The organism is Paenibacillus sp. ALJ109b, assembly GCF_010747435.1.
GTDB classification, from domain to species: Bacteria; Bacillota; Bacilli; order Paenibacillales; family Paenibacillaceae; genus Paenibacillus; species Paenibacillus taichungensis.
This window is the reverse complement of sequence record NZ_JAAIFP010000027.1, coordinates 57,672-115,342: the sequence shown is the minus strand read 5'-3', so window position 1 is coordinate 115,342 and position 57,671 is coordinate 57,672. Positions and strand designations below refer to the sequence as shown.

At 44.2% G+C, this 57,671-nt stretch carries 48 protein-coding genes (1 of these 48 only partly in view); 7 read left to right on the top strand and 41 right to left on the bottom strand.

Annotated elements, in window-relative coordinates; all coding sequences use genetic code 11:
* From G3352_RS23800 to G3352_RS23790, 3 genes are all read right to left on the bottom strand, one after another.
* Positions 1-43 carry the 5' portion of a Gfo/Idh/MocA family protein gene (locus tag G3352_RS23800; protein WP_163760635.1) on the bottom strand. Its footprint begins 1,022 nt before the window's first position, so the window shows 43 of its 1,065 coding nt (coding positions 1-43); it begins with the start codon at positions 41-43; its stop codon lies beyond the left edge, outside the window.
* A gap of 157 nt (positions 44-200) precedes the next feature.
* On the bottom strand, positions 201-1,091 hold the full coding sequence (locus G3352_RS23795; protein ID WP_099856101.1) for an AraC family transcriptional regulator: 891 nt from the start codon (positions 1,089-1,091) through the stop codon (positions 201-203).
* A 273-nt stretch (positions 1,092-1,364) separates the two neighbouring features.
* Complete coding sequence (locus tag G3352_RS23790) at positions 1,365-2,045, bottom strand: TetR/AcrR family transcriptional regulator (protein ID WP_163760634.1); 681 nt, start codon at positions 2,043-2,045, stop codon at positions 1,365-1,367.
* 171 nt (positions 2,046-2,216) lie between these two features.
* Here G3352_RS23790 and G3352_RS23785 point away from each other — a divergent pair, with 171 nt between their 5' ends.
* Positions 2,217-3,569, top strand: a complete 1,353-nt coding sequence (locus G3352_RS23785) for an MATE family efflux transporter (protein ID WP_163760633.1) — start codon at positions 2,217-2,219, stop codon at positions 3,567-3,569.
* 131 nt (positions 3,570-3,700) lie between these two features.
* On the opposite strand, the gene G3352_RS23780 is transcribed toward G3352_RS23785, so the two are convergent.
* From G3352_RS23780 to G3352_RS23735, 10 genes are all read right to left on the bottom strand, one after another.
* Positions 3,701-4,531: a histidine phosphatase family protein gene (locus tag G3352_RS23780; RefSeq protein ID WP_163760632.1), complete on the bottom strand. Its 831-nt coding sequence runs from the start codon at positions 4,529-4,531 to the stop codon at positions 3,701-3,703.
* Between the two features lie 357 nt (positions 4,532-4,888).
* Positions 4,889-6,043, bottom strand: coding sequence for a DNA polymerase III subunit beta (gene dnaN, locus G3352_RS23775; protein ID WP_163760631.1), 1,155 nt, complete (start codon positions 6,041-6,043; stop codon positions 4,889-4,891).
* Positions 6,044-6,054: 11 nt separating this feature from the next.
* Positions 6,055-6,306 (bottom strand): ribbon-helix-helix domain-containing protein, encoded by a 252-nt coding sequence (locus G3352_RS23770; RefSeq protein WP_163760630.1) that lies wholly within the window; start codon positions 6,304-6,306, stop codon positions 6,055-6,057.
* Between the two features lie 270 nt (positions 6,307-6,576).
* Positions 6,577-7,215 carry a sugar O-acetyltransferase gene (locus G3352_RS23765; RefSeq protein ID WP_163760629.1) on the bottom strand — a complete coding sequence of 213 codons (639 nt, stop codon included), beginning with the start codon at positions 7,213-7,215 and terminating at the stop codon, positions 6,577-6,579.
* A 218-nt stretch (positions 7,216-7,433) separates the two neighbouring features.
* A complete protein-coding gene (locus G3352_RS23760; RefSeq protein ID WP_076289250.1) occupies positions 7,434-7,655 on the bottom strand; it encodes a DUF896 domain-containing protein in 222 nt (73 codons plus the stop codon).
* A gap of 66 nt (positions 7,656-7,721) precedes the next feature.
* Positions 7,722-8,672, bottom strand: coding sequence for an LLM class oxidoreductase (locus G3352_RS23755; RefSeq protein WP_163760628.1), 951 nt, complete (start codon positions 8,670-8,672; stop codon positions 7,722-7,724).
* A gap of 170 nt (positions 8,673-8,842) precedes the next feature.
* On the bottom strand, positions 8,843-10,480 hold the full coding sequence (locus tag G3352_RS23750) for a type 2 periplasmic-binding domain-containing protein (RefSeq protein ID WP_240343197.1): 1,638 nt from the start codon (positions 10,478-10,480) through the stop codon (positions 8,843-8,845).
* A 73-nt stretch (positions 10,481-10,553) separates the two neighbouring features.
* Positions 10,554-11,450, bottom strand: coding sequence for a carbohydrate ABC transporter permease (locus G3352_RS23745; protein ID WP_063562693.1), 897 nt, complete (start codon positions 11,448-11,450; stop codon positions 10,554-10,556).
* Position 11,451: 1 nt separating this feature from the next.
* Positions 11,452-12,345 (bottom strand): ABC transporter permease, encoded by an 894-nt coding sequence (locus G3352_RS23740; protein ID WP_063562694.1) that lies wholly within the window; start codon positions 12,343-12,345, stop codon positions 11,452-11,454.
* Between the two features lie 109 nt (positions 12,346-12,454).
* Complete coding sequence (locus tag G3352_RS23735) at positions 12,455-14,920, bottom strand: beta-mannosidase (protein ID WP_163760626.1); 2,466 nt, start codon at positions 14,918-14,920, stop codon at positions 12,455-12,457.
* A 127-nt stretch (positions 14,921-15,047) separates the two neighbouring features.
* Here G3352_RS23735 and G3352_RS23730 point away from each other — a divergent pair, with 127 nt between their 5' ends.
* A complete protein-coding gene (locus tag G3352_RS23730) occupies positions 15,048-15,908 on the top strand; it encodes an AraC family transcriptional regulator (RefSeq protein ID WP_163760625.1) in 861 nt (286 codons plus the stop codon).
* A gap of 232 nt (positions 15,909-16,140) precedes the next feature.
* On the opposite strand, the gene G3352_RS23725 is transcribed toward G3352_RS23730, so the two are convergent.
* Both G3352_RS23725 and G3352_RS23720 read right to left on the bottom strand, forming a co-directional pair.
* Positions 16,141-17,607: a sensor histidine kinase gene (locus tag G3352_RS23725; RefSeq protein ID WP_163760622.1), complete on the bottom strand. Its 1,467-nt coding sequence runs from the start codon at positions 17,605-17,607 to the stop codon at positions 16,141-16,143.
* 1 nt (position 17,608) lies between these two features.
* A complete protein-coding gene (locus G3352_RS23720) occupies positions 17,609-18,325 on the bottom strand; it encodes a response regulator transcription factor (protein ID WP_076289243.1) in 717 nt (238 codons plus the stop codon).
* A 161-nt stretch (positions 18,326-18,486) separates the two neighbouring features.
* Here G3352_RS23720 and G3352_RS23715 point away from each other — a divergent pair, with 161 nt between their 5' ends.
* Positions 18,487-19,251 (top strand): hypothetical protein, encoded by a 765-nt coding sequence (locus tag G3352_RS23715; protein ID WP_163760621.1) that lies wholly within the window; start codon positions 18,487-18,489, stop codon positions 19,249-19,251.
* A gap of 105 nt (positions 19,252-19,356) precedes the next feature.
* On the opposite strand, the gene G3352_RS23710 is transcribed toward G3352_RS23715, so the two are convergent.
* The 12 genes from G3352_RS23710 to G3352_RS23655 form a co-directional block, all read right to left on the bottom strand.
* Complete coding sequence (locus tag G3352_RS23710) at positions 19,357-21,873, bottom strand: glycoside hydrolase family 38 N-terminal domain-containing protein (protein ID WP_163760619.1); 2,517 nt, start codon at positions 21,871-21,873, stop codon at positions 19,357-19,359.
* Between the two features lie 24 nt (positions 21,874-21,897).
* Positions 21,898-22,866: an ROK family protein gene (locus tag G3352_RS23705; RefSeq protein WP_163760617.1), complete on the bottom strand. Its 969-nt coding sequence runs from the start codon at positions 22,864-22,866 to the stop codon at positions 21,898-21,900.
* On the bottom strand, positions 22,863-24,767 hold the full coding sequence (locus tag G3352_RS23700; RefSeq protein ID WP_163760615.1) for a class I mannose-6-phosphate isomerase: 1,905 nt from the start codon (positions 24,765-24,767) through the stop codon (positions 22,863-22,865). The genes G3352_RS23705 and G3352_RS23700 overlap by 4 nt, the downstream gene beginning before the upstream one ends.
* 95 nt (positions 24,768-24,862) lie before the next feature.
* Positions 24,863-25,789 carry an AraC family transcriptional regulator gene (locus G3352_RS23695; RefSeq protein WP_163760613.1) on the bottom strand — a complete coding sequence of 309 codons (927 nt, stop codon included), beginning with the start codon at positions 25,787-25,789 and terminating at the stop codon, positions 24,863-24,865.
* Positions 25,790-25,874: 85 nt separating this feature from the next.
* A complete protein-coding gene (locus G3352_RS23690; RefSeq protein WP_163760611.1) occupies positions 25,875-26,822 on the bottom strand; it encodes an ABC transporter substrate-binding protein in 948 nt (315 codons plus the stop codon).
* A 31-nt stretch (positions 26,823-26,853) separates the two neighbouring features.
* Entirely contained in the window at positions 26,854-28,161 is a 1,308-nt protein-coding gene (locus G3352_RS23685) for an NtaA/DmoA family FMN-dependent monooxygenase (RefSeq protein ID WP_163760609.1), read from the bottom strand.
* A gap of 332 nt (positions 28,162-28,493) precedes the next feature.
* Entirely contained in the window at positions 28,494-29,465 is a 972-nt protein-coding gene (locus G3352_RS23680; RefSeq protein ID WP_163760607.1) for an alpha/beta hydrolase, read from the bottom strand.
* 234 nt (positions 29,466-29,699) lie between these two features.
* Positions 29,700-29,969 carry a CD3324 family protein gene (locus tag G3352_RS23675; RefSeq protein ID WP_163760605.1) on the bottom strand — a complete coding sequence of 90 codons (270 nt, stop codon included), beginning with the start codon at positions 29,967-29,969 and terminating at the stop codon, positions 29,700-29,702.
* A 334-nt stretch (positions 29,970-30,303) separates the two neighbouring features.
* Entirely contained in the window at positions 30,304-30,495 is a 192-nt protein-coding gene (locus G3352_RS23670; RefSeq protein ID WP_163760603.1) for a hypothetical protein, read from the bottom strand.
* A gap of 71 nt (positions 30,496-30,566) precedes the next feature.
* Positions 30,567-30,740: a hypothetical protein gene (locus G3352_RS23665; RefSeq protein ID WP_163760601.1), complete on the bottom strand. Its 174-nt coding sequence runs from the start codon at positions 30,738-30,740 to the stop codon at positions 30,567-30,569.
* Positions 30,741-31,289: 549 nt separating this feature from the next.
* Positions 31,290-32,171, bottom strand: coding sequence for a phosphotransferase family protein (locus G3352_RS23660; protein WP_163760599.1), 882 nt, complete (start codon positions 32,169-32,171; stop codon positions 31,290-31,292).
* Between the two features lie 434 nt (positions 32,172-32,605).
* Positions 32,606-33,478: a LysR family transcriptional regulator gene (locus G3352_RS23655; RefSeq protein ID WP_076289231.1), complete on the bottom strand. Its 873-nt coding sequence runs from the start codon at positions 33,476-33,478 to the stop codon at positions 32,606-32,608.
* 111 nt (positions 33,479-33,589) lie between these two features.
* Between G3352_RS23655 and dapA the strand changes: the two genes are divergently transcribed.
* Entirely contained in the window at positions 33,590-34,486 is an 897-nt protein-coding gene (gene dapA / locus G3352_RS23650; RefSeq protein WP_163760597.1) for a 4-hydroxy-tetrahydrodipicolinate synthase, read from the top strand.
* Positions 34,487-34,678: 192 nt separating this feature from the next.
* Here the strand turns inward: dapA and G3352_RS23645 are convergent, their stop codons facing one another.
* From G3352_RS23645 to G3352_RS23625, 5 genes are all read right to left on the bottom strand, one after another.
* Positions 34,679-35,893 carry a GNAT family N-acetyltransferase gene (locus G3352_RS23645; RefSeq protein ID WP_163760595.1) on the bottom strand — a complete coding sequence of 405 codons (1,215 nt, stop codon included), beginning with the start codon at positions 35,891-35,893 and terminating at the stop codon, positions 34,679-34,681.
* 234 nt (positions 35,894-36,127) lie between these two features.
* Positions 36,128-36,403, bottom strand: coding sequence for a barstar family protein (locus G3352_RS23640; RefSeq protein ID WP_163760593.1), 276 nt, complete (start codon positions 36,401-36,403; stop codon positions 36,128-36,130).
* A 15-nt stretch (positions 36,404-36,418) separates the two neighbouring features.
* Complete coding sequence (locus G3352_RS23635; protein ID WP_163760591.1) at positions 36,419-36,856, bottom strand: ribonuclease; 438 nt, start codon at positions 36,854-36,856, stop codon at positions 36,419-36,421.
* Positions 36,857-37,015: 159 nt separating this feature from the next.
* Complete coding sequence (locus tag G3352_RS23630) at positions 37,016-39,595, bottom strand: glycosyl hydrolase (RefSeq protein WP_163760729.1); 2,580 nt, start codon at positions 39,593-39,595, stop codon at positions 37,016-37,018.
* A 294-nt stretch (positions 39,596-39,889) separates the two neighbouring features.
* On the bottom strand, positions 39,890-40,627 hold the full coding sequence (locus G3352_RS23625; RefSeq protein ID WP_163760589.1) for an SDR family NAD(P)-dependent oxidoreductase: 738 nt from the start codon (positions 40,625-40,627) through the stop codon (positions 39,890-39,892).
* Positions 40,628-40,804: 177 nt separating this feature from the next.
* Between G3352_RS23625 and G3352_RS23620 the strand changes: the two genes are divergently transcribed.
* Positions 40,805-41,416, top strand: a complete 612-nt coding sequence (locus G3352_RS23620) for a TetR/AcrR family transcriptional regulator (RefSeq protein WP_163760588.1) — start codon at positions 40,805-40,807, stop codon at positions 41,414-41,416.
* Positions 41,417-41,554: 138 nt separating this feature from the next.
* Here the strand turns inward: G3352_RS23620 and G3352_RS31275 are convergent, their stop codons facing one another.
* On the bottom strand, positions 41,555-41,683 hold the full coding sequence (locus G3352_RS31275) for a DUF6254 family protein (protein WP_240343196.1): 129 nt from the start codon (positions 41,681-41,683) through the stop codon (positions 41,555-41,557).
* A gap of 385 nt (positions 41,684-42,068) precedes the next feature.
* Between G3352_RS31275 and G3352_RS23615 the strand changes: the two genes are divergently transcribed.
* Positions 42,069-42,689, top strand: coding sequence for a TetR/AcrR family transcriptional regulator (locus G3352_RS23615; RefSeq protein ID WP_163760586.1), 621 nt, complete (start codon positions 42,069-42,071; stop codon positions 42,687-42,689).
* Between the two features lie 47 nt (positions 42,690-42,736).
* Positions 42,737-45,037, top strand: coding sequence for an MMPL family transporter (locus tag G3352_RS23610; RefSeq protein ID WP_163760584.1), 2,301 nt, complete (start codon positions 42,737-42,739; stop codon positions 45,035-45,037).
* 96 nt (positions 45,038-45,133) lie between these two features.
* On the opposite strand, the gene G3352_RS23605 is transcribed toward G3352_RS23610, so the two are convergent.
* From G3352_RS23605 to G3352_RS23570, 8 genes are all read right to left on the bottom strand, one after another.
* Positions 45,134-46,405 carry an alpha-L-fucosidase gene (locus G3352_RS23605; RefSeq protein WP_163760582.1) on the bottom strand — a complete coding sequence of 424 codons (1,272 nt, stop codon included), beginning with the start codon at positions 46,403-46,405 and terminating at the stop codon, positions 45,134-45,136.
* A gap of 27 nt (positions 46,406-46,432) precedes the next feature.
* Complete coding sequence (locus G3352_RS23600) at positions 46,433-48,157, bottom strand: DUF4091 domain-containing protein (protein WP_205525031.1); 1,725 nt, start codon at positions 48,155-48,157, stop codon at positions 46,433-46,435.
* Between the two features lie 110 nt (positions 48,158-48,267).
* Positions 48,268-49,959, bottom strand: a complete 1,692-nt coding sequence (locus G3352_RS23595) for an ABC transporter substrate-binding protein (protein ID WP_205525030.1) — start codon at positions 49,957-49,959, stop codon at positions 48,268-48,270.
* Positions 49,960-50,067: 108 nt separating this feature from the next.
* A complete protein-coding gene (locus G3352_RS23590; RefSeq protein ID WP_163760580.1) occupies positions 50,068-50,967 on the bottom strand; it encodes a carbohydrate ABC transporter permease in 900 nt (299 codons plus the stop codon).
* 29 nt (positions 50,968-50,996) lie between these two features.
* Positions 50,997-51,881, bottom strand: a complete 885-nt coding sequence (locus G3352_RS23585) for an ABC transporter permease (RefSeq protein ID WP_240343201.1) — start codon at positions 51,879-51,881, stop codon at positions 50,997-50,999.
* Between the two features lie 337 nt (positions 51,882-52,218).
* The gene (locus G3352_RS23580) at positions 52,219-54,441 is read right to left on the bottom strand and encodes a helix-turn-helix domain-containing protein (RefSeq protein WP_163760578.1); all 2,223 of its coding nucleotides are present in this window, start codon (positions 54,439-54,441) and stop codon (positions 52,219-52,221) included.
* A gap of 269 nt (positions 54,442-54,710) precedes the next feature.
* Positions 54,711-56,555, bottom strand: a complete 1,845-nt coding sequence (locus G3352_RS23575) for a DUF4832 domain-containing protein (RefSeq protein WP_205525029.1) — start codon at positions 56,553-56,555, stop codon at positions 54,711-54,713.
* Between the two features lie 269 nt (positions 56,556-56,824).
* Positions 56,825-57,661 (bottom strand): carbohydrate ABC transporter permease, encoded by an 837-nt coding sequence (locus G3352_RS23570; RefSeq protein ID WP_063562739.1) that lies wholly within the window; start codon positions 57,659-57,661, stop codon positions 56,825-56,827.
* Positions 57,662-57,671 lie beyond the last annotated feature (10 nt).

Here is a 57,671-nt window from a genome sequence, read left to right as displayed (position 1 = left end):
AGCCAACAATTGCTATATTATAAATTCGGTTATTCATCTTCATCGTCCTTTCCCTTTTTGAATATGCCTACATGTCAGATCTCTCACAGCAAACTTTATGTAAGAAAGATGAGTGGCTGCGACCTTGATTTATGCAAGATGTATAGCACCTCAACTTGTTTAATACCCTTATCATACAAGTCTCATAAAAGACTATCTTCCTATTTTCTTGCTGTTTTATTCCCGGATATTGTCATGCGATACTTTAAAGGCGATGTCCCCGTCGCTTCCTTGAAGAAGTGATGAAATGTCTTAACGCTATTGAATCCGGCTTGCTCTGCTATTTCGGTAATCGAATAGTTTTCATTGAGCAAAATCCATTTCGCTTTATTAAGTCGATATTCGTTTAGAAAAGTTACAAAGGTCATTCCTGTATTTTTCTTAAAAAACTTAGTGAAATAATAAGGACTGAACCCTATATAGTCGGCAACGTCTTTTAGTATAATTGATTCCTGGTAATGGCTTTCTACATATTCAAAAATTCGTTCCAGCTTTAATAGCATTTCTTTGGTCGGAGTCAGGATATTTTCCGAGATTTGTGGTCGATGTTTCTCACTCCCCCTTGGTACTTCTCTTAGAATAAAAGTCAACATTTCATAAAGTTTGGCCTTGATCATATATGCATAGCCCTCTTTGCGCTCGTAATCTTCTGTGCTTATGTTTTGCAGAAGAGGAAGAAGCTTGGTTGCCGTTTCACGAGGCCAATTCCTGCTAGATTGCTCTATTTGAGTAAAAATGTCACGAAGCGATCGATCATCGTAAATTAGTGTGGATACGTCTTGGAACAGGCTCAGATCAAATTGAATAACAATTCGCTCACTATCAGGCGATGACAAAAAAAAGTGGACGTCACCGCCATTAATGAATTGGACTTCCCCCTGCTTCAGACGGATTACATTGTCATTCAACCCCAAATCCAGGCTTCCCTGGGTAACATAAATAATTTCAATTTCCTTATGCCAGTGAGGATAACAGAGCACATCCCCTTTGTGAATAAAGCTTCGAAATGGGAGTCGTTTGTCAAGTTCCGGGATCTCCAGATATAAACTCATGTACGCTAGCTGTCCTCCTTATATGTGTTGCATTCAATATATATTATGTAACCGTTTTCAAAAAAACCTCCTGTGCAAATTCCTTATTTTCATTCTCTGCAGTTCCAATAATAATTCAAAAGGATATGTTTATAAACGTTTTTCTCATAACAATTGTTGCTAAGTAATCTTGCCTCATCCATTCCATTTTGAAGGTAACAGTGCAAGATTAACAACAAACCTTTTTTCAAAAACCGCACATTCGATATCCGGATGTACGGTTTTGTTTACATTCTAATTCTCTTGTTCCTGTATCACCTGTTCAATTCCCGACAAAATCAGCTTCAAGCCGAACTCAAACGCTCCGTCGCTCCCCATCATCTCAAACAGCCCGCTCTTGTGCATTCTTCGGAACAACCCTGCTTCTGTCTCGCTCATGGAGTCCAAGAGCTGAATCATCTCCCCGCCCGGTAGCTCTCCCTGATCCTTAATCATTACGGATACTGTGCGCTGATGCTCATAATTATCCAGAACAAAGAAGAAAACATAGTTCACAAGCGTAAGAACGGCTTGCAATTTCTGCTCTTGCTCAAGTGGCGTCGATTCCATGCAGAGAAGCATACGGTTGGTGAAGCGAATCATGTCCGGCTCATGTGGCAGCGTCTGCATCATAAGCTGCGTGGAGCAGGGATAACGGCGGAGTACACTCCGTATCGATATCGCAAGGCCCTCCATTTGCACCTTCCAGTCCCCATCGGATTGGAATTCGTTCAGGATCATTTTCGATATCTGGTTGGCCAGATGCTGGTAGAGATGCTGCTTGCTCTTAAAGTACCAGTACAGAGAAGGAGCCTGAATACCCAGCCGATCGGCCAAGCGCCTCATACTGAATTTCTCAATACCTTCATCCCCAAGAAGCTCCCAAGAGGCTTCCAAAATCTTATCCTCTGAAATCTGAGGCTGTTGTTTTTTCATCCGTATCCGCCCTTTTATCTAACAGTGTAAGATTGTGCTTTACAGGTTCATAAGTTCATGATACCATCTAACACTGTAAGGCACAAACTAACGCTGTTAGATTGAAAGCTGGAATAGCATTTGAATTCCAAATCATTTCAAAAAATAAATGAAGAAAGTAGTGACTCACACATGGATGCAGAAAACCTCCATTATTTTGAAAAAGCACCGATCGCAAAAGCCGTAGCTCACTTCGCTGTACCGATGATGTTAGGTACGTCGATGAGTGTCATCTATTCTATCCTGAACGCCTTTTTCCTTGGTACATTGGGCAATACTGCCATGTTAACCGCACTTGCGCTAACCTTGCCATTATTCGCAGTGATTATGGCGCTCGGCAACTTGATTGGTATGGGTAGCGGTACATTCATCTCTCGTTTGTTAGGAGAAAAAAGATATGAGGATCTAAAACATGTTTCTTCATTCGCCTTTTACAGCAGTTTAGTTCTTGGACTTATCGTAATGGCCATCGGCCTCCCGCTGATCGACCCAATTGTTCATAGCCTGGGAGCAACGCCTGAATCCTTCGGATTTACTAAAGACTATGTCACGATTATGCTTATCGGTTCACCTTTCGTCATATTATTCTTCACGCTGGAGAACATCGTGCGCTCAGAGGGGGCAGCAATCACATCCATGATCGGTATGATTCTCAGTGTGGTTGTAAATATTATTCTTGATGCGATTGTCATCTTCATCTTCCATTGGGGTATAATCGGCGTTGCTTCTGCAACGGTCATTTCTAACTTGGTTGCCAGTGTTTTTTACGCATTCCATATGGGGTATAAAAGCCAATTCTTGACTGTCTCCGTAAAATGGTTCAAGGCTTCCAAGGAAATTATGAGTAATGTTTTCAAAATCGGAGTTCCCGTCTTTATCATGAGTATCTTCTTGGGTGCAATGTCGCTCATTTTGAACCATTTTCTTGTCGAATATGGAGATCAGGCCATAGCGGGGTACGGAATTTCATCACGCTTGTTGCAATTTCCTGAGTTTATTCTGATGGGCTTATGTGAGGGAGTTGTGCCATTGATTGCCTTCTCTTTTACAGCGAATAAATTACGCATGAAGCATACCATTGGATTTACGATCAAAGCGATTTTGGCGTTAGCTGTTGTGTTCGGCGTTGTCGTCTATTTGATTTCCGACCACTTAATTGGTTTATTTACGAATGACCCGCAATTAATTGAAATGGGTAGCTACATTCTGCATGTGACGTTCCTATCCTTGTTCATTACAGGAATGACCTCGTTGTTTGTGGGGATCTTCCAAGCAACTGCGCAAGGAACGGCCGCGTTTGTTATGTCAGTCATTCAAGGAATTACTCTGATTCCTGTACTCTATATCGCTAACCGATTGAATGGCTTTCACGGGGTTGTATGGTCACTCGTCATTGCGGATGTCGTCGCGTTTCTTGTTGGAGCCATCATGCTGTATCTTCTTCGTAACAAATTGCAGCCAGATTTAGAGAATCTAGTGCATTAGAAAACAGTTAATACGCAAGTTCGCAGAGTGTAGTTTAGAGCGATATGTTCAGACTTAAACGTCCAATTTCTTTTTGAAAGAAATTGGACGTTTTTAATATTTCGGATGGCGATTCAAGACCGACTAACTTTTTATTTAGATTTGCCTTCTTCTACATACTTCAATTCATTTACTTCTAAGACGTTCCAATCTTTCCCGTCGTACTCAAACTTTGTTACACTGCCATTAGCAAAACCAGCGGCTGGTACTTTATTAACATCAATTTGGGCAAGTATTGTTCCCATTGTTATTCCATGTGATACCACTAATACGTCCCCACCACCATTTTGATAAGCCTCATCTGCAATTAATTTAAATTCGCTGAAAGCTCTCTCGTTTAATTCCTCATAACTTTCTGCTTCACCAGAAGGATCAATTTCTGAAACGGCATTCATTATCTTTTCGATAATATTGCCACCGCTAGCTAAAAGTTCTTCTTGGCTATCGAACCCCAAGTGTTTAGCAGCATCTCCCCACATAACTTCATTCTTTTCTCCTTCATAACTTCCAAAATATCCTTCACGAATTCCTTGTTTTTGAATTAACTCTAAGTTTTTTGCATCAGTTTGATTTTCAGCGAGTATCAAGTTTGCTGTTTGTATCGCTCTACCACTATCGCTTGAGTAAGCAGCAGTAAATGGTATTGTACTCAGCCCCTTCCCTACATTTTTGATTAACTCTTCACCTTCAGGAATAAGTGGGCCGTCAGCCCAACCTTGAGCCCGGTCAGTATTGTTTAGAATGGTTTTACCATGACGAACAAGGTAAATCGTCACTTTCCCTGGTTCTTTTTGCTCTTCTGCTACTTGATTATCCTCATCGGAATTTCCACTTGCATTTTGATTTGAACTTACACAAGCTGCTAAATTGAACACCATCATAATCATTAATAAGCTAAAAATAAGATTCTTTTTCTTTTTCATTTTCTTACCCCCAATTTATGATTTTTATATTTATTATGAAGACTTCTAAATTACTGAAGTCGCTCACAATCTCAACAAAAAAACCTGATCCAATAAAGCACAAATAAAATCAGTGCGCTTCATATCAGATCAGGTTATGCCCTACTAAGGTTACATCCCTGTAAAAGGTATTTAGTTTTAGTTTATAAACTTATCATTCTTCACAACCACATACCAGGTTATGCCCTATTGAGGTTACATCCCTGTCAAAGCATTAAGATTATAGTTATGAAATTATCATGCTCTACAACAAATGTCAACGCTTTCATTTTCTTCAGTGTAATTCTCTAGAAGACCAAGCGGTCTTTGCTCGATCACTTAAATAATATTTTGGTATCTATCGTTTATCCTTGTCATAACAGGAGTCAACAAGAACAGCCATGTGCTATTGTCCGAAGCTGGAAGCAAAACAAGAGGACTTTTTGTACCAGCATAACGTATTCGGATGTTATCTGATTCAATACACCGTAATGTACTTATAAGAAACTTGCCATTTATCGTAATGCTGAAATTTTCTCCGTTCTTATCTTCCAAAAGAAGCTCATCTCGTACATCACCAATTTCGGACGTACTTGATATAAGCTCCAACCTCTTCTCTGAAACATGTATTGTAATTAAATGATGATCAGCCAACACAAATACGCGGTCAATCACTTGCCTAAATGATTTAACATTCAAAATAATCTCGGAGACATAAGTGGTTGGAACAAGATTTCTGGTTGATGGGTATAAACCTTCGATTAACACCGATTCAATAATCTGATTTTGCGCTATAAACCTGATCTCATGATGGCTAAGTTGTATGGTTACCATTCCGTCGCCTTCATCGTCCAACAGTTTGACGATCTCCATTAAGTTAACACCAGGAATTACTGCACTTCCGATAAATCCCCTTTCGTTCTCAATATAAATTGACCGTGAGGCCATTCTTATAACCCCGTCTGTAGCAATCATAGTAAGCTGATTTCCTTGAACCTCCAGCGATACTCCCGTCAAAATCGGTTTCGCCTCAGATGTTGAAACTGCCCCGGCTACCTGTTTGATCAAAGACTTTAATAAGCTGGACGATACATCTATACTTTTACCTGTGTATTGATGATATGTTGTAGGGATAAATGGGTAATCAATAGGTGATATTCCGCTCAGGCAAACACGTGTGTTCCCAGAAGTAATACTTAGTATAAGTTGCTCGTTCACCTCCAAGACCACATTTCCATCATTCAATTTACGAATGATTTCATATAGATACTTGGCTGGGCAGACAATGCTCCCCTTCTTAACAATATGAATCTTGTTATTATCAGTAATACAAGCCCTATGTTGAACCGTTAGACTGGCATTACTACCGCTAAAAACAACCTCTTTGCTCCCTACATATATGTACAGCCCGGACAAGACACCCTGACTATTATTCGATAAAGCCTTAAAGACATGTTGAATAGACTTAGATAGTAGATCTCTTGATAAGTGCACTAACAACTTATTCACCTGTCTTTCTTATTAGCGTTGTAATAGGCCTCAATCAAATTTCTTAGAAATGAAGACCGAGAGATCTCTAGATCTTCACACTCACGATCAACTTCTTCCCAGATATCTTCAGTTAGAGTTAAGGAAACCTTCTTTGTCACGCCGATTCCCTTTCTTCCTGCTCCCTCACGCGGTCCTCCACGGGTAAAAACGAAGCCGAGCTGACCGTCTTTCTTAGAAAGACCAATCTTAAATTGTTTGTCCTCCATCTTATTTATCAACTCCTTTGAATTGGGTTACTTAAATCAATTGCCCCTAATCACATTTTACCACATATATCTATACGCTGCCACTGAGTGAATACTCATCGAATCGGGAATCGCTACAAGGGCCTTATCCTGGAATGAAACAAGAACTTACAACCTAAAAAAAAGCCGCTGCTTAGCGACTTTCAATGGGAAAATCTATTATCCAAAATAGTGTGACGCATCATACGAACTGCATTTTCCAACTAAAAACACACAAAACGATAAGCACTTTTATTCAATTACGCCGCAATCAGCCAAGACTTCCGGTTTATAACGCATGCTGTCCGATTCTGTGATGGGACGAATGACTCTGCAGGGTACACCCGCTGCAAAAGATCCTTCAGGGATATCTTGGTTCACTACGCTTCCAGCGCCAATGACGCATCCGTCGCCAATGGTAACACCGCCACATACGGTGACGTTAGCCGAAATCCAAACATCATTTCCGATGGTGACAGGTTTAGCATAACAGAGCGACTTAGGTTCCCCGTTTTGGTCCAGCATTTGTCGACGTTCTGAAGCAATGAAAGGGTGAACCGGTGTAACAATGGTTACGTTAGGTCCAAAGCTGACGTAATCACCAATGGTTACCTTAGCATCATCCTGGACGGTTAGATTATAGTTCGCAAAAAAATGGTTACCGATTTCTGTGTGAACGCCATAATGAAAGAAAATGGGGCCTTGTATAAAACAACGCTCTCCTTTACGACCCAGAATCTGCATGAGTAATGCTTCGCGTTCCTCCGTTTGATCCTCAAAAGTACGACTGTATTGACTACTAAGATTGTGTGAGCGAAGCTTTATAGTCTTAAGGTCAGGATGGCCGGGGCTAAATAAGATCCCATCAAAAATTCGTTCTTCTTCAGTCATGTTATCAACTCCTGTTATAAATACTTCGATACATGAATCAACCAAACTGCTAAGAATAATAAAAAAACTCACTTTGTATAATACCTTTATAATGAACATTTATAAAGTGTATAAAAAGCATCCTACGAAATCAACTACAAAACAAGTGTATTTTTCCACACCATTTCTGTCAATGAATACTCGGAGGCTTTTCGTTCTTCCAACAACGTTTATTTTCCCTACAAACTGATTCCCTTTTCGTTTCGTACTTTGTCCGGTGTTACATCATTTCCATCTGGATCGAGTATGGTAAGCACTGAAAAAGTGTTTAGAACTTGCCCACGAATTTCCCGTAAATAGTCTTCACGTAATACTTGTTGTTCAACTCGTTCCGCATTGGTCAAACCTTCTTCACGCTCTTTTTTCGCCAATTCATTAATGCGACCTAAATGTTTAATCATCCTTTTCCTCTCCTTCTTTACAATTAATCTTACTGGTAGTCTAGCACCGAAATGCATACATTGCACCTATTTATTAGATAACGCCGGGAAATATGGAACCACTTCCTCCCCTAATTCTTGAATCACCTCGTCAACCGGACGTGTTCCATATTTCAAGTTAAATGCAAGATGATTCACACCGATTCCTTTTAAAGCATTGAGGTATTCAATTAAAAAATTATATCCGCTCCTAAACCCTAAGTGAATAGGAGTTGGATCTTCATCTGGATTTTCTGATAAATCGATATATAACGACTGATTAAAAGGCTTAAATTCATCCGTTAATGTACGCCATTGTTGAATAAGTGATGCTTGATCAATGATATTTCGTGGGTAATACAGCCAGCCATCACTGTGTTTTGCTATCCATTCCGGTGTCTGCGAAGAATGGCCTGTTACCAAAATAGGAATATCCTTCAATTCCGGTTTGGGTAATAAATCGCCACCCTGAAGGTTAAGGCTTGGTGAATGAATTACCGGGAAATCTTCATTCCAGACTTTTCTCATGACTTGCAAAGATTCTTGAAATAATTCACCACGTTGTTCTCGGTCCACTGAAAATGCCGAAAATTCGCTAGGACGATCCCCCGTAGCAACGCCCAGCACAAGACGTTTTCCGGAAATTCGATCAACAGAAGCTGCTGCTTTTGCTACATGCAACGGATGGCGTAGTGTGGTGATCATACTTCCGGTACCCAATGAAATCTTTTTCGTATGAGCTGCCAAGTAACCAAGAAAAACCCATGGATCATATATTTGTCCCACATCCCCAAAGCTTGGAACATTTAAAGGAACATCTCTAACGAATAAGGAAGCAAAGCGCGCTTCTTCTGCCTTTTTCGCCAATTGCATTTGTTGCTCTAACTGCATCTCCGGGATACTACCCTTATAAGACTCTATCGGAAAATATATCCCGAGCGTAAGTTGCTCTTCTTTAAACATGTTTGTATAGCCCAGATGTGATTCAAATTTATTCATTTCCTGACCTCCGCATAAATATCCAATATTCAGTTGCAAAGGCAATGATAAACCATATAACCTTCAGAAAATAGTACGCACAATTTTGTTCTATAGGATAAAATTTGTGATATTGTATACATTTTTATACCAAACGGGAACTGTCACGTTCGACAGTCCCCGTCTCCTAATTACTGCTTGCCTTGAAGCTCCTCATGCCATTCCTGTTTGAGCTCACTCCAATGTGCTCGTTTTTCCAGTGCAGCCTGGAAATCACTCCAAGCCTGTTCAAATTGTGAGTCATCCTTAGCCATAATCAGCTTAGCTTTATACTCTTTTCGCACATTATCAAGTTCAGGCAAATATTTCTCCCATAAGCCACCCGGTTTGGCCTTCACCATATCGTAGTTTTCAGCAACCCGGGTCCCACCCATTTTGCCAATCTTTTCGGTGAATTCGATCGTTTTAAATCTTCCTTTCGGTTCAGTAACCCCATAATTCCACCATGGATACCAGTCATTGCTATAGGAAGATGCCGCATAAAGCTCTGGCGTCGTGCTTGCTTTCTTCGCTTGATCTCCAGAATCATGCAAAGCTTTATATTTGTCGTCCGTGTACACCCATTTTCCTAACGGTTTATCCACCCAATCCCAGAACACTCCTGGCGGACCTTCATTCACGACCTGCTGCTGTTCGGGCTTGGGCTGTAGTGTGTAATCGAAGAAAGCAAGAATGGAATCGAGATTTTTAGTATTTTTATTGATAAAAACGTCATTAGCAGGATATGGATTGATAATCTGATTAGCACCAATCTCACTCACGCCATCCACTTTCGGATAGGGAATGACATCATAGTACCATGCCGGATCGGTTGGCCCGTCAAGAACCTCCCATAACTGTGCGTCCATATTAAAGAATCCACCTGTATTCATGGCTACACGTCCGGATTTGTTTTTCTCTTTGTAACGCTCCTTCTTGTCTGTAATCGCTTCGTGATCCAGAAGCCCTTCCCGGAACATGTTGTTCATCCATTGGTAAGCCGCTTTATATTGCGGATTGTCATAGATAAACTGATAGTCATTACCTTGCTTCTCTACTGGAATGACGCCGCCCGCTGTGCTGACCGTAACGCCAAATGTACTCAGGATGACATTTTCATCGCTTGCGTCAGAGAGAAAACTAAGAGGAATCAAAGGTTTCCCGTTTTCATCTTTCTGCTTAGCCGACAATCTCAAATACTTCTCTATACCGTCCAACGATTTCAGATCTTCCATCGTCATGCCGGTTTTCTCCAGTACATCTGTACGGACAAACCAGCCGTAGGAAGCCCAACCGGGCCAAGGATCATCGGGATTTTGATCAAACCATGTCGGAATGGAATAGATATGTCCGTCCGAAGCTTTCATTTGATCCAGATAGATTTTCGGAATGGAGGCCAACCCAGGATATTTATCCGGCATATCGAAGTATTGCTCCAGCGGAAGAACGCTGCCCGAACGCGTCATCGCTGTGGTCACGACATCACTACGGGAGAACAGAGCTGCATCATCAAAACCACCAGTATTCAATTTCAGGTTCAGCTCTGTCATTACATCGCCCTGTGTAGCCTCCAGCCGAACATCTATGCCCGGCTCCTTTTCTTTCCAATACTTTTGGACCATACTTTGGTTATTAATTGTTGCATTCCATCCCAGCCATAGCCTAAAGGAATTTGCAGAACTGCTGCCACTCTCCGTACTGCTGCTTGAGCATGCCGTTATCCCAAACATCAGTAGAGCCAAGGATAATAGCGCCAGCTTTCTTCCCTTTTGTTGACGTAAACTCATCATATGCGTCCCCCTCGGTTATTTTGAAATTGTATAGGATTAGAAAACCCATTCTGTTGCTTCATTTTTCATTGGGTTATCCTTTTACTGAGCCGATAAGCACACCTTTTACAAAATACTTTTGCAGGAATGGGTACACACACAGGATCGGAAGCGCGCTTACCATGACTGTCGCCATTTTGATGGACATCAGTGTAACGTTAGAGAGCATGGTGCCCCGGGCAAGCGCTTCCTGATTATTGTTGGAACCGAGGACAGTCGAGATATCCTGGGCAGACAGCAGTTGTTGCAAAAACGTTTGAACCGGAATCAGATTCTGATCTGAAACATAAAATGCGCCAGAAAACCAGTCATTCCAGTGCCCTACTGCAGTAAAAAGGCCAATGGCTGCAAGCATGGGTTTCGAAAGCGGCATAATAATAACGAAGAGAATGCGGACAGGATTGGCGCCATCAATCTCAGCCGATTCAATCAGTGCTTCCGGAATCCCCTGGATAAATTTCATCATCACAAACATATTCCACGCTGAGAAAGCGGACGGAATGATATACACCCAGAATGAGTTTAATAATGACAAGTGATTAAGCTGGATATACAAAGGGATTAATCCGCCACTAAACAGCATCGTAATCAGCACGTATCCCAGGAGGGATTTCCTGAAAGGAAGTTGCCGATAGGACAAGCCATAAGCCGCCAGAAGTGTGATGAGTAAGCCGACAAAAGTGCCTACGATCGTTCGGGATATCGTAATTAAGTAGGCATGTTGAATAACCGAATTCCCAAGCACAACCTCATAATTGTACAAAGTAAACTCCCTCGGCCACAGATAGACACCGCCTTTCGCCGCATCGCTGCCAACGTTTAAGGAAACGGCAAGCATATACGTGAATGGATAGATTACCGAGATACAGAGAAGTGCCAATAGAAACACAATAATTGTCTGACCCACCCGTTCCCTCATAGAAGTTCTCATATTACCAAAGCCCCTCTCCGTTGAACTTTCGTGCCATCTGATTGGTGCATAGTACCAACACCAGACTGATGACCGAAGAAAGGAGACCTACTGCAGTGGCCATTCCAAAATAACCTTGCTGCAAGCCATTGCGTAAAATATATGTGTCTAGCACATCCGCGACTGGCTGATTGGCCGGATTCATCAGAGGATAGATTTGATCCATTCCTACTGCAATCAGTCCAGGCATACTGAGAATCAACACGATGGAGATGGTCGGCATTATACCCGGCAGGGTAATGTTGCGAATTTGTGCGAGCCGTCCTGCTCCTTCCACCCTAGCGGCTTCATAGAGCTGCGGGTCAATCGTTGTAATTGCTGCCAGATACAAGATCGTATTCCAGCCGACCTCCTTCCATAAACCGCTCACTACGATCATGGGCCGGAACCACTCCGTGGATCCCAAGAAAAAGACAGAATCTCCCCCGAGCTTCTCTATTAACTGATTGACCAATCCGCCGTCCAACGTCAGCAGGGATTGCAGAATGTAAGCCACCACGATCCACGAAAAGAAATGCGGAAGATAACTAACGGATTGGACAAACCGCTTGTATTTGTTGTTTTTCACCTCATTGATGAGCAATGCCAAAATAATAGGAGCTGGAAATCCAAACACAAACTTGAGAATCGCAATGTAAATTGTATTCTTCACCACAATCCAGAACTGTTCATCTTGCAAGAATGAGAAGTTTTCCAAACCGACCCATGCACTACTCCACATCGTGCTGCCGATGTGAAAATCCTTGAATGCCACCTGGATGCCCACCATCGGAATGTAGCTGAAGAGAAGCAGCAGGATCGCACCAGGTAGTATCATTACATATTGCCAACGGTATTTTGCCAGTCGTTCAATCATTTAACCACCTCTGCCATCAGTATAGAGATCAATTGAAAGCGGTAACATATAACAACGATCAGGTTTCTATCGATTGGATTGGCAATATCAGAAAAGGCGAAGTAACAACTTACAAATCAAATACGCTACGTACAATTAGCTGTGATTGCAGTTCTTCAAGGGATGCCGGTTTGTTGAGATCATCTTTCTTCAGAGAAATGGTCTTTCTTTCACCTGCTGACAAGTCAAAATAATTGTTACTGAAAGTACCGTCTAATTCACTGAAATCCAGCTCCACAAACCGTGCAAAGGCTTTCGAATCAACCGTAATAACAAAACCATCCTCTTCTTCTGTCATCGTGGTCTCAATTGCAGGATCAATAAAACCAAAATGCTTTGGCTTCACAAATAACACTGTACCTTCGCTGACAACTTTACCGTCCACCACAAAGGAAAACTGTAAATACGTATTCCGTTTCTTAGCAGTTGTATCGAGCATCTCAGTGAAATCAAGCTGTTCGAATAATGACGTTGATAACGCTTTCAACTCAATCACTTTTGAAGAAGCTACGATTTCATTGGATTGCGAATCCATGAGCCTCCATTTCAATGCTCCTTTTACAGCACTCCTGCTCTCATTCGATACGTGAAGTTCTACCTTCGAACCATCTTCCCGAGCCGATACAAGAACAGGCGCGAAAAAGCGTTTGGCTGCATAATGCAGTGCTTTCCAGCGACCAAAGTAATCGATACTGGACCAGGAAGCAACAGGCCAGCAATCATTTAACTGCCAGTACAGTGCTCCCATACAGCGTCCACGATGTCTGCGCCAGTGCTCAACCCCACATGAGATTCCTTCAGCCTGAATGAGCTGTGAAGCGTATAACAGGGAATTGAAATCATTTGGCAAGCGATACGTCTCCCCGATGTAATACAGAATTTTCTCATTTCCCGTACCATTCTTCTGATGAGATTCCATGACCGGAGAGAAAATATTGCGGTCTTCCGGCAACGTAAACGTCTCTATAGTCTTGTGATTCGGAAAGGATTGCAACCCGAATTCGGACATGTAGCGCGGGAACAATGTGCGGAATTCGGTAAAAGGTTTCTTGCCATGCCATACGTCCCAGTAATGCATGTCTCCGTAATTTTCATCGTTCGGATTGTCAAAGCTGCCTTTGGATGAAGGTGAAGCTAACCAGTAGAACGTGTTCGGATCATATTCCTTCGCAATAGCCGGGAGTAATACCTCATATTGCTTAATATAGTCTGCTTGTAACTGTAAGGAAGTTTTCTTCGCCCAGTCCCATTCGACCCAAGCCATCTCCTGCTCATTGTTTCCACACCAGATTCCTAACGATGCATGATGACGCAAACGTTTCATATTGTCGATGGTCTCTTTTGTAATCGATTGCTTGAATTCCTCAGTCAGTTCATATACACCGCAGGCATACATCAAGTCCTGCCATACAATCAAACCGTATTCGTCGCACAAATCATAGAAGTAATTCTCCGGATAATGTCCGCCACCCCAGACACGAATTGTATTGAAATGGGCTTGCGCACAGCTCTTGATCAATCGTTCTGTCCGCTCTGGGTTACAGCGCGGCAAGATGTTATCTTCCGGAATATAGTCAGCACCCATCGAGAAAAAGGATACACCGTTCACTTCGAACTCGAAGGACTCACCCCATTGATCCTGCTCTTGCTTCACAGTTAATGTTCTCAGTCCAATGCGCTTATCATCACGATCCAACTCCACGCCTTGTTCCATAAGCGCAACGCTCAGCTGATACAATGGCTGTTTGCCCAGACCATTCGGCCACCATAACTCGGGATGGTCCACTTCAATCCAGATATGATGATCCCCATCATTCATGACAGACGTGCATCCTTTCAATGTCTCCCCGGAAGGTGTATCTAATGTGACCATGATCTCCCGCTCTTCTTGGACCCAACCAGATGCCCTTACGCGAACATCTAAGGTTACCTTGCCTTCGCTATGCATCTGTGTAATGTAGACATCTTCCAAACGGGCATGATCATAGCCTTGAATGGAGATATTCCGCCAGATTCCCAAATCAGGTAATTGTGGACCCCAATCCCAACCGAACATGGAGTGTGCTTTACGCAAATGGGAGATTCCTTCCACTGCATCACTGCAGTTAATCAACGGGCGCTCGGCTTGTTTACGCAGTACATACTCCACAGGGGAACGAAGAATAATGTGTATGGTATTTTCACCTTGTTTGATAAAGGAGGTAATATCGATTTCATAAGTACTGTGCATATTACTTACATTCGCGATATTCATTTCATTCAGAAACAATTCGCCAATTGTATCCAACCCTTCACATAACAGGATGATCCGGTCATGCTTGAGATCCGCTTCGTTCACTTCAAAAGAGTGTTTGTATTCATAATCATAATTGCACAGTTCAAGTGACACCTGCTCTTGCTCGCGGTAGTAAGGATCTTCCATTTGTCCAGCTTGTAGCAAATCATTAAAGACGGAACCTGGGACCGTCGCCGGAAGCCATTCGGCATGATCCACTCTCTTCATTTGCCACCTGCCATTGAGATCGATAAGCAACATTTGCGATACCTCCTGATGTCTTTGTAATCTATTTCATTCTATCAAGAGGTCTCCATACTTTCTTATGTTGTGTTCACGGAATTCGTGTGCTATTTTGACATTAACAATAATTGGAGAGGTTCGAGCCATGATCAAATACACAGCGTCTACTCACATCCATCCCGACCTGCTCGTAGATCCGTTTTGGGTCGATTCCTTATCGAAAGTATCACCCGAGCATACCCATGACTTTTACGAGTTCTTCATTCTAAGTGAAGGGCAGTGCCAACATATAGTCAATGGAACAACCCAGCATTTAAGGCCGGGCTGCCTTGTCTTTATTCGACCGCACGATATTCACCGTTATGAGCCGGAAGGCACTCAGGACTGCCGTTTTCTGAATAGCCCGTGTCGATCCGCAGTAATAGAAGAAGCTTTGGCCTACTTGAATGAACAGAAGTATGCGCAAGGACTCTTGCAGGCTCCCGTTCCCCAGATTGCCATGTTATCTCAGTTAGAAATGACAGAGATGGTTCGAAGCTTTGAACGGATTATGATGCTCTCCACAGTGGATAAGAAGAAGGCTCGCGTATACGCAAAAGGGCTAATTATTCAGATTTTTACGCAGCATTTCTTTGAGTTGGAAACCATTGAACAACCCATTCTCCCGCTGTGGCTTGAGCATGCGATCTCCAAAATGCAGCTGAAAGAAAACATGATTCGAGGCCTTCATGCCCTCTATGAATTGTCAGGTCGAAGCGTTGGTCATGTGAACCGTGCCTTTCGTCAATATCTGAATCAGACACCAACAGAGTATATTAATCAGCTTAGGCTAAATGTAGCCAAAAACTTGCTGCTCACGACTGAGCTTCGCGTGCTTGAGATTGCACTGGAAGCGGGATTTGAGAACGTCAGCCACTTCTACCATCAGTTCAAAAAATACTATAATCAAGCTCCGCTAGATTTCCGTAAAAACGCGACAATGAATAAGGAATCGCTGCTGCCATAAGGAATTCAAAGCACCCATATGGTGATATCTGCAGCTTGCCATCCATCATATCCGAATCCAAAATTTAAAAAAGCTCTCCCTATAGTGCAGGGAGAGCGGAGTAAACACAAAGCAACTTAAGCGGAGCATTTATATTGACTATTGGCTACACGAACCCCTTCGAGCATTTCCTCTATTTCTCTCACTTCGAGTTTTGGTGCAGCTAGAAGGATATAGTTGCCGCCCTTTTCTTTCAGACACGTTGAGCCGCAGGGAAGCCGAACGAGATTACAGCTCCTCCCTCCTTACGGTTGGTGGCCTGAATCAGCCCACCGCAGCGTTCCACAATGGCCCGGGCAATCGCCAGACCCAGTCCGGACTCACCATCTTTTCCTTTGACAAAACGGTGGAATAAGGTGGGCAGCAGCTCCTGCGGAAAGCCGGGACCGTCATCTGAAACGGATAGCGCGATCTTCCCTTTTTCCAAGTTCGCAGTGATGTGAATTTCTTCTTTGGCGTATCTTGCAGCATTCGTCACGACGTTGAGCAGTGCCTGCAGCAGTTTATCCTGATCAGCCATGACGAACAGCTCCTTATTCTCCGGACAAGCGATATGGAGTGTAAGTCCTTTCTTTACAAGCAGCGGATTGACACGTTCGGATGTTTCCGTCAACAATTCATTCAGACTGACCTTGGAAGGTTTGAAGATATCCTCTTCACTATCCAGCTTCGCGAGCAGCGTCATTTCGGTAACAATCTTTCCTAATCTGCCGCTCTCCCCCAGGATCACGTCCAGCCCTTTACGAACGTTCTCACCTTCAAAGATCCCATCTCGAATGCCCTCCGCATAGCCTGCAATGGACATCAGAGGGGTCTTCAGCTCATGTGAAGCATTCTGGAAAAACTGCTTCTGCACCTCATTGAACCTGTTCAGTTCGCCAGCCATCTCGTATACCGTCTGAGCCACAGCTCCAATCTCACCGCCAGCCTTGACCAGCTGCACATCCGTGAAATGACGTTGTTTGACCTTCTTAAGTTCCTGCTTCAGATTCATCAATGGCTGAATCAGCCTTTTCGTAATAAACAAACTGAGCAGGAACATAATGGCTCCAACGATACAGATCACCAGGATGAGACGACCCAGTAGCGCCTGTTCGATTGCTTTGATCTTGCTCATGGGAGTCAACAGAGTCAGGGTTCCTTGGGGGATGGGACTGACATCCATCACATAACGCCCATCCGTTCCCTTCCACAGGTCCTTGATGCTGGACGAAGTGACCGCTGTGTATTTGGACAAGTTTGCTGGTACGGCTTCAGTCAATGTGTTACTACTGCTCGCCATTCCGGTTGTACCACTCACAGACAAAGTCCCTGACAGCACATTTCCGTTAAAATCAGTGACAAAGGCTTCAACATCCGCAGGAATAAGTGTTGAGGGAGCACTTGTAGCCTCTCCCGTTACCAACTGGACGGACTGCATACCCGTAATATTCAAATTAGGCATTGTGACAGCAGTTCCAGTGGAAAGTACAGGACTCATTGTGAGATCCCCCGTTTTCGTTATAGAAGCGGACATCGCCGCACTTAACGTCTTGAGATCATTCTTCTCTGTCCCAATGAAATGATCCAGCAGCACATAATGAAGTAAAACGGCCGTGACGGAGAGAATCAGAACCAGTGACAATCCGAACGCAAGATTAATTTGATGAACAAGTTTCATATTAAACTTCACTCCGATCTGTACGCATACGATACCCGTGTCCCCACACCGACTCGACGGGAAGTTCCTCAATCTTTTTGCGAATCCGCTTAATTAAATGATCCACGGCACGGTCACTGCCAAAATAATCTTCTCCCCAGACAAAACTGAGCAGCTCGTCCCTCGTAAACGCACGATTCGGATGTTCAGCCAGTACCTTGAGCATGGTGAACTCTTTGCTGGTCAGGTCCACTTCTTCCCCTCGCCATATGGCCCGCCTCTCTTCCAACATTAATTGAAGCTCACCAGTATCGATTCGTGGCGCTGCAGCTTCGCTTACAACAGCTCTTTCTTCCGCACCAGTAAGTCTAATCCAACGTTCCAGCTGCCGCTTGATGCGGGCTACCAGCTCACGGGGACTGAAAGGCTTCACCAAATAATCGTCACTACCGAGCTCAAGGCCAAGTATTTTGTCCACCTCATTATCCTTCGCCGAGATCATAATAATGGGTACCTCTCCTTCATTCCGGATGCGTTTACACAATTCATAGCCATCCATTCCGGGCAGCATAATGTCCATCACCCACATGCTCGGCGGACTTATTCTATATAAAGACCAGGCATCCTCCGCATTAGCGAGGCCTATCGTCCGGTAATTCTCTTTGTGCAAATAAGCTTGAATCAGTGTGCGTATATTCTCGTCATCGTCTACAACTGCGATGAGGTAATCGTTATTCATGAACGGGGCCTCCTGTACTTTTCTCTATAGTGAGTATACCAAAGGTATATATATGGGAAGAGCTTTGCCATTGTTTTTCCACAATTACACCAATATTGTGCCACACTCCTTCGGTAAATTGATAACTGTAAGACAAACCAAACCATAAGGAGTGTTACGAAATGAACTACAGTTTCAAATTCAGAAATGTTGCCCTGTCCGCCCTGCTGCTCACTGCGATCTCCGCACCGATTGTCGCGAATGCCGACAGCGCCGCTAACACAAATGCTGTTACAAACGGAACAGCTTCCTTAAAAGAAGCGAAATCCGCCACTGCAGCCTTTGCATTGGCTAATCCAGTTGAGCTGGCCAAAAAGTACGCGCCAGAAACAGTAAGCGAATGGGAAAAAACGCTGGCCCGTTACAATAAACTGCTTTCACAAAACTCTACATCCCAAGTAATGGCCACTTTGGTTGCTGTTGATGTAGACTCTGACGAATGGAAGAAAGTTTTCGAGAACGCCAAACCAGGTGAGATCAAAGAAATGCAGGCTTTAGAGGTTGAGGAAGGCAAACTTACCTCAGTTGAGGGAGTAAAAGCCGATAAAGTACCTAATTCCGAAAATTTGAACACCTTGTCTTTTTCCATTACCAAAAACAGTTCGGATCTGAAAGGATTAGTTGAGAACGCAGAATCTGGAGTGGCAATTGCAATCAGCCCTCTGAATCTTGACGAAAAAACAACCGGAACAACAAACGCGTTTATAGCGAATGCTGAAATTCTTCAATTTAGCGGTACTACAGCTGCCAGTGCATTCTTCTCAGCACAAAGTAATTTGGATAATGCCGTAACAGCTAAGGATGAAGCTGCAATCAAGACTTCCCTTGCCGACCTTCTGAAGCAATACAAAGCGCAAATTACTGAGCTAGAGGCAGCTCAAGAGTAGGTTTAAATACAAAAGACCGAACGCCAACAACCAGCAGGCCTCCATGTGGAAGCCTGCTGGTTGTTGTTTTATCGACTATAAGTTTATATCTGTTATGTGTTATCTTTATTTTTCATTAACCCGGGTAACCACAAATGGCTCGTTCAACGAATGCAGGGCTGCGGCCATATCTTCAACCGAAAGGCTGCCGCCAGCCGAAATATGATATTGAAACTCATAGAAGCCGCCCAAGGTCGCTTTGAAATTCGTTTCCCAATAATTCGTCATCAGCCAGGCATAAGCTTCCGGTTGAGCGTCAGGCGTTTGCTGCGTGTGGACCTTTCTGGTCCCGTAATCCAGCGTTCCCCATTGCACGAGAGGTGTGTCCGGGACAGCAAGCAGCAGACTGCGGTCATTATCCTGCCAGGCAATGCCCGACTGTACAGCGGAATAATCCAGGCAAGTTCCCGGAATCTGATCCTTCCAGGGGCGAACGAGGCCTCCTGGCTTGTCGGCAAACAGGGTAACTGGCCCAGTGCCTCCTGGGGTGAACGGCAGAGCCAGATAAACGTTCTCCGGATTCCAGATGCTCTCTTTATGGAACCGCGCCGAAATATCCATCCGGTTTTGACGGGTATAGATCCGCAAATGCAGTGAAAAATAGGCGATGCCCTTGAGCTGATAACCAAGCTCAACGGTAGCATACAGCGGTCCATTATCCACCGCGCGTACAGAGATGAGCTGACCAACCGAACGCTCCAGGTTAAGGCCTTTACGGTTGCGTCCCATTTTGGAACGGACGCTCCAAACCTGAGAAGCATCCGCAGGGTTCGCTGGATTTGTCACCTCATAGATGGGTGTAAATGCCCCATACAGATCATCTGCTTTCAGCAGTTCGCGTCCTGTCTCCTTATCGATCCACGAGATAATGCCGCGCTCTTTCGACCAAGTCAAGCGTACAAAAGGTGACTCCAGCCCAGTTTGGCAAACGGAGACCGGCGCTTGCTGTCCGCCTGTCGTTAAGGAATACATATCCTCCATATCGTACACCTGGTCAGCGCCGATCAGCTTCGAATTGGAGGTTGACGTTAAGGAAGAAAGACTCTTCTGAGCTGCCAGGATTGGGCGCAGGATCAGTATGCAGCTCTCCATGCCTTGGAGCTTAAGCTCCGCAATAATCGTCTGTGGGTTGCTTGACTGCTGGATCAGTACCTGTCCCGTGTCTTCCCGGATCACTTCTACTCCGTTCAATAGCTCATCCGGTTCCCATCCTTCAAGCTTCAACTGAACCAACTCGGTTACCTCCCGCTTCGAAAGGTTCGTGACTTTGAAGCGATAAGGACGCCCCGGGTACAAGGTGGCGGCATTATCGGCGAGCAGCACCTGATCTAGCGCGCGGTAAGCAAGCCTGCTTGCCTCTGCAGCGTGAGCTGTCTTGCGAACCTCAAGCATCTGCACATTTTTGTGCCACGGTTCATAAACAGAGGAGTGATACCCCCAAGTGTGTTCTGCATAAAGAGTAAGCTCCTGCTCTACAGCCTCGATTTCCTGAAGACTAACACTTTTCTGTTCAGGGTCGAGCTTTTCCACCTTGCGAATTGTCCGCTGTGCGTCACGGTAAATCTGAGTGTGCATCGGTGTGGAGCTTACACCGTCCGACCACCAGTCTGGCCAATCCCCTTTATGCACAGGCAGACCATCCGTCCCTTCCTCCTTCAAGCGTGCAAAAAAGCCGCTCAACGTACTCATCTCCACGGAAATTCCCTCGCCGTTTTGACGGTTCCATGCATCGATCCATTCCATGATTGCGCTATTGGGCGATCCGTTGTCTGTGGGCAATCCGGACAGCATCATCGGCACGAAATCATATGGATACTGCTCCGCTTCAAGCTGGGCCAAGTACCGGTGGATGCGAATATTGGCGATTTGGTTATGAATGTTCGCCGGTTCCACAAGTCTGTGGCCGAATTCATCACGAATCATGTATTTGCCAAGCGCACCAGGGCAGAAGCCAAGCTCGTTGCCAAGCATGTAGTGGTCTCCATTCCAGACCAGCAGACGTTCCCCACTTGGAGCTTCCCACCAGAAAGGGGCCTGCTTGCGGCCCAGCGCATACATGCCGTGATGAGTATGTATACAGCTGAATAAATGTTGGATTCCGTTTTCCAGCAAGCTATCGGCATATCCCCAGCTGTAGCCATTGATATCCGCCGTCATCGCACTGTCTATTGGATGACCGATAGATCTGGCATATGTCTGAGCTTTACTGTGTATTTTGTTCAGCAACTGTAGGTCGGGCAGCTCGGTCATATTCAAATACGTGCCGGACAGCTCGATATCGCCCCGTCGCACGGCTTCGGCAAAGGCACCTTTTTCTTCGTCTCCGGCTTGCTTCAGGAATTGCTCCACGGCCCAGAAGGTCTCGCAGGTCCAACGGAACCCTTTCCACTCGGGGTTTACGCCGTTATGAGCATCGTTAACAATACGCAGCGCCTGACGGATAAAATCGATATGATATTGTTCAATCTTCTCCTGTCGATCGGTATAACCAATGTCAGTATGGGAATGGTGAATGACGTATATTTTCCAATTCCGTTCAAGCGTCGGGATGGCAGCCTGTTTGATTTGTTGTTCGAGTGTCATCTTTTTTTCTCCTTTGTTGGTGGATTAGGTACCTTTTACGAGTTGGAAAATCCCATGGAACACATGCTCCTGCATTTGTTTCTCATTATGCAGAGCAATCTTCTCGGGCAAGAGTGATTCCGAAAGCGCGCCGCCAAACAGATCTTGGGTTTCGGCAATTTGTCCTCCCAGGATCAGACGAGCGGGGCGAAACTCTGCCACGTACGGACGCAGCATTTCCCCAAGCCGCTGGCCGTAAAGCTGCCATACACGGATGGCGGAGGAATTTCCCTGTCTGGCCGCTATGGCCAGATGGTACACGTCCTCTCCCTGCCTTCGAGCATCATGGCTATCTGCCAAGGCCAAAATGCCTCGGCTTCCGAACAGATCATCCACGGTTCCTCCGTTGTATTGCTCGGCATACAACATGCCTGAGTCGGGAATTCCCCATTTTCCGCTGACAATGGACCGGTTCTCAACAAAAGCGGAGCCAAGGCCCGTTCCCAATGTAAGGCAAAGCAATCTGTCCTGTGGAAAAAGCCTGCTGACCCCCAGAGCGAACAGAGTAGCATCATTGCCAAAACGAATATCTGCGGCGGCAAGCTGGGTCATCCATGTAGGAGCAGTGGGCTCCGCTGCAAGCGCCGTTAATTCACACCGCAGCAGTGTTTTTAGATTGAATTCATAAAGCTGCTCGTATTTATTCAATCCCTGGATACGGGAAACGCCTGTGTCGTATTCAAAAGGTCCGGGGAAAGCAAAGCCGATGTGAAAATTGGCAAAAGTGGCCCGGGTCCCTTTATCGGTACTTAGCCTCTCCATGTAGGTGACGTATGCAGCGGCAAGCTCCTGGATCACGCCAGCCAGGTTGGAGGCGATTTCATACGCGCTACTGTCGGAGTGCGATGACCTTTTGACATAAAGTTGTGGTAGAAGATTCCCGTCACTCAGTACAACGGCACCCTTCAAAAAGGTTCCCCCGGCATCAATGGCAATCGTGACGTCAGGGTTCATAAACGTTCACCAGATTTCCAGTGATGCGGAAGCAGAGGCATGTTCCAGTCTGGCGAAACCTGTGCCCGGATCAGAGTGCACGATCGGTCACCCAGAGACTCCAGACGGAAACCTCCGACAGAGGCAGGAACGATATACGCTTCGGCGTACCCCCACTCCACAGCCGCTGCCTCATCATCCAGCGGAGTCAGCCGCACACGGTCACCTTCTACGAGGTTGAACATAACAAACTCGCCAGCCGTATCGTCGATCCACTCTCCGTCCAGTTTTAATCTTTTGATCTGAAAAAGCAGATCCTCCCGTTCGCCCAGCAGCTCTTCCCTGCTGTCTCCCTGTACCCGGCTTTCCTTTGGAACCGCTATCAAATGCTTCTGAACGTAATCCGTGTCAAACTGTTCCTGCATGTTGGCTCTGGCATGATCGACGTTGATCGGACGCGGCAGTCCGTCTCTGTCCAGTCGCAAATGGTCGTATATTTTGAAGGTAAACCACCAGGTTGTCGAAGAGATCTCCAGCACCAGATTGTTTTTGCCCGAAAAATGTACGGCTCCCGGCGGGATCAGAAACAGGTCACCCTTACTCGCATCCCAAATGTTCACATATTCTGGGATCTTCAGCGGTTGTCCCAAGGTGTGTGCAGATTCAACCGCCTGAAGCAGCTCCTCCCCGGTTGTACCCTCCGTGAAACCCAGTCCCACAAAAGGTTTGGCTCCTTCCTTCTGTTCCATAATGTAATAGGATTCCTGCTGGGTCATCGTTTCGTTGAAGGTCTGCTCGATGTAAGCCTGCTGGGGGTGGACCTGCAAAGACAGATGATCCCCGTCGATCGTATCGAGATAATCAAACCGGATCGGAAAATAGTCGCCAAACAGTTGCACATTGCGCTCGCCCATAATTGCTTCTGGATGAGCTGACAGCAGCAGAGGGAAAGGAAGCTCCACTATAAAGTCCCGATAACCAATCAATAGCGTGTTCTCCGGTGCGATAGGTTCAAACCCCCATGCGCAGTTATTCCAATCCTTAGGCAGGTCGCATAGTTCTTTTAAATACTGTCCGCCCCAAATCCCCGGTGCAAAAAACGGCTTTACTCGAAAAGGCTGCTGGGCTGCTGAAGCCAAAAGTCGGCGCAGCATGGGGACGGTGACCAAAACGGGTCGTTCCCGGTTGTTCGTATCCACATAGTAGTCAAAGTCATACAAGTGGCGTTTGCGATATTCCTCCCAGACGGGCCATTCCAGAAAAAAGGCCTGTTTATAGGTTTCGACCGTATCCAGGCAAGGACCTAACCCCAGAGAACCCATCCCCTGCTGATGCAGTTTCTGCTGTGTTTCTCTGGATAAGTCGCAAAACAGAGAAACGTTCGTTAAACCTGATGCTGTAGAAAGGAAACCAGAGCCTGGCCCAAAGGTCACAACGATGGGGGCTAACTGAACTACGTTCGGCGACTGGACCTCTGCATGTTCAGCGGAGTGATAAAGCCGAAGTTGATCGTCTACATCACTGAGCCAGACCGACTGTGCATGTGGCCGGAAATAATCCTTAACGCTGACGTCCGAGGCTACAACGCCAAAAGCACGGTTATCCGTCAGATAAGGGTGAAACTGCTGAAGCAAATCTGCAGAAGACTTTAAATAATCAGCGCTGTCTATTTCAATTAAAACCCTGCTCTCTAGGTGGCAGCGCGACCGCAGTATTGCCAGACATTCGTTGAATGCGGCACCATGTGTACCATCAATGACCATATAAAAAGGAAGCAAATCATTCTGTACACATTCAGGCCAAATTTGATCAAGCCATTCTTCATACGCATTCCAGATCCCCGGTTCTTTCTCTTGGTCGGGCTGAAGCTGAATGAAATTGACTGGGTTGGTTTGAAAGGTCAAAGGGGCTATTCGGGGCATGTTTAAAACCTCCAACTCTATATCGATTTATGTTCATCATTGTATAGGGAGTTGGAGGTGCTGTCTTTAAACGATCAAGCTGTGTTTTTGTACAATCAGGACATTCGGGGTGGGTAATGCATTTTGCCAGAGCGGCCTTCGGCAAACTGATTGCGTCGGAATTTGGCCGGGGCAACACCAAGCTCGCGGGTGAATATCCGGGTAAAATAGTGCACGGATTGGAACCCGCACTTGATGGCGATATCTTTAATTGGTGTCTGTTCATTTAATAAGAGCCCAGCGGCTTGCTGCACACGTCGTTCCTGAATGTAGTGGACGAAGGACTGCCCCAGATTTTCCTGAAACAACCGGGTCAGGTGACGGGATGAAATGTGGAGGTGCCTCGACACCGTCATAAGTGTAAGCTCATTGATCAAATTATCATCAATGTATCGTTTGGCCTGTCGGAACAACGTATTTTGTTCCATGGGCTGCTCTCCCGTATCGGCCGAGTCTGTTCGAGTCGGAACGTGCAAATCTGCTATCGATAACAGCAGAGAAGCGGAAATTTGCTTTACAGCAAGTGGAAGAGTTGCCCCAGGCTGGTCGAAAGAAGTAATGAGCGCTTGCCATAAATGGCCAGTTGGCGTAAGGTCCGCTTGCTGGGCTACGCTTTGTCCAAGCTCGGCAAGACGACGGAAGAATTCAGTATAATAAACATCTGTGTGGGCTTCATCCAGTTCGAAAGCCACATAAGAAAGTGTCAGTCCGGTCTGGCTGCGGATTTGATGCCATACGCCTGGAAGAGATAGAAATGCTGTTCCTTTATTTAAAGCATAATGCTGGTTTTGTTCTATGTAGCTTCCTTCACCGTCTACCACATAACATGCCTCAAAAAAGGAATGCCGGTGGAAGGCATTGTCGAAATGATCGGGCATGAATCCCCAATACAAAATGGACAATGAAAGCCCTGTTTGCTCCACTTTTGTAATATAACGATTGCATATCTGATTGGCCCGGCGGAAGCTGGCTTCGATGGTCATGGCGTTCCTCTCCCTTCAAGCTCTCATTATACGTTTGCATAGCAAAAAGGCAAACCGGAAGTCGGTCTGCCTTTTTGAATAACAATTATTGTTCAGCCATTTTCAGAAAATACTCGGAGGCCAAACGGACAGCCAGGACACTCGCACTATTGAGGGAGTTATCAAATATAAGAACATGGTTATTTTTTACTGCCTCCAGTGAGTTCCATACCTTCGAAGATTCCTTTTCCTTCACGGCTGCCTTTGCAACGTCAATATCATGCTGGATAATAATATAATCGGGATTCATGTCGTATAGTCCCTCCAGCGTAAGCGCCTCGCCACCCTCAGGATATCCCTTCGGTGCCAATAATCCAAAGCCTGCAGTTTGATTGTAGTACATTGTATTTTTAGATCCCTGGGCATTAAAATTGGCTTTTCCATCAACCCGCAACAAGGCAAAAGTCTTATCCTCAAGAGTACCTAACTGTTCTTTCGTTTTTGCGATCATTTCTTGGGTTTCTTTAATCAATTGTTCCGCAAGCTCTTCTTTTCCAACAACCTCAGCAAGAAGCATCGTTGTATTTTCCCAGGTATCGGTGTAGTCGATTAAGATGACTGGAGCAATCTTGTTCAACTCATCATAAATGGTATCCACAGACCCCTTAAAGGTTACAATCACATCAGGCTGGGCATCAATAATCTTTTCCAAATTCGCTGAGTCACTACCCAAATCAATAATATCAGTAGACCCAGCGTAAGGCTGTAAAGTTGCAAACTTCTCCATCGCTTCCACCGCGCTTATTGATGCGATTGGAGGAGTATCCAGAGCAAAAAAGTAATCTAAGTACAATGGATGCAGCACCGCTATACGCTCTGGTCGTTTCTCAAGCACCACCCCATTATCGCTGGCATCCTTAATGGTTCTTGGCCATGCTTCACCCTCGATCTTGCTGGCCTCAGGAGTAACTGCAACGGGCGTCTCGGAGCATCCAGCCAGTATCCCCCCTGCAAGTAAAATTACAGTTAAAATCAATCCAGTTAGTCTTTTCATATGTCCTCCCAATTCCTGTGTATGCAATGTTTTATGAATTTCCTAAATGATCGCGCAATGTTTCCCCGGTATATTCACTTCTGAACAGACCTCTTTCAACCAACTTCGGAATCAGCTCTTCAAAAAATATTTCCATCGATTTTTCTGAACCGCCTGGCAGGGCGATGAATCCATCAATAGCACCAGCCTCAACCCGCTCAATAATATCATTCATTACGGTCTCGACTGTTCCCACAGATACCCAGTGAGCAGATCCAACAACCTCTGGCCGATTCAGAATATCTTGTACTGTAGGCTGGTATTTGGTAATATATCGGCGCAACAGTTCGGCATGTGTGCGGCTGCGAACAGCCTGATCAGGATCAGGCAGCATATCCTCGGTTACGTGTTGATCCAAGGGGAAACCGCTTAGATCAAGCCCCATCAACGATTGCAGAGAGGCATGTCTGCGCTCAAGACTTAAATGGGCATGAGCAGCCTTATGTAATTCAAGCGCTTCTTCGTGCGTATCAGCCAGGAAAAAATATAAACCCGGCAATACTTTAATGGTGCTTGGATCGCGCCCATGTTCTACAGCTCGTTTTCTCAAATCACTTCGCAATTCCACGCCCGATTCAAGATCCGGCATCGCCGCAAAAATAGCATCCGCTACGGAAGAGGCAAAATTCCGGCCAATATCCGAAGCACCGGCTTGAAACAGAGGAATGGTTCCCGATGGATGAGAAGGTAAAGTAAGCGGCCCTTTTACATTGAAAAATTCACCAGAATGATGAATAGCATTCACTTTTTCCTTATCAGAAAACATGCCTGACTCACGGTCAATAACAATAGCCTCATTCGGAAAACTATCCCAAAGCTTGCATACCACATCCGTAAATTCGATTGCCTTCGCATACCGTTCTTCCGGTGATGGCATTGGTGAATTTCCGAAATTATCGGCGCCTTCAATAGAAGTGACAATATTCCAGCCGACACGTCCATTGCTTAGCCAGTTCAAGGATTGAAGCTGACGGGCAACAACGTAAGGCGGATTAAACGTGGTAGAAATGGTCGTAACGAGTCCGATCCGATTGGTTTCACGAGCTATTGCTGCAAAAAACAAAGTAGGATCTGGGCTGCCGAAATTAGAAGAATCGCCTAACATCTGCGGGCTAATATACAGATAATCAGCTCTGAAAAGAAAATCGAGCTTAGCGTTCTCCGCCATTTTTGCCCAATGAATATAATAGTCAATGGTTCCTGTCTGCTCCACTCCGCTATCCGGGTGCCGCCAACTGTCACCTTTATTCCATGTTGCATTTAAGGACAATCCAATACATAGTTGTCTGTTTGAAGTCATTTCTACCAACCTTTCTTAGTTCTTATCATTGTTTTGCTCCTAGAAAGCCTTCCCGCTCAAAATGGAGCGACTTTCAATAATAATGATTCTCATTATCAAAATAAAGTTTAGCAAGGATTCAAGCAAATTTAAATACACAAGTTACAAATCTGATATGCACAATTATCTAAACTATGGTTGGACGGCTAAAGGTTAGGTTCTTGCCTCACGACAAAAACAAAAAAAGCCGCATCAATGCGACTTTTATCTTTCAACGCTCTAACTTGTATCATCTGTACTGTTTGCCACACTGCTGTCTCTGCACCGATGCCACTTCTAAATTAGACTTATAATCAAAGTAACTCCAGAGCTTTCAACAAGGCATACTCACTAGAGGTGGCACCTATTTGAGAAAAATGTGCATTCGGAAACATTGGAGCCAAATGATGATATCCAGGAAGTACTTGCAATTCGATCAATACACCGTCAAAGGCAAGTTGTTTGGCAAATAATAAGGTTTCGTCTATGAACAGATCAACGCTGCCTATGCTCATATAAGTGGGTGGTAAACCGGCAAGAGATTTGGCACGCGCTGGCACGTAATACTCATTTGTTTCCTCTTGTCCGGGTTCGTGACCTATGACTGATTTCCAGCCGAAATAATTGCTTTTTTTGGTCCAAACAAACTCGCCGGCATAAGGATGGTCTGGCAAAATACTTGTACGGTCATCAAGCATTGGGCTGCGCAATCTTAGATGATGGATGTCGAATTCCTTCTGGTCGCGAATGTACAGGGCTAACCCCGCCGCTAATCCACCACCAGCACTGCTGCCAGCAAGTGCAACTTTCTTAGTATCTATCCCTAATTCCTCAGCATGCTCGATACACCATTTCAAGCCTGAATAACAATCCTGTAATTGACTTGGCTGAATATGTTCTGGAGCTAGCCGATAGTAAACCGATACACAGCAAAAACCATGTTGCACAGCCAGTGCCGCATTGCTTTGGCGTTCACCGACCGGACTGCCCATAACCATTCCCCCACCGTGAATCGAATAATATAACGGCATCTTACTATACTTTGGTTGGCGGGGTTTAATAATTTCGATACGAATATCAGGACCGCCAAAATAACTTGGCACCACCCTTTCTTCGAATGTGACTGGAAACAGCTGTGTTACATCGATTTGCGGCATCATGTTTGTTTGACTTTTCCTTGCTTCCATTAGTGTGGCAGCGGAAAGATCGGTGGTTGGGATTAATTCAATCGCACTTATTATCTCCTGATCGATCAGATGTCTGCTTCTGCTTGTTGGTTCATTCATGTTTACCGTTTCCTCGCTCTCTTAATTATGTTCAATGAAGTGCTACTCTCTCCAATGGTCCAGTATTCCCGATTCGAATTCAAATCAAAAGTTACACTTTCTCTCACCGTATCGACTCCTCTTCTGCCTAATCCTATTGTAAAGAGCGCAATAAGCTATTTAAATGAAAACAATAAGTTAGAATCGTTTTTGACATAAAAAAACACTGATGAGTTTCTTCATCAGTGCCGTGTACTACTTATTTTTGGAATAAACAATTTTCTTAATAGTTTCAACAGAAAGAAAGTAGTCCTTAGCAAGCTGCTCAACGCTGCTATTACTCTTAAAGGCTTGTCTAATAGTGGCATTTCGGTGATCTAACCATTGTCTTCCGCCACTCAAGCTTCCCCAATGGTTATATTCCTTTTCCTGTTTCGGAATGTAAATCGTCTCTCCCTGGACATACTCTTGAATCATTATAATTAACTTTTCAGGCAATATTTTTTTAGCGTTTGTATATTTCACTCTGCTTCACTCCTTATTTTAGAAAATAAGGTGCAAAGCCAAAATATTAGAAAAGCTTATTTAGCGTTAGAAAAGATTTAACCCCATGCAAAGTAACGCTTCTCCAATACTGGCTTTGCACAAGTGAAGAAAGTCACAGACAATCTTAACAGATTCTCCATCAGTAAAGCACCTCCCTTTTACGTTGCCAGTATAGCATAAATATAATTACTTCGGACTATCTCATGAACAATAGTTAGTCATCCCTATGGATATATTGAATTAACTTATCTTTACGGGGATCGATATCGAATGTAATAAACTCCTTCGCTTTTGGAGGATTGTATGGACTAAATCATAACTTGGCTGCGGCTTCTGAATTTTTTGATAATACTGAGTAATCGCCATCTTTAAGTAACGTCAAAGATAAAGGTTTAAACTCCTCCTCATTCACTATGTTAGGCTCTGCAGAGACTAAAGCGCTTAGATTTAGCATTAAAATACAAAAAACAAGACAACTAACAAAGATGTTCGATACTTTCATCATATGTTCTGCTCCTTAGCGAGATTTGACCCTTACCTATCAAGTTTCCCAATGGTTGATTTTTTTAACACAAGTCAACGACAAGTCGCTTGGGAGTTGATTTTATAAACCGTATAATCATAAGCAGAGGTGACGTTGATGAACGAAATTAATTTAGCATCTATCCTTGTTGCAAAACGCTGAGAAAAAGGATTAACACAGGATGCATTTGCTGCATTTATCGGTGTTTCCAAAGCGTCAGTTTCCAAGGGGAAAATATGTGGAAACCTGCGTGGAAGGATTCTTTCCTTTTAAGCTTCATGGGGATTGCTTTATTGACCTGATTGAACCGTGGCTGAAAGATTTCTACATCGCCGCTCCCCGCAGCGAGCATTGGAGGTTAGGGGAATGAACGAAAAAATAATTATTGGCAAAGGAATCGCCGTGCTGCGATATGACAAAAGAACACTCGTTTATGGAAAAAAATGAAAAACGATACCAGCTTATCCGTTAAAGAAGAAACGATTTAAGATGCTATCCTTGCAGCAGATTTATTACGCAAAGACCCACGTATTGATACCAGCCAAATATATTTATACATTAAGTGATGAAGAAGCGAAATCAACTGTGGTTTTAGGGAAATATTCTAGAGCCTTCCACTTCAAAGAGATGGGAGAACATCCATCCATCCATTAATTACCTTAACGTATTAGATAAACCCGTACTCATTTTACAAAGAGATTAAGATTTCCATATAACGTGATCAATGACATTTCCGAATGGATTTACCATTCAGTTTAGAAAAAAGCCATCAATAATCAGTAACTGACTGATTTCTTCAATACTTCTATACTTTCCTGAAGGAACGATTGATTTCTTTCAACTCCTCTTTTTTTACACCAAACAACTGCACTGAAAGCATCATAGAAATTATAAAACGGCAATACGATTTCGAGATTTAACATGTTCCGAATGGTTTGATAACCTTCGAAGTACGGGGACTTCGTTCTCGGGTTTACTTCCCAAATATATCTATTGATTTTAGTGAAGTCTATTTCAGAGGAGCCACCCCGGGCACTCTCGAAATCAATAATGCCAGCAACCTTGTTCCCATTCACCAATATATTGCCAGGTCGAAAATCCATATGTACAAAACAGGGTCCGTCCGGATCTGGTAAAGCAGAGAACACACCATCAAAATGAAGAATACATCGTTCATACAATGCTGATTCGAGGAGATCTTTGCAGGGCTCTTTCCACTTTTCAAAATTGTTTTTGATATGTAGTCGCCAATTATTTTGGTCAAGAAATTTAAATCCCTCGGTTGAATGGTAACCGTATCCTGGAGTTTTCACCTCATGGAGCATCGCATGATACACACCCATTTGAAAAGATAGCTTTTCATCCATATTTTCTGTACAAGGCACCCCTTGAATTGCTGAGAGAAGCAATGCTCCAGTATTACTTTCATCCCCATACCAAATGTCCAATACCTTAGGAACAGGTATGACCTCCTTCAATATTTCAAGCATCTGAAATTCGCGAAACAGCTTATCCTTGTTAAATGGAATCTTCACATATACGTCTTCTCCACTAACAAGAGTAAGTTTATATACATCAGAACTATATGATTCCGGAACATCTTCAATATCCAAGACATTCAACTTCAGCTTTTCTATAACGTTTAGAATGGAACTCATGTGGCACCTCCTTTATTTGCGTTCTAATATAAATCAGCGAGCCCATTTGATGTGGCTCGCTGATTTTATGGGCTCTTATATTAACATATTTATCCTGTAGTTGGCTACTGAGATAACTGCAACGTTATAGATGTATGATTTTTAAAGCTAGCGTTATAGAAAGCTCCCAATTTCTCAACAGCTTCTTTAACCGGTTCTGGTTTGTCATATAGATCATAGTGGCTTGCATTTGTATTGGATCAATTAAATGGCTCTACCGAACAAGTCACCACACAAGTCGGTGGACTAATAACGCGGACTATTTCGATTAAATGAGCTTGTCCCGTTATAAAAAGCCGCTATACGCGGCCTTTCACCATATTAAATTAGCTCCAGTATGAATAATCAGAATTTAAAAGAAAGTTTAAATCACCGGCTAAACAACCTTCAATGCTTTACTTTTTCAAGCTTTCCATAAAATCATGCAGTGCGTTGGATACCCACTTCTTCGGATGAAGAACGAGCTGAATTTCGAGTTGAAGTTCTGCATGTTCAAGGGGTAATGCTTTCAGCTCCCCCCGCTCGATTTCTTCCATTACAGCCATCTGTGGCAGAATCGAAATACCCTCCCCTGACTTAATGCTTCTTTTGATTGCTTCCGGATTGCCAAGTTCCAGACCGATCCGATAAGGGATTGAATTTGCGCGAAGCACTCTTTCAAGCAGTTGCCTGTAGTTGCATGTATCTTCAGGCATAATCCATTCCATATCCTTTAGATCCTTCAATTCAATCTGCGTTTTGGCGATCAGCGGATGCTGCGGATGAACGATCAGCAAAAGCGGTTCTTGGCGAATGGTAATCCACTGCAAAGCCGGATCGCTCGAATCATCTGCAAGAATAAGTCCGATATCGGCTTCACCTTCCCTGACCTGATGCAAAATTAACCCCTCACGGTTCGTATGCAGTCGTATGTTCAGATCCGGGTATTCTTTACGGGTGGCTTGCATATATGGAGGTAAAAAGTAAGAAGCGATAGAGTCCATCGTACCGATCGTTAAGGAGCCACCGCCCTGCTTCGCCATTTTTTCCTTGGACTGCTCAAACAATTCCAACATCTGTCCGGCAAGCTTGAACAGCTCTTCCCCGGCAGAAGTCAGACGAATCTTGTTATTGCTATAGCGTTCAAAGAGTTTGACTTGATATGCTTTTTCCAGCTTCTGAATTTGCGTAGTAACACTGGATTGTGCATAACCCAGCACCTCTGCGGCTCTGGTGAAGCTCTCGCGAATTGCGACTTCTCTGAACGTCTGAAGATAGATTAAATCCAACTTGCTCACCTCATCGAAAATATTGATGACAACTATCATTTGTTATAGGTAACTGTGATGCTGGTTCCTATGTTACATTAGTTTCAATATAACGGGAAGAGGTAGTTGATTATGATGAATGAACAACATGTTCAAGGAATTTATATACCGGTAATTGCCCCTTTTTCGGATGACAACAAGCTGGACATTGAATCGTATCGCAAATATGTTACCCATCTTGCCAAACACGACATTCAGGGATTGGTCGTAAACGGCACGACAGGAGAATCTCCGACTGTCTCCTGGGATGAAGTAAAGCAAATGGTGGAAGTAACGAAAGAGATTTTGATAAGTCTGAACAAATCCATCCCCCTCGTCGTGGGAACAGGAACCAATGATACCTATTCGACGGTTCATCGGACCGAAATGGCCGCTGAATTAGGAGCGGATGCTGCTCTGGTGGTCACTCCTTATTACAACAGACCGACGCAAGAAGGAATTCTAGAGCATTTCTCCAACGCGTCCCGGACAGGATTGCCAATCCTAGTCTATGAGATTCCCGCTCGAACTGGTAGTCGCATGACCTTGGATACGATGAGAAAAGTCATGGATCTGGACGGGGTTATTGGCCTGAAGGACAGCACTGGCGGTTTGGATCTGCTGCTGGCGCTTACCCAATATGAGACGAAGCCTGTACTTTGCGGGGAGGATGCTTATTTCCATGCGATGCTATGTCAAGGTGCTGCAGGCGGGATGGTAGCATCTGCTAATATTCATACCCAACGGTATGTGGACGTGTATCAACGCTTTGTATCTGGTGACGTGAATGCATCAAGAGACAGCTTTAAGCAGCTGCAGCCACTGATTAGTGACGTGTTTGCAGAACCTGCTCCAGCCTCGATCAAATGGTGGCTTGCTCAGCAACAGCTGATTGCCTCTGCAAAACTGCGTCTGCCGCTGACTGCCGCATCGGAAAAAGCAAAACAAAGGTTGGCGGATACACTCGCAGAGATGGTCGTACCTTCTTAAACAAGATCAAATTTTGCTACGATTTATGAGTACATCCAGTCTGATTTAATGAGACATCATGGAATGGAAATAAAAAACAACCCGTATTGATACATCAATACGGGTTGTTTTAATTTTAAACACTGTGCGTCAGACGAACTAGATATTGCTAATTCACCATTCATCAGGGAATGCTGATCACTACTTTGAATATTAAAAGTAATCCGAAAAGTAAGGTGCCTGCTGCTCAATAGCATCTTCTAACAAATCAAGCGTTTCTGGATCACATTTAATCCGGCCAATCTTATGCAAATACTCAGGACGTTTATAGCCTAACAACATGGTCGTCATGGTTTGGATACTTATGCTATCTTCACTACGTCGATTTTGACTCCGAATTACTCTTCCACTTCCATTCGGTTCAATTTGTAGTGTAAATGTGCCTTGATTCCATGACAGCAACGGATCTTGCAGCGTAAAGGTCCACTCTCTATCCACAGCTGCGGGTTTGAACGGATATTTTGAGATAAATTGCTCAATGTCTACGATCCGTGCCATAAAGTAAGGCGAAATGGTTTCCTTAATATCAGCATCTTCCAGCAAAAAGGCAAGCTGTTCATCGGTATGAATATTGCCTACCACTTTAGATATCATTGAAAAATGCGCACTAATGAAATTCCACAGTCCACTTCGTGCCTCTTCATGAATGAAGATCATATCTTTGACATGGAACACTTCTTCTTCAATCCAATATAAAATGTAGCCATCCGGTTGTCCGTCTTCACCATAATAGACAGCTGCAGTTAAATCATCTGAATCCCACCGCCAGTACTCACTCCACGCCAGTTCTTTCCGCAGCATCGCTCCATGGGTTTGCATCGAAAAGCGTTCATAAGCCACCTTTACATCTTCGCTGTCGGGTTCTACACGTGCCACATCGCCAGGAACGGGTTTGTTTTTGGGCAATTGGAAGTCTTGAACCTCAAACACGATTTTATCAGATATGATCTCCCATCCTTTACGGCGATAATACGGTATGGAGTAAGGATACAAGTACGAAATGGATTGTTTCTGTTCACGCATATTGGTGAGAGCTTGCAGCAGCAGTTTATTCATTAAACCTTGACCCGAATATTCAGGAAAAGTCCCCACACCAGTAACGCCACCCATAGCGTAAGTTTGGTTAAATATCCGAACTTCAAATGGATATATGGATACCTGAGAAATCAGTTTTTCTCCATCGAACCATCCAAGTACATCTGCTTGTTGTAAGACAGGTGATTTTTCATGGAGAATTTCGCTTTCTTTCCAGCCATGTTTGTGAAGATCATTATGAGTAACCTGAAATACATAGCGTAACAGTTGACTATATTGTTCCAAATGTGATAAATCTACTTTTTTCATTTTTAAATTTTGCTTACGATGCATGCCAGTTATTCTCCCTTGGTTTTAAATTATATTATTTACCAATTGCTTCAGAATCATGCTGAAAGTGACCTATATTAGGTTCGTCCTTGTGCAAGCCCTACTGTAAATGCATTTTTTAAACAAATAAAAAAAACCATTTAACTCTTAAAAGTTAAATGGCTTTAAAAATATGAATTTTCAAATTCAATCACGTCTTTGTTGTTTTACGGGCCATGATCCAATTGAAAAATCGGTTCAATTTCTTAACTCCAATGTAAATCCTTCCATTTCTTCTTCCGCTTCATTCATCAGGTCCAGCAACTGATCTGCGTACTCTCCAAGAGACTTCCGACTTGCATCAAAATCAATCCACTGAATGGTAAGTGGCATAGAGAGAAATCCAGTCAGGCAATCCCATAATGCGTCCAAATTCCGCCCATACGTTTGACCTAATTCAAGACTGGTCTGAAGGACGTCATGTAATTCTTCTTTTCCATGAATATCCTTTCCATTGATGACTACTGTCTTCATATGATCACCTTTTCCCTATTCGATTTGCTCAAACGTACGGTAATGATCCGTTGTTTTATAGATTAATCCATCATTGGAATATAAAATCCGATCACTCCCCCGCGTTCCTCCCGAATAATTAATGTCTGCTTCGTACCAAGTTCTTCCTTTTTTCTTGGGCAACAGCCCTTCTCGATTTTGAAATACGTCACCGCCAATGCTTTTGCCTGGAGCCACTTTTTCCAAATTACCTTTACTAGGCTCCCATCCTAATTCTCTAGCTTCTTTCTTGGTTATATAATTTTCCGGAAGTTCATTATGCTCCGAAATATACTTGGCTACTTCATCAAATTGCGTTAGAGCTGCATTCTCTTGAGATGAGCCATTTAATGAAACCGTTTCGAGTGAGCAGCCTGTAAACAGGATGGTCGCCAGAATAAAAAGCAAAGCACCTAACCATTTTTTTACAACCATTGATTTTGATCTCCTTCTGAAAAATTAGCATCCTCCCTATCATAACATGTTCCTTTCGTCTACTCCTCTTTATATTCGTTTCTCGCACTTTCAGCCATGCCAACAGAAAAAGGTTGGAACAGGGATATCCCCGCTCCAACCTTTATTATGATTGCATTCTTACGGCTCAATCCCCCACGCCAGTTGACCATTGATATACCCGGTAACCTGTTCATGGTTTGCGAACTGAGTACTGGACGCCTTAAACGAGTAATCGTTAGCCTGGTTGTAATTGGACCAGTTATTTTTGGAGAACCGTGCTTGAATTTCAGCGCTTTGTCCGGCATTAAGCGTTCCGGCAGAACTCGTAAAACCAACTTCCAAATAATAATCCGCTCCCGCAACCGGCGTTGCCAATTTAACGAATTTGCTGGTTACATTTGCACTCCCGATACTGGCCCAGTCAGACCAGAAACTCTGCGCTTCTTCCCCGTCAATTGTATAGTAATACCGGAGCTTTACATCACTTAATTGAATCGCAGAATTACCGGTATTGACCACTTTGAATTTAGGTGAGATTCCGTTGGTGGACGCACTTGTATTACCGTTAAAAGCTTGAATTGTCAAATCCCCAGAGGGTGCAGTAACACTGCTGTCCGCGACGTTGACTGTAAGAACTGCGTTATTTCCTCCGTTAAAATGAAACGTTATCGTATTTTGGCTTAGCGGCAGCGTGGAAAGGTAAGATTTGCGCAGAACGATGGCAGCGCTTGATGCCGTATAATCCTGGCCCGATACAAGTGTATAATTTCCATTCGTTATGCTTGTAAGCTGTTTTCCGTTTAAGGTAAGAGTCAAGGAAACATCCTGCGCTAGATTCGCTGCTTTATCAAATGCTGCATTCACGGGCGAAATTACAGCACTTGTGCTTGGTGTTGAATCAACAATTTTAACTTTTAATACAGGATCTTGCCCTTGATTAAAATCAAAAACGATGGAATGTTCGCCAACTGGCAATCCGGCCAAAAATTCTTTTTTCAGCAGCAACGTACTTCCGCTTAACGTGTAATCCTGATTTGCAGTCAATGCAGAGGTACCTATCCGTAGACCGGTTAACGTATTACCGTTAAAGTTCACGGTTATGGCCTTGTCGCTTAGATTGGGCGTGTGTTTGTCAAACTCAACGGTTGTAGGTGTGAGAGACGCGTTTGATGTTGGATTGTTAACCTTCAAATTAGGCAGTTCATCCAGCGTAATGACATAATCACTTTGATAAAGCGTTTTCAGAGTTGCCGGATAATTAAAGGCTGAACTCATGAGATGCTCGCCATACCACGGGCAGAAGTAGAGCCATCCCGATTTTTCCTCTGTCAGATTCTGTACACTTGGGACGGTATCGTTCTCCGTCATGGCCACCATTTTCTTGCCGTCCGTTAGATCAACCAGTTGATAGAAGATCGAGGTAATGGCATCCTCATTTGGTACGCCGGACAAACCGTCATTGCGGTTATAGATCGTATTGTATTTATCATAACCGACAATATCTACCTGATCGTCACCAGGGTACCATGCGGGAGAAGTGTTATACACGTAGCTGTTGTAAGTCCAAATCAAGTTGTGCAAACCGTATGTCTCTGTAAGTTCAGTGTAGAGCATATCCCACAGTTGTTTGTACACATCTGCACCTGCGGAAGCCCACCAGAACCAGGCGCCTTCCCCATTCAACCCACCATTGCCCTCCGCCTCATGATAAGGACGGAAAAGAACGGGCACATTGTTATCTTGGAGAATCAGCAGTTGTTCCGCCAGATCATCAATCGTACTCATTACGTATTGATATTCTTTCGTACCAGGAATTACGGCGTTGGCTGTATTAAAATTCGTTTCTGTTGGTTTATAAGTGGCCTCTTTCCAATCCACATGATCCCCAAGCTGGTAGGTCGTGAAATTTCGGGGCACATTGATATGCCAGGAAGCTGTCGCAATTCCATCCCGATTATTCACCCATTCGATCATTCGATCAGTTGTACCGTCTTCCCATCCGTAGAGCGGATTATAGTTCATAAAATCAAATCCACGGATAGCCGGATACTTCCCGGTTAAATTATGAATCCAATCAAACTCCAACTCCGTATCGCCATCATTTCCACCTCCGTAAATCTCCTGCTGGCCAGAGATAATATGATTGCCATAAACCTCCGTTAAATAATTCATCAGAAGTTGTGTTTCCGGTGTGGCTTGGGAATCAGTAAGGACAGGTTGAACATCCAGGGGATCAAGATTGGCATAGTCCACAGTGAAGGTGTCGAAATAAGCGAAGCCCCAACCAGCCTTCAATTGAATCGTGTTGCTTCCCTGATTCAGCTTCTGATAACCAAAATTGAAATCAGACCATATTGTTGTGTATGGCAGCATATACGAGCCCTTGGTAACGCCATTAACGGATAAATATTGAAGTCGGCCGTCAGCACTTAGCTCCTGCATGTATCGGGTGGAAATTGCATACATGCCTGTTTCGGGGACAGTCACAGTGAAGGTTATCGTGCCGGAATTCTGCATCCAGACAAATCCACTTCCAGAAAATCCGGGCTTGGGTTGTCCGTAAATTTCTGTCGTCACTTGAAGATTGGAGGAAAGTAAAGCGTTTTCGCTTTCGATCGTGAAAAGTGGTGATTCTGCGTGAACGGGTACTGTCATCAATCCAAGAAGCAGAATCAATGCCAGCATTAATACGCCTGTCTTTTTGAGCAAAATCTTCATCATCATCTTCCTTCCCATTATAAAATATGATAAAGAATGATCCCTCTGTTCACTCATGATGGCGCTTTCATTGTAAACATAGCATATGTATCAATTTTTGCAAATATCTGGACGAAAAAATCTTTAATTGGGCAAATAGGGTTCCTTCAGTAGCTATATTCCACTGTAGGAGCGTTCATATATCCTCAATAAAAAGTACTCTCACCTGGATAAAATCTTGTAACGACAAAAAAGCCGCAATTTTGCGGCTTTCAATATGTTCATCCATTCATTTTCGGACGTAACTTAATCTTCTTATTGTGCGGTGTATCCACCATCCACGATTAGACTATTTCCTGTCATATAGGATGAATCGTCGCTAGCTAGGAACAGTACGGCTTTGGCCATTTCATCTGCTTGACCGAGCCGCTTCATTGGTGTTGCCGAAGAAAGAGCCTGTTTGCTCTCTTCTGGAATAATCGGTGTATCAATGAAGCCTGGGCAAAGTGCGTTCACCCGAATATTTTTCTCAGCATACTCCAGCGCGAGCGAACGAGTCAGATTCACGACGCCACCTTTTGCTGCATTGTAGGCTGCAGAACCAGGTGAACCAACCCATCCGTACATGGAAGCCGTGTTGACGATAGTCCCACCGCCAATTTTGAGCATTTCTCGGATCGATTCACGTGCGACCAAGAATACGCCGTCCAGATCCACATTCACCGTATTGCGCCATTCAGCATAGTCAAGCTCATGCGAAGGGTGAACACGCCCGATTCCTGCATTGTTAAATACGATATCCACTTTACCGAAAACCTCTACGGTTTTTTTGAAAATCTCGGCAACCTCTTGTTCACTCGTGATGTTCGCTTTAATAAACAGAGCGTCAGCTTTAAGCGCTTTCAGTTCTTGCTCAAACGCCTTACCTTTTTCTTCATTCAGGTCCACCAAAACCACTTTGGCTCCTTCTGAAACGAATAAGCGTGCTGTCGCTGCGCCGATTCCGGATGCCCCTCCCGTGATAACTGCCACTTTGTCTTGAAGTTTGCCCATGACTAAATCCTCCAGTATACTATTTTGAATAGCACCTATTCGCATATGTGCTATATGACGTTTACAAATATAATTGTATGCTTAAAATTGTAACAATCCAATCATTAAGATACGATGATATGTCTACTACATAGACACTTGGTGAAACAATGTCTATTTTCATAGGAGTTTTTATGTATGAATGATGAACAAATTTTGAAATCTCAACAGCGCAATCGAACAGAAGAGCATCTAAAAAGCGCTCTGATTCAACTCATTAAGAAAAAAGGTTATCATGCCATCTCTGTCAAAGACATCGTTGATCAGGCAGGTTATAATCGCAGTACTTTTTACTTACACTACCAAGATAAATTCGTGATCGCCGAAGAATTGTTGAATACGAAGCTCGAAGGTCTGAGACTCGCCGTAGGCAAGCCATATTCACATGGTCAAAAGGTCTACACCAACAAGCTTAATTTTGAATCCTTTCAAATCATCGATTATATCTATGAAAACCGAGACTTCTTCGAACTGATTCGATATGATGATACGTTACCTGGTCTGCATACAGGTTTTCCTCAGACCATCCTGAAAATCTATGAGGAGCAGTTTATCTTCGAGACGATCAACGATTCCCCTGTTAACATGGAGTATTTTAAGTACTATACGGCTTACGGCTTTTTTGGAATATTGAACAATTGGATATTAAGCGATTTTCGCGAATCACGTGATATGTTTATCAAGAACGTGATCGAACTATCCAAAACACATATTCATTCTTTTCATTATGTAGGGGACAAGTTGGATTGATTGTACCGATGAACTTTTAGTTTAAGGGGATTCGGATAAATTAAAACAAAAATAGCCGCTAAAGTAGCGACTTTATATGGTTATATGTGCGGCAGTTGTGGTGACGACTGCCCGCAAATTTCACAGGCAGTCATTAATTTAAATCGTAGTATGTTTCTCATCATATTCGCTTGATAATTGTTTAAGCGATTTGATTTTACCATGAGGATGCTGTTCTTGCTTTCGTGACTTCCAAGCAGCTTCCTGCCTTTTCTTCTGGCGAGCCATAAAAGATCTCCTCCTCTGGAAAATTAGAGTTATACTACTTCTTTATGATGTCATTTATGGATTATTTTCATTCAAGGTCAGCAATAGATTTATTGTTAGTTGTACCAACAGATTAGTTAAATTTCATTTAGAGACAAAGACGGGGAATCTTATCCTCCATTCTTTGTCTTTTTTTCTCTTTTTTTATGGACTTTATTAGGTAATTAAATTCTCAATCAACCCTATAAATAAATTTGCCTCTTGAGTAAATTTGCACAATGGGCAAATTAAAGTTATGATAATTCCGAGTAAATGCTAAGGAGTTGAGTGAATACCAAATGAAAACAATCTACTATCGAGAGAGTTATTTTCTCCAGAAGCATGCATGTGGAGGTGTACGCATCTGATGGCCAAGCAGACCCTGCGACATTTAAAAAAAGAAGCCACTGAAAAAGCGCTAGCGACTACAGCATTTGAACTAGCACTTGAACATGGGTTGGACGGTTTTGTTGTCGAAGATATCGTGCAAAAAGCTGGTTATTCCAGAAGAACTTTCGCAAACTATTTCACTTGCAAGGAAGAAGCAGTAGCCATGGGAGCTACTTCAGTTAATAACACTAGTGAGTTTGAACAATTGCTCACCAGAATTCCATCAGATGCCTCCTTGCTTGATGTTCTGTATCAACTTATCCAGATGCAACTTACAACAGATCTTATTGGAAGGTTGCGTGAACTTCTGTTGCTATCCCAAAAATATCCTGTTCTCGAACCGCATTTCCTTGGAGTAGTACACCAAATGCAGACGACTGCTCAAGAGACATTATTAGACTTATCAAACGGGAAAAATGACGAGGTATATACTTATCTACTTATAAACGCAGTCTACGGAACCATTCTTCCATTAATTGACGGAAGGCTTAATGTGCTGTTACCAGGACAAAACATAAGTGACCCCCAAAGAACAGGGGCTGTATCGTTCGATGAGTTTTTAGAAAACATGTTTGGTCATTTGCGCAAAGGATTCTAATACGGTAGCAATCCATATTCACCATAGAGGGAGTGTAAAATAGAAATATGTCTACATTATTATATAGAGTGGGGAAAACCGCTTTTCGCAAACCGGGGTACTTTATACTGGGTTGGATTTTAATTTTAGGAATTGTCGTCTCGATGATCAGTGTGAATGGTGTGCATATCAGTTCCGAAATGAAGATTGAAGGCACAGAATCTCAAAAAGTTCTGGACCAGTTAGCCAAAGAATTACCTGCGGCCTCAGGCGGTCAAGGGAGTGTTGTGTTTGAAGCACCTCCAAACGAGCGTCTAGATACGCCAGAACGATTGGCAGCGATCACAAAGGGTGTTAATGATGTTTACGGGATAAAAGATGTGATTAACCCAGCTGATTATGCTGCTGAAGCCAGCGGCGCAACTGCTGAGATGGCTCAGGCTGCCAGTACGGATCAGTCTGCAACAGTGGCTGCTCCCTCCTATGGTCCTCTGATGGTGGATGGTGTTCCAGTGCCTGGTGTCCTTCTGTCTCCAGACGGCAGAATTGCTTTATTCCAATTCCAGTTTACCATTGAGCAGTCTGCTATCACGCAGGATGTTTTTGACTCCGTTATAGATTCCATCATGACTGTTGAGAAAGGAACCCATATTACTGTCCTACCAGGCGAAACACTAAAAACCGTATCCATTGGTGTAGGATCCGCTGAAATCGTTGGACTTGTCATTGCAGCGGTTGTTTTGCTGGCCACACTTGGATCCGTTGTAGCGGCAGGACTGCCTCTTGTAACTGCACTTCTTGGTGTCGGCATCGGAGTGGGCGGAGCATTCTCCATTTCGAAATTCATTGAAATGCCTAGTGTCACTTCGGTTTTGGCTCTTATGGTCGGACTAGCAGTTGGAATCGATTACGCTCTATTCATTGTAAATCGTCAACGCCGAATGATTATCGATCAACGTCTGAGTGCACAAGAGGCTGCTGCCAGAGCTATTGGTACATCGGGCAGTGCTGTATTTTTTGCAGGTTTGACGGTTATCGTAGCTCTATGCGGTATGCTAGTAATCGGTCTTACGTTCTTATCAACGATGGCGTTGGTAGCTGCTGCAACCGTACTCATCAACGTATTTGTTGCCTTAACCCTTTTACCGGCTCTGCTCGGGTTGGTGGGTGAGCGTATCTGTTCGCCTAAAGCTCGTGAGAAAAGTGCTAAGTCTAACAAAGCGGGTGGTCGTGGCGTAGCTGACAGATGGATTAAATTCGTTATCAAATATCGTTGGGCCACAATTGTCGCCATTATCGTACTTCTTGGTGTCGCAGCAATTCCGATTACGAAAATGGAGATGGGCATTCCTGGAGCTGCCTCAGCGAATCTGGACACGGCTGCAAGACAAAGTTATGATGCAATATCTGAAGGATTTGGAGAAGGCTTTAACGGACCACTTATTCTGGTCGCTGAGCCCAAGGATTCTTCAACGCCGGTCTCTCCAGAACTCTTAGGTAATCTTGTGAAAGAGCTTCAAAGTCAAAAGAATGTTGCGCAGGTTTCACCTTTAGGTATGACTGAGGATATGGCTATTTTTAGTCTGATTCCTGAAACTGGCCCTAACGATAAAACAACTAAAAATCTGGTAAATGATTTACGTTCTTCTGAGTCGAGTATTGCACAGACGTATGACGTTAAACTTGGAGTTACCGGATTCACTGCCGTAAATATCGATATGTCGACTAAGCTGGCAGAGGTATTCCCTATATATGTAGGAATTATTATTCTGTTGTCCCTTATCATTCTACTCTTGGTATTTCGTTCAATTATCGTTCCTATCAAAGCAACCATCGGTTTTCTTCTTAGTATTCTTGCTACGTTCGGAATCACGACAGCTGTGTTTCAGTGGGGCTGGCTCCACTCTCTCTTCGGCTTCGATACAGGTGGTCCGCTGCTAAGCTTTATGCCGATCATTGTCACGGGTATCCTTTATGGGCTCGCAATGGATTATCAGGTTTTCCTTGTCAGCTCCATGCGGGAATCGTATGTACATGGTCATCGTGGGACTGAATCCGTCGTTCACGGGTACAAACAGGTGAGTCGTGTCGTAGTAGGAGCCGCTGTAATTATGGTTTCTGTTTTTGCAGGGTTTATTTTCACGGATGATGTCATGATCAAACAAATTGGTTTTACGTTAGCTGTAGGAATCTTGATCGATGCTTTCATTATTCGAATGGGATTGGTCCCAGCCATCATGGCTATTTTCGGTAATAAAGCGTGGGCACTTCCGAAATGGCTGGACCGTATTCTGCCGAACCTTGATGTCGAAGGCGAGAAACTGATTGCTTCACTCAATGCAAAAGATAACGAACATCACAAGTCTTGATGTGGCATGGTATTTTGATTTGAATTCATTTGGATGAAAAATAAGAAACAGCGACCACGTTCTGGTTACTGTTTCTTATTTTTTTGTCATATTTCTTTAGCTTAATGGATCTGGAGTCCCGCTCCCAACATGATGGAAGGTTAGTTCCTGAAGTGCTACCTCTTGGTCACTTTCGGTGATTTCAACAATAACACCCCGGATTTTGATCAAAGGGATACGAATAATTGCCTTATGACCTATATGCTGCCCTTCATAAATGGTCACAGGGCGTCTTGACTTTTGAGTAATGATGTCAATCTTGAAGCTTCGTATATTTTCACCAGCTGTAAGATCCTCTTGGATGATAACGTGGTCGAGCAACTGGGGTACCTCAGTCTCGTAAACCCACGATTTTTCAATTCTTCTGCATTGCTCAATTGTTGCAAATGGACGTTCGAAACGGCGAATTTCCGATCCGAATTCCAACAGTCTCTCTACGTCTTTCTGCGGAAGCAGACCGTTGCGATCCGGTCCAATATTCAGGAGCAGGTTTGCACCCCGGCCAACGGAATGATAATAAATGCCCATAAGTTCTTCCGTACTTTTCAGGGTAAGTTCATTGCTATCGCTATAAAACCAATCTCCCCTAATTTGGACGTCACATTCCGCTGGCAGCCATAGGTGTTCAACCAATTGCTCTTTCTTCTCCGTCAAAATTGAAAACTCCGTTGAGTCCACTTCATTCCAGCATGGAATAGGTGCAATACCATCCTCGTTCCCAACCCACCGAAAGTCGGGGTCACCCATATTAAAAATTAAAATATGAGGTTGCAAGCGGCGAATTTCATCAATAATACGTTTCCAATCATATGAATGTCCCTCAGAGCCACAACCGTCAAACCACAGAATATCGATGTCACCATATTGCGTGAGCAACTCTGTGATTTGATTGACGAAATAATCGTCGTAGGCCTTCGCATCTTGGGTGTAATAGTCAGCTGAACCATCATACGGTGAATAGTACAAGCCAGGTTTCATATCATATTTTCGGCAAGCATCAACAAATTCGCGTACGACATCCCCTTGCCCATACTTCCACTGAGAAGCCGCCACACTAAATCGACTATAGTCGGAAGGCCAATTGGAAAAGCCGTCATGGTGCTTCGCAGTTAAAACAGCATAGTTCATTCCGGCTTCTTTGGCCGACCGGATCCACTGCTCACAGTCTAAGTCAACAGGATTGAAAGCAGCCGGATCCATCTGCCTTTCATCGAAATCGACATATCCTTCATAAAAGGTGCGAAGTCCGAAATGAAGAAATAATCCAAATTCCCATTTTTGAAAAGCAAGTTGTTTGGCTGATGGCGTTAATTTTTGAACAAGATTCATATGATCACACCTTTCTCATCCCATTGTTTAATACAGCTGTTCTTCTGTTGGTCCGTTCTCAATCTCATATAATCGATCGTAGTCCTCGATATTAAAACTGTATAACTGCATGGCCGTTTTGCCAGAGGAGGGAGCAAGCTCTTTCGGATGATCGAATCGAAATACTCGCTGGAGAATCTTTTCAACCTGCTCTTCCTGTCCATTCTGCTTTGCTATCTGCATATATTCGTAATCGCGGATGCCTCGCTGCAGCCACTTATAACGCAGTGAAAACAGCGGTTTGCCCCTTTTTCCCGGGTAAACGAAATTCGTATCCCCAGCCTTCCAAATCAAAGGACGATAGGAAAGCCTCTCCAGAGGTTTGTCTGGCCACACGGTATAATTCCACCGTAGAAAGCCATCCAATTTCAGCTTTTCTGCGAGCCAAGGGATCACCCGAGACTCAATTGACGGCGAACTGAGGAACGTATTGGGTTTCTCCGGTGAGCAGCAAACGTAAAACGTAAATGTCCCCTTCACTTCTTTTCTTAACTGCTCTAGCTGTTCATACTCTTCTGCAGCACAGTCAAGGACAGGCACATAATCAACGATTCCTTTGATATGTTTACGAATAAACTCGGTATGATTGATTGCTGCTTTATAGCGGAATGATGGCGCCATCTCGCGTAAGCATGCTAAACTTTCCTCAAATAAGCTGATATCAGCCGGTTCATCAGCAACAACGCGAACGCGCTCAATCCACTTTTTCGAGATAAAATGCTGCTCTAATGCCACGATATAAGCGCTAAGATCTGATTTATTCCGGATAAACTTATAGCTCCCGGTTTCTTCATCATAATAGCGGACGCGGATGGCATCGGGGTAATCGTCCACAACTCCCCCGAACCCTTCGTCCTCATGCTTCCAAATATTGATCAAGCCGAATACTTCTATTTCTTGGTATATTCCGTGCTTCGCACCTATCTCAACATACCGATCCAAGTGCGTAAAATCATAGTCAAATCGACCATCGCTCCCTCTCACAATTTGAACGATACTGTATTCATTCAAGTCGGATGGCTCAGCATCGATAAATGATCGTTGTCCGCTCCATGGCTCCTCTGAAACAACAAGCGTCAACGCCTTTTGGCCGAGCTGAGACAAGCTGTGAAGATACGAATCAAGAAGCATGAAATGTTCATCGGACCAATAGGAAACATCATATTTTCTTGCAATATTACAGTTATGCTGCCACAAGTCCAAAACGAAAGTATAATTTTGAGGCTCTGGCAGCATTTTTTCACTGATCGTTAAACGAAACGTCAGTTCTTTCTCCAAAACCTCATCCTCGAACATCGTATGCGTGTAGAATTTCAGCTTGCCTTCATATTGACCGCTTACAACGGAATCATCGGCATGAAGCTCCACCCACAAAGGTTGAATCTGACGCTTCCTAAGCCATTGGTAGGGTTCATCCAACAGAACATCTGAAGTCATAACGCGATTATCATCCTCTATCAACCCGATAAGCTGAAGATCGATCTTGCAGGGAGCATCCGTTTCCACCTCGCAGCGCACGATTTTGATCGGCCCGCCCTTCCATAACAATGCATCCCGGTTAATCGTAACGAGCATATCCTCTTGATCTGAGCTGACCAATGCCTGGAAGGCGGCGCTGTCATTTTTACAGCAACGAAGTTCCAAGTGTTTCACCTGCGTGTCTTCACGTCCCTGATTCCACCAATTGGACGACCACATATACTTATAGAACATGTTTTGCAAACCACAGTTCACTTTAATCTGCACCTCCGAGCCTAATCTGAAATCCCATAATTCCGCCTCCAGTTCAGTCTAGAAGGTGGAATTAGGTAGGGATTTTCGAATTATTTCGTATCAATTGCCTTCTGGTAAATTTCTATATACTGACCAAGCTGCAGGCCATCCATACCTTTTACGTAAGAATCCCATTCTTTCTCGATGTCCTTGCTGCCTGTAATGAACTGAGCCATGTTCGACTTGACGTAATCTCGGATTGATGTTTTCAGTTGAGCCGCAACCTGAGTGTCTTCCAATGCTATGAATACGCTGGACGGATAATTCTCCTTCGATTGGAACGGCTCATATTTGGCTGATTCACGCTTCAGACGAACCTCGTACGCGCCTTCAGCAAGCGGATCCTGCAGAGCTGCCCATGAGTCGCGATATTGGTATGTGCGGAGCGACGGTCCAAGCTGATCCCAGCGGTCGTTATACGTAATTTTGGTTTCACCATTAGAAATAATTGCATAAGTTGCCGGTTTGCCGTCCATACCCAGCTCGCCATCCTCCGCTTTGCGCCATCCTTCGCCTTCAGGACCGCGCTCTTGATTCACAATGGCTTCTTCTGTATATAAGTAGTCGGCCAAACGGATTGCGGCGATTTTCTGTTCATCGGTCGCTTTGTTCGTAATGGCCATCTGCGATACACTTACTCCCGCAAAGTACCCAGCTTGCTGCACACCGTTCGGTCCTTTAAGGGGAGGCACGGTGACATACTCTTTATGACGCGGGTGTTTGTCATCGGGGCTGTGGGCGTAACTGATTAGAGCGGTTGTAATGCTGCCAATCACATTCGCGTCTTGACGGTTGCCCAACTGCTGGATGGCATCGGAGTTTTGTGTGAATGATGCTGGATCGATCAGGCCTTCCGTATAGAGCTTTTTCAGGTACAATAATCCCTGCTTCCATTCTTCCTTATTGGCGACAAAATCCACTTTGCCGTCCTTAACCTGGAGAAAAGTCCCGTTGTCTTTGTCCACCTGATCGTCGATGATGAACGAATTCATCAAGAAGGAAGCGACGTTGCCTGCCCACATGTCGTCAGCGCCGGTAAGCGGGATTTCGTCTTTTATCCCGTTACCGTTCGGATCATTTTCTTTAAAAGCTTTTAGCACTTCATAAAACTCATCCGTTGTTGACGGCATTTTCAACCCAAGCTTATCCAGCCAGGACTGATTGATCCAAAGCTTCTGTGCATAGTTGCAGTGATAGCACTCGTTCACTTGCGGAAGTGCATAAATGTTGCCGTCCGGTGAAGTGATAGAGCTTTCCAGGTACGGCAGTTCAGCCATTGCTTTTTTGAAGTTAGGCGCATATTTATCAATCAAGTCGTTCAGTGGAATAAACACACCCTCTTTGCCGTACTTCATCTGCTCTTCTTTGGTTAAGCTCCCATGCAAAATCACTTCAGGATAATCACCGCTTGCCAGCATCAATTGTTTGCGGTCGTTTAGCGCTTTTTCGGGTACGAGATCCCATTTTATTTGAATATTCGTCTTGTCCTGGAGGTATTTCGTGAATGTATTGGTTTCCATATTCTCTATGACGGCATACTGCGGAGCAAACATTTTGATCGTCATGGGCGTATTGACAATCGGATATTCTCCAACGGGCGTAAACACGTCGCTTGCTTCCGGTGCACTGGCAGAAGGTGTATTCGTAGTTGTACTCGAATCCCCGCTACAGGCGCTCAAGACGAGCGATAAACAGAGTACAGCTCCGAGGACGCAAGAGAATGACTTTTTCCATGTTTTCATAGTTATGACCCCTCCCATTTATCGAACATAAATTTCAATTACGGAAGCATTCTATCTGGTCTTCAACCCCTCACCTCCTTAAATGCTGGTTGAGCTACCTGCCCGTCACTATCCTTTTAATGAACCGATCATGACACCTTTAACAAAGTGCTTCTGCACGAACGGATAAATGATCAGGACAGGTGCGCTTGCGACAACGATAAGCGAATATTTAAGCAAGTCCTTCAATCCTTGCTGCGCCAACATCTGATCAACATTGGTCACCATGGTCGGATCTATCGAGTTCAGAATAAGAATGTTACGCAACACGATCTGTAACGGGAACAAATCTGGAGATTTCAGGAAAATCAATGCATCGAAGTAAGCATTCCAGTGGCCCACAGCATACATCAACGTCAGCACAGCCAAAATGGGTTTGGAGAGCGGAATTACCATACTGGTAATGAACCGGATGTCACTACAGCCATCGAGTTCGGCAGCTTCCGCAATTTCCTCGGGAATCGTGGTCTGAAAAAAGGTCCGAGCGACAATCACTTGAAACACCGCCATGGCTCCTGGCAAAATCATCGCCCAACGTGTGTCGAGGATATGAAGGTTTTTTACTACGAGATATAAGGGGATAAGCCCTCCTTCGAACATCATCGTTATGACTAGAAGGACCATGATGAAATTACGGCCGTAGAACGTTTTTCTGGCGAGCGGATAAGCAAGCATAACAGTCAAAGCAACGTTGACTGCTGTACCTACGACAGTATAATAGAGCGAGTTCAAGTAACCGAAAACGATTTGTGGATTTCGAAACACCGCTTTATAGCCTTCCAGCGTAAAGTCGACGGGCAACAGCCACACCTTGCCGGATACGACGGCTTGCGGTGAGCTAAACGATGATGAAATAATAAAGATGAGCGGAAAAAGGACGACAATCGTCACTACGATCAAAAAAGCATAGACACCGAGCAGAAACAAACGGTCACCATACGATTCCCGAATCCTTGACGCTTTGAACATATTTGTTCCTCCTTTCTGCTGATTTGCTGTTACCATAAACTCGAATTGGATAACTTCTTGGCAATGTAGTTAACGCTCACAAGAAGAATCAGATTGATGATCGAGTTGAAGAAACCGATTGCAGTCGAAAAGCTGAAGCTGGAGCTGAGCAGTCCCACCTTATACACATAGGTAGAAATGACCTCAGAAGTGCTGATGTTTAGGGGATTTTGCATCAAATATACTTTTTCGAAGCCAACCTTCATGAAATTCCCTAAATTCAATATGAGCAGAATGACGGATACAGGAATAAGGCTCGGTAAGTCAATATTGAAAATTTTCTGCATCCGGGACGCACCATCCACTTTTGCCGATTCATACAGTTCAGGGTTGACTCCTGCCAATGCTGCAATGTAGATAATGGCACCATAACCTGAAAATTGCCATACATCCGACCAGACATAAATCGATTTGAACAAGCTGGGAATTCCCATGAAATTTGTATTTTCAATCCCGAGTAGTTGTGTGAACTTGCTAATAATCCCAACACTTGGCGACAAAGTTACGATGAGAATAGAAACCATGATAACGGTTGAAATAAAGTAAGGCGCGTAGGTGATCATTTGTACACTGCTTTTGAAAAAACCGTTACGAATTTCATTTAATGCCAGTGCCAATAGAATCGGAGCAGGAAAACCAACAAGCAAACCGTACATATTAATGCCAAGCGTGTTCTTCAAATACAGCCAAAAGTTTGGTGATTCAAAAAATTGTTCGAAATATTTCAGTCCGACCCATGGGCTACCCCAAATACCTTGGATGACGTTGTACTCTTTGAAAGCAATGACAACGCCAGACATAGGTATATACTTGAAAATGGCCAAATACAGCAACGGCAGAAATACGACCAAGTATAACTGCCAGTGACGCTTCATTTTTTTCCCAATGAAGCGTAATGATGATGTGCTGTCAGGCAATGCCGGTTCATGTGGCTGGCCTTGCATTGAAGTTTCGGGTTTCCTGATTCTCTTTTGCATGCTTGACATATGCTCCTTCTCCTTTCGTTCGATCTAATTGTTCACGCTTACATTCTATATAGTAAAGTAGGATAACGAGGTGCAGCAAGAAACAATAATCGTTAACTTAACCGTCTTCGCATGGCCTGAAAATGCGCAGCAGCTCCGGTGTTTAGCCGGAGCTGCTGCATGAAATACATTATGAAACTGCTGGGTAAGCAGGCGTAGCAAACCATTTTCAACCAGTTAACCAAATTCAACCGATCTGTCTGCGCGCTGCTTCTTCGCGGAATTCGCTTGGGGAGTAGCCCACCACTTTCTTAAACACACGGCTGAATGAGATCGCACTTGTATAACCTACCTTCTCAGCTACCTCCTGCATGGAACCTTGCGTTTCCGTGAGCAAGCGCTTTGCGGCCTGCAGGCGAATGTCAATCAAGAAGTCGACGAATTTCTGTCCGGTCTCTTCCCTGAACAGCTTGCTTACATATTTTCCATTAATGTTAAAGATTGAACTGAGATATTCAAGCGACATGTTCGGATTCGCATACTCCTCTTCGATCATTTTCCGCATATCTCGAATGGTAGCTGCATGTAGACGCCTGTTTTGCGCTTCCTTCAAGTCTGTGAAAAAGCTGTTCAACACGGTCAAAGATTCTTCCCGCATTTGCTCGAGTGAATGGCACTCATCTATGATTTTACTGAGCCTCGGTAACCCGTCTCGCATCCATATTTCTTGGACCTCTTTTGTCATCCCGGAGATTTCCAATCCCAAATAGTAAATTAAATAATTCATCAGATTTGTAATTTCATCTTTCGTTAACAACCCTAGCTTCATTTCATTCATGAGCTTATCGTACTTCGTCTTCCATTCGTCCTCAAGAAGTCTGAACGACTGGATGATGGATCGAATTAGATTTAATTGTGAGAACACCTCAACCTGACCGTGATTTGCGATGTGTTCGCTAGTAATGAGCCTGTTTTCTCCTAGCACTATTTTATATTTAAGCGCCCTGAGTGCCTCTTTATAAGAATTTGCGACGCTTGAAAGCTCTGTAACCTGCTCACCGATACCTACCGTTACCGTAAATTTCAGATTTTCCTGCACCCACACACGAACGCTCTCGAAAAGTTTGTGTGTTATGGAAGTACTTGCTTCCTCCTCACTGTCCACAAATACCATGACGCTTAGCTGAAATGCCGAAGTCCACTCGGACCAAAGCGCAAGCCCATATTTTGGAGCAAGCTCCTGAATAACACTGCGTAGCGCGAATTTGAGAAGGTTTTGGTCTCTGCGGGAGTATTGGCAGCAAAAATCACTGTATTTATCCATTTCGATCACAAGTACGACTTGTTTATTAAACGTGTATGGAAGCTGAAGACTGTTTGTTTCTCCTATCCATTCCTCATGGGTTAAACCCATGTCACCTTCAATGAGTTGGTGGAACAAGTACCTTTTTCGCAGATGCAGATCTTCATCGTGCTTTTGCTGATACTGATTCGATTGTTCAATAATATTGGACAAGGCCGATTCGATGAAGGAAAATTCATCTCCCAACTCCTTGGACAAAGGGAGACGGTAACCGCGGATTCGCGCCACAATCTGTTCCAGCGGTCTTGAATTGCGTCTGGTAACATAGAGCAGCCATACAAAACCACCCCCGATCGTCACGATACCGATGATAAACCAGACATTATATAATGAAGAGATCACATGGAACAACTTTCCATTTATAAGTCCGCTTTGGTAGGACCATCCGGTATAGCTGGATACATAATTGGAGAAAATCTTTGATTGTTCTTTAGAATGCAAGTCACTAAACAAATCGTTTCCCGCGGCGTCCCGAATTCCGATAAAGCTTGTTTTTGAATCGTATAGGTCAGCAATACTGTTCTGCAACGAATCAGTTGCCACATTGACGACGATCATGCCTTTCTTGCTTGTAATAAATGGCGCTCCCCGTACCAAACTAACGACAGGCTTACTCCCTTTTGTAGAAAACTGCTCGAAGCTTCTTATGCCCGACCATTGCTTGGATGCGAGCGGATCCATAGCCTTTTTAATAAATGGCTCATCCCTGTAGTTGCTAAGTTGATCACTTGTCGCATTACTGAGCACGAAATTGTCTTCATAACGCACAAAATAGATTGAATCAATCATGGGGTAATAGGATATCATATCCTGCATTTTTTTAACTGCGCTTATGTTGATGAAAATGTTATTCTTCTCTTCATTATTGAAGAAATCAATCAACTGCTTATTATTTATGGTTTCCGACATTATCATATTGTCTATCGCCTTCAGGGAAGTATCGATCAGACGCATCGCCTGTAATGATAGCATTTTGTTGGCGTTAAGTGCCTCCTTACGGCTTTGTTCGCTTAATATCTGAAAAAAAACAAAAAACGTAAACGTGATCACGACAATAAAAATCGGCATATAAGAAAACAGCAATCGATTAAATAACGTTTTCCTCATATCCAGCCCCCAATTTTTTAAACGGAATGATATATATTTACATAGTGTACACGCTTACATCTGAATACGTCCATACAAACGGTAAGTCCACCTCTCAACAATATGTAGAAGAATTGCCTCTTTATTTAGCCATACAAAAATGCACCCCCTAGAATTTCATCGGCTAAACCCAGGGGTTTAATCCAATGTCCATTCTAAGGGGTGCACTTCACTCAGCAGTAAGAGTCATTCTCTTAACTGTCTAACTGGAAGGGGATGGCTGACCTTCTTTACCCTCCCGAACCGGTAGGGTTCACACTCACTAAGATGCGGTCGATATCTGGGGCATAACCCGTCGGCTGTGAGAACAGCAACGTATTGGCCCCCGCCTGCAGATGTACTGTCGTCTCCTGAGAAGCCACTGTTGTCCAAGCGCCGGAACTTGGGAAGTTGAGCGATGTACCAGCCGCTCCATTCACACTTAATATGGCAGAGCGGCTCGCTTCACCATTCAAGTACTGGATCGTCAATTTGTAGTTGCCTGCTGACGGCACTGTTACACTATTGAACTTCAGCGTTCCGCTACCGTTGCCTAGATAACCCACCTTTGCCCCACCTGAGCAAGTCGTGCAGTTCGCAATGACCGCTGAACCTGCTAACGTGTTTCCTGCTGCCTCTGCCTCATAGGCGCTAACACCGGAATTCGGAGGTGTGACTGGCGTCACGGGCGGATCAGCCAGTAAAGTAGAAGTTGTAGCACTCGCAGAAACGTGGAAACCGGACAGTGTTAGCCAGCCATCTCGGTTCGCGTCCTGACGCGTGTTCGCAAAACGAATGGTCTTGCCGCCGGTGAGTGGATTGACAATCCGCATGACTAACCTGTAATCCCCTGCGGGAAGGTTGTGATTCGCACTATATGAGAAGGAATAGTCCGAGTCTCCAGGCAAGATGCTTTTCAGATTCCATGATTTCGTGCCAAGCGACTTAACCCATGTGTCGGAGGAATTCAGTACGCCGAACTCGACCTCCCAATTGTAGTAAAACGGAGCAACGCCCTTGTTCTGGAGTTTGACGTTGACTTGCAGTGAGGACGCCGATGAATCACTCAGCTGCACCGATGAATTGTACAGCGTATAACCAAGCATTTTATGAGCTCGCAGCGCATTAAGCTTAGCCGTCTCGTTAGGTAAAGAATTTTTGTACACACGATCGTACATTAGCCAAGAGGCGTGTGTCGTTTCGACTGAGGTCTGGAAGTCTTCACCATTTTGGTTGGGCCAGTGCTGCCAAAAACTCGTATCCTGCTGGAGGGGTGGATATAATTCGCCACCAATCGGATGAGTCTTCCAGATGTTCTGCAGGCTGTTTTGCGTAATCAAACTCCAGAACCCCCAGTCATTCGCGAACAACGTTTCGTACGAAAAAGAATCATCATGATAGCCGAAAGCGTTTTTCAAATCTGCTGTGCTCGCCGAATAAGGGTACCTGGCCAGTACCTGGGTCTTCTGGAATGCACCCTTGAATGCCGAAAGCAGCCCATCACGGTTACTCTGGTTCATCTCCCAATTCGTTGGGTCGGTATTGTAGGGCCATGTATGCCACTCTCCCCAAAATCCATATAATCCTGTCGTCAGGAAGCCAATCCGAGGATCACCATCGTAGCGGGCCCCAAGCGCGGTGACGAACTGTCGCAAAGCCTGATTCAAATTTGCGTCGTTCCAATCGGGGGCCAGACTGTGGGTGGATGTATCATGATTGCCGTTCTGATCATAATCCCGGGTCATAAGCCCGCCATTAATTAGAAACTGCGGAATACCGCTTGTACGTCCCGGATAGTCAACGTAGACGCGGAAAGCCGCCTGGTTGCCCCGACTAGCGATATCATTAAGATAGGCATCCAGCGGTGCCCAGTTGTATGTGTTCCAATCCGTCATCAGGTCACGAAGCGAAACGTAGAACCATTCCATGCTGTGCGGAAAACTGTTGTTCGGATCAACACTTTCCGAGGGAAGCTTGGAGAAGGGTAAAAAGCCCTTCAGTGGATTTAGTTCCAGCCCCGCTTTATTTGGATCATAGGTTTGGGCCTGCCATTCACCTGACGCATAGGCATGGTTGGGCTTGAAGTTTATAAACATTATCGAGCCAAGTATACAAAAGACGACCATCATCAATCCTAGCCTTGCAAGTCTTGCATTCGACATTGCATCGTTCACTCCTGTTCGCATGAGATTAACTATTAAATATGGCAACGATCTTGCTCGCCAGCCTTACTCACCCCCTCTCCAACTCGGAACTCCACGCATGAACGAGAACACACCTCGTTTCTACTTGATGCAAATAGCAGAGTAAACTTGGTGGTACGCTCAGTCCATTTTCACAGATTGCATCGGCGTAATTCAAAAGATCATCCCTTACTGGCACTGAAGGCGACACCCTCAATGAACCGGCGTTGGAAAATGAAAAACAGTATGAGCATCGGAATAACAGCCATGAACGCCCCAGCCATCAATACAGGATAATCCGTACCGAACATGGAGACAAGTGTGGCAAGGCCTGCCGACAGCGTTAATTTTTCCGGTGAACTGTTGATGATAAGCGGCCACTGAAGTTCATTCCATGACCAGAGCAGTTGGATGATGACGACTGCAACCAGTGCTGACTTGACCAGGGGCAGCATGATGTAGCGAAAGATTTGGAACGGATTGCATCCGTCGAGCACTGCCGCCTCCTCCAATTCTTTGGAAATGCCGAGGAAAAACTGGCGCAGCAAAAAAGTCGCAAATGGGCTGACGAGCGAAGTGATCCAAAGTGCGGTCGTCGTATTCACCAGGCCAAGTTTGCTCATCATCAAATATTGCGGGGTATAGAACACCGGGTTGGGAATCATCATGACCGAAATGATCAGAAAAAAACACAGCCCTCTACCCGGAAAGCGAATGCGCGCAAATGCAAAGGCCGCCATCGCGCTGAAGACGACAGGGAATAACGTCTTCATGAACGCAGCCATCAGCGTATTCGCATAATAATGCAAGAAGGCCGATTGCCTAAGGGCGTCTACATAGCCTCGCAAGCTCGGCTCGGCAGGTAATATCGTAATTGGAATCTGGGTCGCCTCCGTCGTCGTCTTGAGCGACGTAAGAATCATCCAGAGAAATGGAAGCACCATGACGGCCGCCCCAGCGATCAGAACCAAATGAATAATAAGATTGCTTCTATGCTTCGAAGAGACAACTCTGCTCACTTTCGTACCT

What these genes read in the sequence shown, in the direction of transcription:
- G3352_RS23795 (WP_099856101.1), bottom strand. Translation starts at nt 1,091, where the DNA reads ATGAGTTTATATCTGGAGATCCCGGAACTTGACAAACGACTCCCATTT.
- G3352_RS23790 (WP_163760634.1), bottom strand. Translation starts at nt 2,045, where the DNA reads ATGAAAAAACAACAGCCTCAGATTTCAGAGGATAAGATTTTGGAAGCC.
- G3352_RS23785 (WP_163760633.1), top strand. Translation starts at nt 2,217, where the DNA reads ATGGATGCAGAAAACCTCCATTATTTTGAAAAAGCACCGATCGCAAAA.
- G3352_RS23780 (WP_163760632.1), bottom strand. Translation starts at nt 4,531, where the DNA reads ATGAAAAAGAAAAAGAATCTTATTTTTAGCTTATTAATGATTATGATG.
- G3352_RS23770 (WP_163760630.1), bottom strand. Translation starts at nt 6,306, where the DNA reads ATGGAGGACAAACAATTTAAGATTGGTCTTTCTAAGAAAGACGGTCAG.
- G3352_RS23765 (WP_163760629.1), bottom strand. Translation starts at nt 7,215, where the DNA reads ATGACTGAAGAAGAACGAATTTTTGATGGGATCTTATTTAGCCCCGGC.
- G3352_RS23760 (WP_076289250.1), bottom strand. Translation starts at nt 7,655, where the DNA reads ATGATTAAACATTTAGGTCGCATTAATGAATTGGCGAAAAAAGAGCGT.
- G3352_RS23755 (WP_163760628.1), bottom strand. Translation starts at nt 8,672, where the DNA reads ATGAATAAATTTGAATCACATCTGGGCTATACAAACATGTTTAAAGAA.
- G3352_RS23750 (WP_240343197.1), bottom strand. Translation starts at nt 10,480, where the DNA reads ATGATGAGTTTACGTCAACAAAAGGGAAGAAAGCTGGCGCTATTATCC.
- G3352_RS23745 (WP_063562693.1), bottom strand. Translation starts at nt 11,450, where the DNA reads ATGAGAACTTCTATGAGGGAACGGGTGGGTCAGACAATTATTGTGTTT.
- G3352_RS23740 (WP_063562694.1), bottom strand. Translation starts at nt 12,345, where the DNA reads ATGATTGAACGACTGGCAAAATACCGTTGGCAATATGTAATGATACTA.
- G3352_RS23735 (WP_163760626.1), bottom strand. Translation starts at nt 14,920, where the DNA reads ATGTTGCTTATCGATCTCAATGGCAGGTGGCAAATGAAGAGAGTGGAT.
- G3352_RS23730 (WP_163760625.1), top strand. Translation starts at nt 15,048, where the DNA reads ATGATCAAATACACAGCGTCTACTCACATCCATCCCGACCTGCTCGTA.
- G3352_RS23725 (WP_163760622.1), bottom strand. Translation starts at nt 17,607, where the DNA reads ATGAAACTTGTTCATCAAATTAATCTTGCGTTCGGATTGTCACTGGTT.
- G3352_RS23720 (WP_076289243.1), bottom strand. Translation starts at nt 18,325, where the DNA reads ATGAATAACGATTACCTCATCGCAGTTGTAGACGATGACGAGAATATA.
- G3352_RS23715 (WP_163760621.1), top strand. Translation starts at nt 18,487, where the DNA reads ATGAACTACAGTTTCAAATTCAGAAATGTTGCCCTGTCCGCCCTGCTG.
- G3352_RS23710 (WP_163760619.1), bottom strand. Translation starts at nt 21,873, where the DNA reads ATGACACTCGAACAACAAATCAAACAGGCTGCCATCCCGACGCTTGAA.
- G3352_RS23705 (WP_163760617.1), bottom strand. Translation starts at nt 22,866, where the DNA reads ATGAACCCTGACGTCACGATTGCCATTGATGCCGGGGGAACCTTTTTG.
- G3352_RS23700 (WP_163760615.1), bottom strand. Translation starts at nt 24,767, where the DNA reads ATGCCCCGAATAGCCCCTTTGACCTTTCAAACCAACCCAGTCAATTTC.
- G3352_RS23695 (WP_163760613.1), bottom strand. Translation starts at nt 25,789, where the DNA reads ATGACCATCGAAGCCAGCTTCCGCCGGGCCAATCAGATATGCAATCGT.
- G3352_RS23690 (WP_163760611.1), bottom strand. Translation starts at nt 26,822, where the DNA reads ATGAAAAGACTAACTGGATTGATTTTAACTGTAATTTTACTTGCAGGG.
- G3352_RS23685 (WP_163760609.1), bottom strand. Translation starts at nt 28,161, where the DNA reads ATGACTTCAAACAGACAACTATGTATTGGATTGTCCTTAAATGCAACA.
- G3352_RS23680 (WP_163760607.1), bottom strand. Translation starts at nt 29,465, where the DNA reads ATGAATGAACCAACAAGCAGAAGCAGACATCTGATCGATCAGGAGATA.
- G3352_RS23670 (WP_163760603.1), bottom strand. Translation starts at nt 30,495, where the DNA reads ATGATGAAAGTATCGAACATCTTTGTTAGTTGTCTTGTTTTTTGTATT.
- G3352_RS23660 (WP_163760599.1), bottom strand. Translation starts at nt 32,171, where the DNA reads ATGAGTTCCATTCTAAACGTTATAGAAAAGCTGAAGTTGAATGTCTTG.
- dapA (WP_163760597.1), top strand. Translation starts at nt 33,590, where the DNA reads ATGATGAATGAACAACATGTTCAAGGAATTTATATACCGGTAATTGCC.
- G3352_RS23645 (WP_163760595.1), bottom strand. Translation starts at nt 35,893, where the DNA reads ATGCATCGTAAGCAAAATTTAAAAATGAAAAAAGTAGATTTATCACAT.
- G3352_RS23640 (WP_163760593.1), bottom strand. Translation starts at nt 36,403, where the DNA reads ATGAAGACAGTAGTCATCAATGGAAAGGATATTCATGGAAAAGAAGAA.
- G3352_RS23635 (WP_163760591.1), bottom strand. Translation starts at nt 36,856, where the DNA reads ATGGTTGTAAAAAAATGGTTAGGTGCTTTGCTTTTTATTCTGGCGACC.
- G3352_RS23630 (WP_163760729.1), bottom strand. Translation starts at nt 39,595, where the DNA reads ATGAAGATTTTGCTCAAAAAGACAGGCGTATTAATGCTGGCATTGATT.
- G3352_RS23625 (WP_163760589.1), bottom strand. Translation starts at nt 40,627, where the DNA reads ATGGGCAAACTTCAAGACAAAGTGGCAGTTATCACGGGAGGGGCATCC.
- G3352_RS23620 (WP_163760588.1), top strand. Translation starts at nt 40,805, where the DNA reads ATGAATGATGAACAAATTTTGAAATCTCAACAGCGCAATCGAACAGAA.
- G3352_RS31275 (WP_240343196.1), bottom strand. Translation starts at nt 41,683, where the DNA reads ATGGCTCGCCAGAAGAAAAGGCAGGAAGCTGCTTGGAAGTCACGAAAG.
- G3352_RS23615 (WP_163760586.1), top strand. Translation starts at nt 42,069, where the DNA reads ATGGCCAAGCAGACCCTGCGACATTTAAAAAAAGAAGCCACTGAAAAA.
- G3352_RS23610 (WP_163760584.1), top strand. Translation starts at nt 42,737, where the DNA reads ATGTCTACATTATTATATAGAGTGGGGAAAACCGCTTTTCGCAAACCG.
- G3352_RS23605 (WP_163760582.1), bottom strand. Translation starts at nt 46,405, where the DNA reads ATGAATCTTGTTCAAAAATTAACGCCATCAGCCAAACAACTTGCTTTT.
- G3352_RS23600 (WP_205525031.1), bottom strand. Translation starts at nt 48,157, where the DNA reads ATGTTCTATAAGTATATGTGGTCGTCCAATTGGTGGAATCAGGGACGT.
- G3352_RS23595 (WP_205525030.1), bottom strand. Translation starts at nt 49,959, where the DNA reads ATGAAAACATGGAAAAAGTCATTCTCTTGCGTCCTCGGAGCTGTACTC.
- G3352_RS23590 (WP_163760580.1), bottom strand. Translation starts at nt 50,967, where the DNA reads ATGTTCAAAGCGTCAAGGATTCGGGAATCGTATGGTGACCGTTTGTTT.
- G3352_RS23585 (WP_240343201.1), bottom strand. Translation starts at nt 51,881, where the DNA reads ATGAAGCGTCACTGGCAGTTATACTTGGTCGTATTTCTGCCGTTGCTG.
- G3352_RS23580 (WP_163760578.1), bottom strand. Translation starts at nt 54,441, where the DNA reads ATGAGGAAAACGTTATTTAATCGATTGCTGTTTTCTTATATGCCGATT.
- G3352_RS23575 (WP_205525029.1), bottom strand. Translation starts at nt 56,555, where the DNA reads ATGTTTATAAACTTCAAGCCCAACCATGCCTATGCGTCAGGTGAATGG.